At 74.2% G+C, this 56,080-nt stretch carries 54 protein-coding genes (1 of these 54 running past the window's edge); 31 read left to right on the forward strand and 23 right to left on the reverse strand.

Translation table 11 applies throughout. The features are described 5' to 3' along the window. A protein-coding gene (locus ACIP5O_RS21660) for a putative bifunctional diguanylate cyclase/phosphodiesterase (protein ID WP_401295630.1) crosses the window boundary here: on the forward strand, positions 1–1,407 show its 3' portion. The gene continues 759 nt to the left of window position 1, outside the view; 1,407 of the gene's 2,166 nt are visible here — the last part of the coding sequence; the start codon falls outside the window, past its left edge; its stop codon occupies positions 1,405–1,407. 25 nt (positions 1,408–1,432) lie between these two features. Here the strand turns inward: ACIP5O_RS21660 and ACIP5O_RS21665 are convergent, their stop codons facing one another. Next, positions 1,433–2,338 carry a LysR family transcriptional regulator gene (locus tag ACIP5O_RS21665; protein ID WP_401295632.1) on the reverse strand — a complete coding sequence of 302 codons (906 nt, stop codon included), beginning with the start codon at positions 2,336–2,338 and terminating at the stop codon, positions 1,433–1,435. A gap of 96 nt (positions 2,339–2,434) precedes the next feature. Between ACIP5O_RS21665 and ACIP5O_RS21670 the strand changes: the two genes are divergently transcribed. The 7 genes from ACIP5O_RS21670 (at position 2,435) to ACIP5O_RS21700 (ending at position 11,297) form a co-directional block, all read left to right on the forward strand. Then, a complete protein-coding gene (locus tag ACIP5O_RS21670; RefSeq protein WP_401295634.1) occupies positions 2,435–3,160 on the forward strand; it encodes a succinate dehydrogenase in 726 nt (241 codons plus the stop codon). A gap of 2 nt (positions 3,161–3,162) precedes the next feature. Next, positions 3,163–5,106 carry a fumarate reductase/succinate dehydrogenase flavoprotein subunit gene (locus tag ACIP5O_RS21675; protein ID WP_401295636.1) on the forward strand — a complete coding sequence of 648 codons (1,944 nt, stop codon included), beginning with the start codon at positions 3,163–3,165 and terminating at the stop codon, positions 5,104–5,106. Further along, a complete protein-coding gene (locus ACIP5O_RS21680; protein WP_401295638.1) occupies positions 5,103–5,852 on the forward strand; it encodes a succinate dehydrogenase/fumarate reductase iron-sulfur subunit in 750 nt (249 codons plus the stop codon). Before ACIP5O_RS21675 ends, ACIP5O_RS21680 begins: the two co-directional genes overlap by 4 nt. Positions 5,853–6,146: 294 nt before the next feature. Continuing rightward, complete coding sequence (locus ACIP5O_RS21685; protein ID WP_401295640.1) at positions 6,147–6,551, forward strand: tyrosinase cofactor; 405 nt, start codon at positions 6,147–6,149, stop codon at positions 6,549–6,551. 23 nt (positions 6,552–6,574) lie between these two features. Continuing rightward, on the forward strand, positions 6,575–7,402 hold the full coding sequence (locus tag ACIP5O_RS21690) for a tyrosinase family protein (protein WP_401295642.1): 828 nt from the start codon (positions 6,575–6,577) through the stop codon (positions 7,400–7,402). Between the two features lie 198 nt (positions 7,403–7,600). Next, a complete protein-coding gene (locus ACIP5O_RS21695) occupies positions 7,601–9,109 on the forward strand; it encodes an MFS transporter (RefSeq protein ID WP_401295644.1) in 1,509 nt (502 codons plus the stop codon). A gap of 349 nt (positions 9,110–9,458) precedes the next feature. After that, complete coding sequence (locus ACIP5O_RS21700; RefSeq protein ID WP_401295646.1) at positions 9,459–11,297, forward strand: lysyl oxidase family protein; 1,839 nt, start codon at positions 9,459–9,461, stop codon at positions 11,295–11,297. 28 nt (positions 11,298–11,325) lie between these two features. On the opposite strand, the gene ACIP5O_RS21705 is transcribed toward ACIP5O_RS21700, so the two are convergent. Both ACIP5O_RS21705 and ACIP5O_RS21710 read right to left on the reverse strand, forming a co-directional pair. Beyond that, positions 11,326–12,027, reverse strand: a complete 702-nt coding sequence (locus ACIP5O_RS21705) for a GNAT family N-acetyltransferase (RefSeq protein WP_401295648.1) — start codon at positions 12,025–12,027, stop codon at positions 11,326–11,328. A gap of 79 nt (positions 12,028–12,106) precedes the next feature. Continuing rightward, complete coding sequence (locus tag ACIP5O_RS21710; RefSeq protein ID WP_401295650.1) at positions 12,107–13,222, reverse strand: M23 family metallopeptidase; 1,116 nt, start codon at positions 13,220–13,222, stop codon at positions 12,107–12,109. Between the two features lie 458 nt (positions 13,223–13,680). On the opposite strand from ACIP5O_RS21710, the gene ACIP5O_RS21715 reads away from it, so the two are divergent. From ACIP5O_RS21715 to ACIP5O_RS21755, 9 genes are all read left to right on the forward strand, one after another. Further along, on the forward strand, positions 13,681–14,343 hold the full coding sequence (locus ACIP5O_RS21715; RefSeq protein WP_388661174.1) for a hydrolase: 663 nt from the start codon (positions 13,681–13,683) through the stop codon (positions 14,341–14,343). A gap of 5 nt (positions 14,344–14,348) precedes the next feature. Then, the gene (locus tag ACIP5O_RS21720; RefSeq protein ID WP_401295652.1) at positions 14,349–14,855 is read left to right on the forward strand and encodes a DoxX family protein; all 507 of its coding nucleotides are present in this window, start codon (positions 14,349–14,351) and stop codon (positions 14,853–14,855) included. A gap of 12 nt (positions 14,856–14,867) precedes the next feature. Beyond that, complete coding sequence (locus tag ACIP5O_RS21725; protein ID WP_125664936.1) at positions 14,868–15,449, forward strand: Dps family protein; 582 nt, start codon at positions 14,868–14,870, stop codon at positions 15,447–15,449. Then, positions 15,449–16,882, forward strand: coding sequence for a dihydrolipoyl dehydrogenase family protein (locus ACIP5O_RS21730; RefSeq protein WP_401295655.1), 1,434 nt, complete (start codon positions 15,449–15,451; stop codon positions 16,880–16,882). The genes ACIP5O_RS21725 and ACIP5O_RS21730 overlap by 1 nt, the downstream gene beginning before the upstream one ends. Before the next feature lie 60 nt (positions 16,883–16,942). Further along, positions 16,943–17,773, forward strand: a complete 831-nt coding sequence (locus tag ACIP5O_RS21735) for an alpha/beta fold hydrolase (RefSeq protein ID WP_401295657.1) — start codon at positions 16,943–16,945, stop codon at positions 17,771–17,773. A 74-nt stretch (positions 17,774–17,847) separates the two neighbouring features. After that, the gene (locus tag ACIP5O_RS21740; protein WP_401295659.1) at positions 17,848–18,801 is read left to right on the forward strand and encodes an alpha/beta hydrolase; all 954 of its coding nucleotides are present in this window, start codon (positions 17,848–17,850) and stop codon (positions 18,799–18,801) included. Beyond that, a complete protein-coding gene (locus ACIP5O_RS21745) occupies positions 18,798–20,687 on the forward strand; it encodes an amidohydrolase (RefSeq protein ID WP_401295661.1) in 1,890 nt (629 codons plus the stop codon). The genes ACIP5O_RS21740 and ACIP5O_RS21745 overlap by 4 nt, the downstream gene beginning before the upstream one ends. Positions 20,688–20,705: 18 nt before the next feature. Continuing rightward, entirely contained in the window at positions 20,706–21,443 is a 738-nt protein-coding gene (locus tag ACIP5O_RS21750; protein ID WP_401295663.1) for a GPR1/FUN34/YaaH family transporter, read from the forward strand. A 47-nt stretch (positions 21,444–21,490) separates the two neighbouring features. After that, positions 21,491–21,793 (forward strand): GNAT family N-acetyltransferase, encoded by a 303-nt coding sequence (locus ACIP5O_RS21755; protein WP_356546670.1) that lies wholly within the window; start codon positions 21,491–21,493, stop codon positions 21,791–21,793. A gap of 28 nt (positions 21,794–21,821) precedes the next feature. On the opposite strand, the gene ACIP5O_RS21760 is transcribed toward ACIP5O_RS21755, so the two are convergent. The 5 genes from ACIP5O_RS21760 to ACIP5O_RS21780 all read right to left on the reverse strand — a co-directional run bounded on the left by ACIP5O_RS21760 (position 21,822) and on the right by ACIP5O_RS21780 (position 29,230). Further along, positions 21,822–22,643, reverse strand: a complete 822-nt coding sequence (locus tag ACIP5O_RS21760) for a carbohydrate ABC transporter permease (protein WP_401295665.1) — start codon at positions 22,641–22,643, stop codon at positions 21,822–21,824. A 15-nt stretch (positions 22,644–22,658) separates the two neighbouring features. Beyond that, positions 22,659–23,579, reverse strand: a complete 921-nt coding sequence (locus ACIP5O_RS21765) for a carbohydrate ABC transporter permease (RefSeq protein WP_401295667.1) — start codon at positions 23,577–23,579, stop codon at positions 22,659–22,661. Then, on the reverse strand, positions 23,551–24,813 hold the full coding sequence (locus tag ACIP5O_RS21770; protein ID WP_401295669.1) for an extracellular solute-binding protein: 1,263 nt from the start codon (positions 24,811–24,813) through the stop codon (positions 23,551–23,553). Before ACIP5O_RS21770 ends, ACIP5O_RS21765 begins: the two co-directional genes overlap by 29 nt. A 64-nt stretch (positions 24,814–24,877) precedes the next feature. Next, positions 24,878–28,024: an AAA family ATPase gene (locus ACIP5O_RS21775; RefSeq protein ID WP_401295671.1), complete on the reverse strand. Its 3,147-nt coding sequence runs from the start codon at positions 28,022–28,024 to the stop codon at positions 24,878–24,880. Positions 28,025–28,162: 138 nt separating this feature from the next. Continuing rightward, positions 28,163–29,230, reverse strand: a complete 1,068-nt coding sequence (locus tag ACIP5O_RS21780) for a helix-turn-helix domain-containing protein (protein WP_401295784.1) — start codon at positions 29,228–29,230, stop codon at positions 28,163–28,165. A gap of 166 nt (positions 29,231–29,396) precedes the next feature. Here ACIP5O_RS21780 and ACIP5O_RS21785 point away from each other — a divergent pair, with 166 nt between their 5' ends. Continuing rightward, complete coding sequence (locus ACIP5O_RS21785; RefSeq protein WP_356546658.1) at positions 29,397–29,885, forward strand: hypothetical protein; 489 nt, start codon at positions 29,397–29,399, stop codon at positions 29,883–29,885. A 94-nt stretch (positions 29,886–29,979) separates the two neighbouring features. Here the strand turns inward: ACIP5O_RS21785 and ACIP5O_RS21790 are convergent, their stop codons facing one another. Beyond that, the gene (locus tag ACIP5O_RS21790; protein ID WP_356546656.1) at positions 29,980–30,198 is read right to left on the reverse strand and encodes a dodecin; all 219 of its coding nucleotides are present in this window, start codon (positions 30,196–30,198) and stop codon (positions 29,980–29,982) included. Positions 30,199–30,475: 277 nt separating this feature from the next. On the opposite strand from ACIP5O_RS21790, the gene ACIP5O_RS21795 reads away from it, so the two are divergent. The 3 genes from ACIP5O_RS21795 (at position 30,476) to ACIP5O_RS21805 (ending at position 33,615) form a co-directional block, all read left to right on the forward strand. Beyond that, a complete protein-coding gene (locus tag ACIP5O_RS21795; RefSeq protein WP_401295674.1) occupies positions 30,476–31,723 on the forward strand; it encodes an extracellular solute-binding protein in 1,248 nt (415 codons plus the stop codon). Between the two features lie 138 nt (positions 31,724–31,861). Next, a complete protein-coding gene (locus ACIP5O_RS21800) occupies positions 31,862–32,662 on the forward strand; it encodes a GNAT family N-acetyltransferase (RefSeq protein ID WP_401295676.1) in 801 nt (266 codons plus the stop codon). Continuing rightward, positions 32,659–33,615: a lysophospholipid acyltransferase family protein gene (locus tag ACIP5O_RS21805; RefSeq protein WP_401295678.1), complete on the forward strand. Its 957-nt coding sequence runs from the start codon at positions 32,659–32,661 to the stop codon at positions 33,613–33,615. The genes ACIP5O_RS21800 and ACIP5O_RS21805 overlap by 4 nt, the downstream gene beginning before the upstream one ends. Here ACIP5O_RS21805 and egtD read toward each other — a convergent pair. The 4 genes from egtD to egtA are packed head-to-tail and all read right to left on the reverse strand — an operon-like array spanning position 33,510 to position 37,901. Next, positions 33,510–34,475 carry an L-histidine N(alpha)-methyltransferase gene (egtD, locus tag ACIP5O_RS21810; protein ID WP_401295680.1) on the reverse strand — a complete coding sequence of 322 codons (966 nt, stop codon included), beginning with the start codon at positions 34,473–34,475 and terminating at the stop codon, positions 33,510–33,512. The two genes, ACIP5O_RS21805 and egtD, sit on opposite strands and share 106 nt — an antisense overlap. Beyond that, positions 34,472–35,224, reverse strand: a complete 753-nt coding sequence (egtC, locus tag ACIP5O_RS21815) for an ergothioneine biosynthesis protein EgtC (protein WP_401295682.1) — start codon at positions 35,222–35,224, stop codon at positions 34,472–34,474. The genes egtD and egtC overlap by 4 nt, the downstream gene beginning before the upstream one ends. Further along, positions 35,224–36,627, reverse strand: coding sequence for an ergothioneine biosynthesis protein EgtB (gene egtB, locus ACIP5O_RS21820; RefSeq protein ID WP_401295684.1), 1,404 nt, complete (start codon positions 36,625–36,627; stop codon positions 35,224–35,226). The genes egtC and egtB overlap by 1 nt, the downstream gene beginning before the upstream one ends. Further along, positions 36,624–37,901 carry an ergothioneine biosynthesis glutamate--cysteine ligase EgtA gene (gene egtA / locus ACIP5O_RS21825; RefSeq protein ID WP_401295686.1) on the reverse strand — a complete coding sequence of 426 codons (1,278 nt, stop codon included), beginning with the start codon at positions 37,899–37,901 and terminating at the stop codon, positions 36,624–36,626. Before egtA ends, egtB begins: the two co-directional genes overlap by 4 nt. A gap of 288 nt (positions 37,902–38,189) precedes the next feature. On the opposite strand from egtA, the gene ACIP5O_RS21830 reads away from it, so the two are divergent. Beyond that, the gene (locus ACIP5O_RS21830) at positions 38,190–39,020 is read left to right on the forward strand and encodes a TIGR02452 family protein (RefSeq protein WP_401295688.1); all 831 of its coding nucleotides are present in this window, start codon (positions 38,190–38,192) and stop codon (positions 39,018–39,020) included. Positions 39,021–39,097: 77 nt separating this feature from the next. Further along, entirely contained in the window at positions 39,098–39,265 is a 168-nt protein-coding gene (locus tag ACIP5O_RS21835) for a hypothetical protein (protein WP_401295690.1), read from the forward strand. Between the two features lie 349 nt (positions 39,266–39,614). On the opposite strand, the gene ACIP5O_RS21840 is transcribed toward ACIP5O_RS21835, so the two are convergent. The 3 genes from ACIP5O_RS21840 to ACIP5O_RS21850 form a co-directional block, all read right to left on the reverse strand. Beyond that, entirely contained in the window at positions 39,615–41,042 is a 1,428-nt protein-coding gene (locus ACIP5O_RS21840; protein WP_401295692.1) for an SPFH domain-containing protein, read from the reverse strand. A gap of 82 nt (positions 41,043–41,124) precedes the next feature. Further along, positions 41,125–41,355 (reverse strand): hypothetical protein, encoded by a 231-nt coding sequence (locus tag ACIP5O_RS21845; protein ID WP_401295694.1) that lies wholly within the window; start codon positions 41,353–41,355, stop codon positions 41,125–41,127. Between the two features lie 14 nt (positions 41,356–41,369). After that, the gene (locus ACIP5O_RS21850) at positions 41,370–42,077 is read right to left on the reverse strand and encodes an alpha/beta fold hydrolase (protein ID WP_401295696.1); all 708 of its coding nucleotides are present in this window, start codon (positions 42,075–42,077) and stop codon (positions 41,370–41,372) included. 167 nt (positions 42,078–42,244) lie between these two features. Here ACIP5O_RS21850 and ACIP5O_RS21855 point away from each other — a divergent pair, with 167 nt between their 5' ends. Both ACIP5O_RS21855 and ACIP5O_RS21860 read left to right on the forward strand, forming a co-directional pair. Beyond that, the gene (locus tag ACIP5O_RS21855; RefSeq protein ID WP_125667384.1) at positions 42,245–42,508 is read left to right on the forward strand and encodes a hypothetical protein; all 264 of its coding nucleotides are present in this window, start codon (positions 42,245–42,247) and stop codon (positions 42,506–42,508) included. Between the two features lie 172 nt (positions 42,509–42,680). Next, positions 42,681–43,868, forward strand: coding sequence for a thiolase family protein (locus ACIP5O_RS21860; protein ID WP_401295698.1), 1,188 nt, complete (start codon positions 42,681–42,683; stop codon positions 43,866–43,868). A 79-nt stretch (positions 43,869–43,947) separates the two neighbouring features. Here the strand turns inward: ACIP5O_RS21860 and trxA are convergent, their stop codons facing one another. Next, the gene (gene trxA / locus ACIP5O_RS21865) at positions 43,948–44,328 is read right to left on the reverse strand and encodes a thioredoxin (protein WP_401295700.1); all 381 of its coding nucleotides are present in this window, start codon (positions 44,326–44,328) and stop codon (positions 43,948–43,950) included. Between the two features lie 116 nt (positions 44,329–44,444). Between trxA and ACIP5O_RS21870 the strand changes: the two genes are divergently transcribed. After that, a complete protein-coding gene (locus ACIP5O_RS21870) occupies positions 44,445–45,884 on the forward strand; it encodes a dihydrolipoyl dehydrogenase family protein (protein WP_401295702.1) in 1,440 nt (479 codons plus the stop codon). Positions 45,885–45,942: 58 nt separating this feature from the next. Here ACIP5O_RS21870 and ACIP5O_RS21875 read toward each other — a convergent pair whose 3' ends face one another. Then, positions 45,943–46,551 carry a TetR/AcrR family transcriptional regulator gene (locus ACIP5O_RS21875; RefSeq protein WP_401295704.1) on the reverse strand — a complete coding sequence of 203 codons (609 nt, stop codon included), beginning with the start codon at positions 46,549–46,551 and terminating at the stop codon, positions 45,943–45,945. Positions 46,552–46,737: 186 nt separating this feature from the next. On the opposite strand from ACIP5O_RS21875, the gene ACIP5O_RS21880 reads away from it, so the two are divergent. Beyond that, positions 46,738–48,129, forward strand: coding sequence for a purine-cytosine permease family protein (locus ACIP5O_RS21880; RefSeq protein ID WP_401295787.1), 1,392 nt, complete (start codon positions 46,738–46,740; stop codon positions 48,127–48,129). Between the two features lie 66 nt (positions 48,130–48,195). Further along, positions 48,196–49,881 (forward strand): amidohydrolase, encoded by a 1,686-nt coding sequence (locus tag ACIP5O_RS21885; protein ID WP_401295706.1) that lies wholly within the window; start codon positions 48,196–48,198, stop codon positions 49,879–49,881. 72 nt (positions 49,882–49,953) lie between these two features. Here the strand turns inward: ACIP5O_RS21885 and ACIP5O_RS21890 are convergent, their stop codons facing one another. From ACIP5O_RS21890 to ACIP5O_RS21900, 3 genes are all read right to left on the reverse strand, one after another. Then, on the reverse strand, positions 49,954–50,601 hold the full coding sequence (locus tag ACIP5O_RS21890; RefSeq protein ID WP_401295789.1) for a DUF305 domain-containing protein: 648 nt from the start codon (positions 50,599–50,601) through the stop codon (positions 49,954–49,956). Positions 50,602–50,725: 124 nt separating this feature from the next. After that, positions 50,726–51,124 carry a DUF6153 family protein gene (locus ACIP5O_RS21895; RefSeq protein ID WP_401295708.1) on the reverse strand — a complete coding sequence of 133 codons (399 nt, stop codon included), beginning with the start codon at positions 51,122–51,124 and terminating at the stop codon, positions 50,726–50,728. 52 nt (positions 51,125–51,176) lie between these two features. Next, positions 51,177–51,521 carry a tetratricopeptide repeat protein gene (locus ACIP5O_RS21900; RefSeq protein ID WP_401295710.1) on the reverse strand — a complete coding sequence of 115 codons (345 nt, stop codon included), beginning with the start codon at positions 51,519–51,521 and terminating at the stop codon, positions 51,177–51,179. 169 nt (positions 51,522–51,690) lie between these two features. Between ACIP5O_RS21900 and ACIP5O_RS21905 the strand changes: the two genes are divergently transcribed. From ACIP5O_RS21905 to ACIP5O_RS21915, 3 genes are all read left to right on the forward strand, one after another. Then, a complete protein-coding gene (locus ACIP5O_RS21905; protein WP_401295712.1) occupies positions 51,691–52,656 on the forward strand; it encodes a pirin family protein in 966 nt (321 codons plus the stop codon). Positions 52,657–53,210: 554 nt separating this feature from the next. Then, positions 53,211–53,381 carry a hypothetical protein gene (locus ACIP5O_RS21910; protein WP_401295714.1) on the forward strand — a complete coding sequence of 57 codons (171 nt, stop codon included), beginning with the start codon at positions 53,211–53,213 and terminating at the stop codon, positions 53,379–53,381. A 572-nt stretch (positions 53,382–53,953) separates the two neighbouring features. Next, the gene (locus tag ACIP5O_RS21915) at positions 53,954–54,418 is read left to right on the forward strand and encodes a hypothetical protein (protein WP_401295716.1); all 465 of its coding nucleotides are present in this window, start codon (positions 53,954–53,956) and stop codon (positions 54,416–54,418) included. A gap of 369 nt (positions 54,419–54,787) precedes the next feature. Here ACIP5O_RS21915 and ACIP5O_RS21920 read toward each other — a convergent pair whose 3' ends face one another. Both ACIP5O_RS21920 and ACIP5O_RS21925 read right to left on the reverse strand, forming a co-directional pair. Continuing rightward, positions 54,788–54,991 (reverse strand): cold-shock protein, encoded by a 204-nt coding sequence (locus tag ACIP5O_RS21920; protein ID WP_356546840.1) that lies wholly within the window; start codon positions 54,989–54,991, stop codon positions 54,788–54,790. A gap of 239 nt (positions 54,992–55,230) precedes the next feature. After that, positions 55,231–55,575: a helix-turn-helix domain-containing protein gene (locus ACIP5O_RS21925; RefSeq protein ID WP_401295719.1), complete on the reverse strand. Its 345-nt coding sequence runs from the start codon at positions 55,573–55,575 to the stop codon at positions 55,231–55,233. Positions 55,576–56,080: the final 505 nt, after the last annotated feature.

The following is a 56,080-nucleotide window of genomic DNA, read 5'->3' on the forward strand; positions in this document are numbered from 1 at the left end:
CTCACCGTCTCGCTCCTCCGGGACGCCGACGGCCGCCCCCAGTACCAGCTGGCCCTCCTGGAGGACACCACCGAACGGCGCCTGCTCCACCTGCGCCTGCGGTACGAGGCCACCCACGACGCCCTCACCGGACTGCCCAACCGGACCCTGTTCTTCGAGCGCCTGGAGAAGGCGCTCGCCCCCGGCGACAACGCCCGCTTCGGCCTCTGCTACCTCGACCTCGACGGCTTCAAGGTCATCAACGACAGCCTCGGCCACTCCACCGGCGACCGGCTCCTCGTCGAGGTCGCGGACCGGTTGCAGAGCTGCGTCACCGGGGCCAACGAGATGGTGGCCCGGCTCGGCGGCGACGAGTTCGTCGCCCTCACCACCGGCTCCGGCGGCGAGCGGGACGTCACCGACCTCGCCGACCGCATCCTCGGCGCCCTCGCCACCCCGCTGCGCATCGACGGCCGCGAGCTGACCGTGCGCGGCAGCCTCGGCGTCGTCGAGGGCCCGGCGGGGGAGCGGACCCCGGCCGAGGTGCTGCGGAGCGCCGACATCACCATGTACCGGGCCAAGTCGGCGGGCGGCAACCGCTTCGAGCTCGCCGACCCCGAGGCCGACGCCCGCGCCATCACACGGCACGGGCTCACCACGGCCCTGCCGGCCGCCCTGGAGCGCGGCGAGTTCTTCATCGAGTACCAGCCGCTCGTCCACCTCGGCGACGGCAGCGTGCACGGCGCGGAGGCGCTCGTCCGCTGGTGCCACCCGCAGCACGGGGTGCTCGGTCCCGACCGCTTCATCCCGCTCGCCGAGGACACCGGCCTGATCGTGCCGCTCGGCCGCTGGGTGCTCCAGGAGGCCGTGCGCCAGGCCCGCTTCTGGCAGACCCGGCACGCCGACGGCGGCCCGCTGCGCATCAACGTCAACCTCTCCCCGACGCAGCTCCACCACCCGCGCCTGGTCGCCGACACCGTCGACGTCCTGGAGCGCTCCGGGCTCGACCCGGGCGCGCTCTGCCTGGAGGTGACCGAGTCGGCCCTGATCGGCGCCGACGAGGGCCTCCTGAAGCCGCTGCGGCAGCTCGCCGAGATGGGCGTCGACATCGCGCTCGACGACTTCGGCACCGGCTACTCGAACCTGGCCAACCTGCGGCGGCTTCCGGTGAGCGTCCTCAAGCTGGACCGTTCCTTCACCCGGGGCATGCAGCAGCACCCGGTGGACCCGGTCGACCTGAAGATCGTCGAGGGGATCGTCTCGCTCGCCCACAGCCTGGAGCTCGCGGTCACCGTCGAGGGCGTGGAGACGGGGGCGCAGGCGCGCCAGCTCCGGGAGCTCGGCTGCGACACGGCACAGGGCTGGTACTACGCCCGCCCCGGCGCCCCGGACCGCATCCACTCGCTGCTCCTGGCGGACGCGGTGTGACGAGGACGGCGTGACGGGGGGAAGGTCAGACGGACGTGCCCCCCGGCCGCACCTTCCGGGAGGCCAGCAGGACCCGCTGGAGCTCCCGCGCGGCCCTCGGCGGCGCCACGTCGCTGCGGTGGGCCAGCGCGATGGTGCGGCGCAGCCCCGGCCGGGCGAGGGCCGTCACCCGCAGGTCGCGGCCGGCCCGCGCGGCGACCATCGCCGGGACCACCGCGAGCCCGAGCCCGGCCCGTACGAAACCGAGCACCGCGTCCAGCTCCCCGCCCTCGACGGTGAACGCGGGCTCGAACCCCTCCGCCCGGCAGGCCGCCACCGTCAGCTCCCGCAGGTCGTAGCCGTGCCGGAACATCACGAGCGGCTGGTCGCGCAGGTCCGTGATCCGCACCGGGCGCCGGGGCGCCGGCTCCGAGGCGGCGGAGACCACCACCAGGTCCTCCCGGAGCAGCTCGATCGTGGTCAGGGCGGGTGACGGGGTCGGCAGCGGCAGCACCACGAGGGCCAGGTCGAGCGCCCCGCGCGCCAGCTCCCGCACGAGGTCGTGCGAGCCGCTCTCCTCGATCAGGAGCTCGATCCCCGGGTGCAGGTCGTGGAAGGCGCGCAGCACGTCCGGCAGGAGCCCCGTGCACAGGCTCGGGGTCGCGCCGAGCCGCACCCGGCCCCGCTTGAGCCGGGCCAGCTCCTGCACCTCGAGGCGGGCCGTCTCCGTGTCGGCGAGGATCCGGCGGGCCAGCGGCAGCAGGGCCTCCCCGGCGTCGGTGAGGGTGATGTTGCCCCGGGCCCGGCTGAACAGCTCCGCGCCCAGCTCCTGCTCCAGGGCCTTGATCTGCTGGGAGAGCGAGGGCTGCGAGACGTGGACGCGCTCGGCGGCCCGGGTGAAGTGCCGGGTCTCGGCCACGGCGACGAAGTAGAGGAGCTGCTGGAACTGCATGGGCCCAGCCTAGGCGATGCGCATAGGAGGAGCCTATCGAGATCAGCCGAACCATGTCTTGGACCTCTCGGGCCCTTCGGCCCTAGCCTCGACGGCATGGCTCTGGCACCCACGGGGAACCGGACGGCGGACCGCCCGCCGTCCCCCACACCGTCACGCGGATTCCTCTCCTCGACGCTCGGCAAGAAGACGGTCATGGCCGTCAGCGGGCTGATCATGCTCGGCTACCTCGTCGCCCACGTGATCGGCAACCTCAAGGTCTTCTTCGGCCCCGAGGAGTTCAACGGCTACGCCCACTGGCTGCGCGTCATGGGCGCCCCGCTCCTGCACCACGAGTGGGCCCTCTGGATCGTCCGGATCGTGCTCCTCGCCGCCGTCGTCGCCCACGCCGTCTCCGCGTACCAGCTCAGCCGGCGCGACATCAAGGCGCGCCCCACGGCCTACGTGCACCGCCGCAGGCGGGCCTCGTACGCCACCCGCACCATGCGCTGGGGCGGGATCATCCTCGCCCTGTTCATCGTCTGGCACGTCCTCGACCTGACCACCGGCACCGTCCACACCGGCGGCTTCGAGGAGGGCAGGCCCTACCAGAACGTCGTCGACACCTTCTCCACCTGGTACGGCAACGTCATCTACGTCGTCGCCATGCTCGCCGTCGGCCTCCACGTCCGCCACGGCTTCTGGAGCGCCGCACAGACCCTGGGCGTCGGCAACGCCCGCCGCGAGCGCCTCCTCCGGGGCCTCGCCAACGGCCTCGCGCTCGCCCTGACCGCGGGCTTCGTCTCCGTCCCCGTCGCCGTCATGACCGGAGTGGTGAGCTGACCATGAGCTTTGTCGATTACGCCGTCGGCGAGCCGATCGCCGACACCAAGGCCCCCGCCGGGCCCGTCGCCGAACGCTGGGACACCCGCCGCTTCGAGGCGAAGCTGGTCAACCCCGCCAACCGCCGCAAGCACCGGATCATCGTCGTCGGCACCGGCCTGGCCGGCGGCTCCGCCGGCGCCACCCTGGCCGAACAGGGCTACCAGGTCGTCCAGTTCTGCTTCCAGGACTCCCCGCGCCGCGCCCACTCCATCGCCGCCCAGGGCGGCATCAACGCCGCCAAGAACTACCGCAACGACGGCGACTCGGTGCACCGCCTCTTCTACGACACCGTCAAGGGCGGCGACTTCCGGGCCCGCGAGTCCAACGTCCACCGCCTCGCCCAGATCTCCGTCGAGATCATCGACCAGTGCGTCGCCCAGGGCGTCCCCTTCGCCCGCGAGTACGGCGGCCTCCTCGACACCCGCTCCTTCGGCGGCGTCCAGGTCTCCCGCACCTTCTACGCCCGCGGCCAGACCGGACAGCAGCTCCTCCTCGGTGCCTACCAGGCGCTGTCCCGGCAGATCGCCGCCGGACACGTCGAGATGCACGCCCGTACGGAGATGCTCGACCTGATCGTCGTCGACGGGCGGGCCCGGGGCATCGTCGCCCGCGACCTGATCACCGGGGAGGTCTCCACCCACTACGCCGACGCCGTCGTCCTGGCCACCGGCGGCTACGGGAACGTCTTCTACCTGTCGACGAACGCGATGAACTCCAACGCCACCGCCGTCTGGCGGGCCCACCGGCGCGGCGCGTACTTCGCCAACCCCTGCTTCACCCAGATCCACCCCACCTGCATCCCGCGCACCGGCGACCACCAGTCCAAGCTGACCCTGATGAGCGAGTCGCTGCGCAACGACGGACGCATCTGGGTGCCCAAGGCCCAGGGCGACACCCGCCCCGCCGCCGAGATCCCCGAGGAGGAGCGCGACTACTACCTGGAGCGCATCTACCCCTCCTTCGGCAACCTCGTCCCCCGCGACATCGCCTCCCGCGCCGCCAAGAACGTCTGCGACGAGGGCCGCGGCGTCGGCCCCGGCGGCCAGGGCGTCTACCTGGACTTCGCCGACGCCGTCCGCCGGATGGGCCGCAGGGCCGTCGAGGAGAAGTACGGCAACCTCTTCGACATGTACGAGCGGATCACCGCCGAGAACCCGTACGAGGTCCCCATGCGGATCTACCCCGCCGTGCACTACACGATGGGCGGGCTCTGGGTCGACTACGACCTCCAGACCACCGTCCCCGGCCTCTTCGCCGTCGGCGAGGCCAACTTCTCCGACCACGGGGCCAACCGGCTCGGCGCCTCCGCCCTCATGCAGGGCCTGGCCGACGGCTACTTCGTCCTGCCCGCCACCATCAACGACTACCTCGCCCGCCACCCGCACGCCGAACCGGTCACCGACGACCACCCGGCGGTCCGCGAGGTGCTCGCCGAGACCGGGGACCGGCTGAACCTGCTGCTCTCCGTCGACGGCGACCGCACCCCGGACTCCTTCCACCGCGAACTCGGCGAACTCATGTGGGAGCACTGCGGCATGGCCCGCACCGAGGAGGGGCTGCGCGAGGCGCTCGCCCGCATCCCCGAGATCCGCGAGGAGTTCTGGCGCCGGATCAAGGTCCCCGGCACCGGCGAGGAGTTCAACCAGTCCCTGGAGAAGGCCAACCGGATCGTCGACTACCTGGAGCTCGCCGAGCTGATGTGCCTCGACGCGCTCCACCGCGCCGAGTCCTGCGGCGGCCACTTCCGCGAGGAGTCCCAGACCCCCGACGGCGAGGCGGCCCGCCGCGACGAGGAGTTCGCCTACGCGGCGGCCTGGGAGTTCACCGACGGCGCCGCCCCCGTCCTCCACAAGGAGGAACTGACCTTCGAGTACGTCCACCCCACCCAGCGGAGCTACGCATGAAGCTCAACCTGCGCGTCTGGCGCCAGCGGAACGCCGACGCCGACGGCGCCATGGCCACCTACGAGGTGGACGGCATCTCCCCGGACATGTCGTTCCTGGAGATGCTCGACACCCTCAACGAGGAACTCATCGTGCGCGGCGAGGACCCCGTGGCCTTCGACCACGACTGCCGCGAGGGCATCTGCGGCGCGTGCAGCCTCGTCATCAACGGCGACGCCCACGGCCCCGAGCGCACCACGAGCTGCCAGCTCCACATGCGCTCCTTCCGCGACGGCGACACCATCGACGTCGAGCCCTGGCGCGCCTCCGCCTTCCCGGTCGTCAAGGACCTGGTGGTCGACCGCTCGGCCTTCGACCGGGTCATCCAGGCCGGCGGCTACATCACCGCCCCCACGGGCGCGGCCCCCGAGGCCCACGCCACCCCCGTCCCCAAGCCCGACGCGGACTCCGCCTTCGAGCACGCCGAGTGCATCGGCTGCGGCGCGTGCGTGGCGGCCTGCCCCAACGGCTCGGCCATGCTCTTCACCTCGGCCAAGGTCAACCACCTTAACGTGCTGCCCCAGGGCTCCCCGGAGCGCGAGACCCGGGTCCTCGACATGGTCGCCCAGATGGACGCGGAGGGCTTCGGCGGCTGCACCCTCACGGGCGAGTGCGCGACGGCCTGCCCGAAGGGCATCCCCCTGCCGTCGATCTCGGCGATGAACCGGGAGTGGCTGCGGGCGCGGCGCAAGGCCGGTCGCGGCTGAGGCCCGATCCGGACAATCCGGGGGCGTGGGCCCCGCCACACCTCGCACCCCGGAGCGAAAGATCATTCACGGAAAGAGCACTTTCTCCGTAAGATTTTCGCTCCGGGGTGGTTCCGTGTCCACGAACAGCAAGATCAACTCTGTTCAAACCTGCACTTTCCGTGGCAAGTTGACCACTTCGCGGCCAACCGCCCCCCGGCGATTTCCGCCGCGCCGACACCCCCGGGTACTGATGACCCCTGCCGGGGGCATATGACCAAACCCCCGGTCGCACAGACCACTTGGGGGTATCTCATGTCCAGCATCACCCGCCGCCGGGCGCTCGGCGTCGCGGCAGGCGCCGCGGGCGCCGTCGCGGTCCTCGCCCAGGCGGGCCCGGCCGCGGCCTCGGGCCTCCGCGCCGCCGCCCCGGCGGCCGGCTCCGACCCGGCCGCCTTCGACGAGGTCTACCAGGGCCGCCGCATCCAGGGCGGGCCCGCGCACGGCGGCGGCCACCACGGGGGACACCACGCAGGCGGCTACACCGTCACCGTCGACGGGCGGGAACTGCACGTCATGCGGAACGCCGACGGCACCTGGATCAGCGTGATCCACCACTACGAGCCCGTCGCCACGCCCAGGGAGCTGGCCCGCGCGGCCGTCCGCGAACTCCGCGGCGCCCCGCTCGTCCCCCTCGCCCTCGGCCGAACCCTCCGCTGACCCCTCCAGGAGCACGCACCACCATGACCGTACGCAAGAACCAGGCCGCCCTCACCGCCGACGAGAAGCGCCGCTTCGTCGACGCCCTCCTGGAGCTCAAGCGCTCCGGGCGGTACGACGCCTTCGTCACCACGCACAACGCCTTCATCATGGGCGACACCGACGACGGCGACCGCGTCGGCCACCGCTCGCCGTCCTTCCTGCCCTGGCACCGGCGCTTCCTCCTGGAGTTCGAGGAGGCCCTGAAGTCCGTCGACGCGACCGTCACCCTGCCCTACTGGGACTGGACCGCCGACCGCACCTCCCGCTCCTCGCTCTGGGCGCCCGACTTCCTCGGCGGCACCGGCCGCGCCCGCGACGGGCAGGTCACCGACGGCCCCTTCGCCCGGTCCGGCAACCGCTGGACGATCGCCGTCCGCGTCGACGGACGCGACTTCCTCCGGCGCGACCTCGGCGCCGGCGGCCGGCAGCTCCCCACCCGCGCCGAGGTGGACTCCGTCCTCGCCATGGAGACCTACGACACCGCCCCCTGGAACAGCGCCTCCGACGGCTTCCGCAACCACCTGGAGGGCTGGCGCGGGGTGAACCTCCACAACCGCGTCCACGTCTGGGTCGGCGGCCAGATGGCCACCGGGGTCTCGCCCAACGACCCCGTCTTCTGGCTGCACCACGCCTTCGTCGACAAGCTGTGGGCCGACTGGCAGGCCCGCCACCCCGGCTCGGCCTACCTGCCGGCCGCGGGCACCCGCAACGTCGTGGACCTCCACGACACCATGCGCCCGTGGAACGACGTGACCCCCGCCGACATGCTGGACCACACGCCCCACTACACCTTCGACACGGCGGCCTGACGGTCCCCGGACCGCCTCCCCGGCCCGGGTGCCCCGCACGGACACCCGGGCATTTGCCCACATCAACGGATGATCCACAGGAAAAGGAGGTATCGGGAAGGCGTGCGCCGGGTACCCGGGTCTTCGCAGCCCGGGAGGCGCACACGGCCCGTGTCGCGCGCCGTCCACCGGGCCGTACCCGAGGGACCAGGAGGACACGTGACCCGGCAAGAGTCGGCGCAGGCCCCGCACCGGCCGCAGGAGGAACCGGACCCGAACCGGTGGAAGGCGCTCGGCGTCTGCCTCGTGGCGGGGTTCATGACCCTCCTCGACGTGTCGATCGTGAACGTCGCGCTGCCCTCCATCCGCACCGGCCTCGACACCCCCGAGTCGGACCTCCAGTGGGTGCTCTCCGGATACGCGCTCGCCTTCGGGCTCTTCCTCATCCCGGCCGGACGCCTCGGCGACGCGCGCGGCCGGCGCAGCGTCTTCATCGTCGGCCTCGCGCTCTTCACGCTCGCCTCGGCCTCCTGCGGAGCGGCCCAGACGAGCATGTGGCTGGTGATCTCACGCCTGGCGCAGGGCGTGGCCGGCGGCCTCGTCTCGCCCCAGATCTCCGCGCTCATCCAGCAGATGTTCCGGGGCTCCGAGCGCGGCAGGGCCTTCGGGATGTTCGGCACCGTCGTCGGCATCTCCACCGCCGTCGGCCCCCTCCTCGGCGGCCTGCTGATCCAGGCGGCGGGCCCCGAGGAGGGCTGGCGCTGGGTCTTCTACGTCAACCTCCCCATCGGGATCGTGTGCCTGTTCCTCGCCCGGCGGCTGCTGCCCGACACACCGGACGCCAAGCCGGTGCGGCTCGGCCGCCTCGACCCGGTCGGCGTGGTGCTCCTCGGCGCCGCGGTCCTCGCCCTGCTGCTGCCCTTCGTCCAGTCCCAGCAGTGGCCCGGCAACGGCAAGTACCTGCTCGTCCCCGTCGCCGCCGTCCTGCTCGCGGTCTTCGTGGCCTGGGAGCGCCGCTGCGCCCGCTCGGGCGACGAGCCCCTCATCGACCTGGAACTCTTCCGCGTCCGCTCCTACTGGCTCGGCTCGCTCCTGATCCTGCTCTACTTCGCGGGCTTCACCTCGATCTTCTTCGTCAGCACGCTCTACCTCCAGAGCGGACTGCACTACAGCGCGCTCCAGGCCGGGCTCACCATCACCCCCTTCGCCCTGGGCTCCGGGATCGCGGCCGGGATCGGCGGCCGGCTCGTGGACCGCTTCGGCCGGCCCCTCGTGGTCGTCGGCCTGGCGATGGTGGCGATCGGCCTCGCCGGGACGGCGTTCGCCGTCCACCAGGTGCCCGGCCGGGGCGCGGGCTGGGCCATGCTCGCCCCGCTGCTCCTCGCGGGACTCGGCAGCGGCCTGGTGATCGCCCCGAACCAGACCCTCACCCTCTCCGAGGTGCCCGTGCGCCGCGCGGGCAGCGCCGGCGGCACCCTCCAGACCGGCCAGCGGGTCGGCTCGGCGGTCGGCATCGCCGCGGTCGGCTCCGTCTTCTTCGGCCAGGTCGCCCAGGACGGCTGGGCCACCGCCTACGACCACGGCCTCCTCGTCTCGATCGCCTTCGTCGTGGCCTCGCTCGCCGTCGCCGTCGCGGACGTGGTGGCGGGCCGGCGGGCCGCGGCGCGCGAAGGGACCACCTCGGACGACGAGGCCGCCGCGCGCGACGGAGCCGACCGGCACCGCTGAGACGGGGCGCCCCCGCGCGGCCGGGGCGGTGGGGCGACCAGGGCGGCGGGGCCGCCGGGGCGACCAGGGCGGCCGGGGCGCCTCGTACGCCTTGTCCAACCCGTACGGCCCGACCGTCCCACGCCGTCGGCCCATCGATCCGCCGCACCGGCCGTTTCCCCCACAGCGGCGCTATTCGGCCAACATCCCGACGATTTCGACCCCCCGGACAACCGGGCGCCGGATCCCCTCCTCTCACCGCACGGGCGCGGCGAGTGCCTCTCGCCGCGCCGGCCGGACGGTCCTCCCGTCCCGCCGGGCCGTGCCCCGCTGTCCGCCTTCTTCGCACAGCGTCGAGAACGAGGGAACGATGACCACTACCCGCACCAACCGGCTGGGGCGTCCGCTGCTCGCCGGCACCACGGCCGTCGCCGCCATGGCCGTGACGGCCGGCTTCATGGCCGTCTCGCCGGAGCAGGCGAAGGCCGCGACGGGCCCCAGGCTGAGCCTCGTCGCGGCGACCGGCTCGGTCACGCTCACTTCCTGGAAGGAGGACCCGGGCGTCTACCTGGACCTGGGCACCTACCTGACCGCGGAGGGGACGCCGCTGGAGCTCAAGGCGACCCGGAAGTCCTACAAGGACCCGGTGGTCCTCACCCAGACCGTGTACGAGGGCGGCAAGGCCAAGGCCAAGGTGCTGCCCCAGGGGACCGTGAAGGACTTCTCCGGGCTGCCCGGCTTCGCGGAGATCACCCTCACCGACAAGGCGGGCAAGAAGGTCCTCAGCCGCGCGGAGAGCTTCTGCCCGAACAACGCCAGCGGCCGGATCCGGCCCGACGCGCCCGCCACCTCGAAGTATCCGGAGAGCTGTCCCACCAACCCCTTCACCCTCGGCTCCGTGTGGGGCGTCGAGAAGGGGTGGGCCTCCAACACCTACGCCGGTTCCTACACCCAGCCGGTGAAGCTCGCGGCGGGCACGTACACGGCCAGGGTCGGGGTCGCCAAGAAGTACCGGGACCTCTTCGGCATCGCCGACAAGCCCGCGACGGTGAAGGTCACCGTCCAGGAGCGCAGCTGGGAGGAGGGCAACGGCGCCGGGGCCGCCCGGTCGGCCGCGGCCGGTGGACACGCCGGACACGGCACGGCGGAGGGCCACGCCGGGAACGGTACGGCCGATGAGCACGGCACGGCCGGTGGGCACGGCACCGCCCACCGGGCACCCGCCGCGCACGCCGGTCACGCCGGGCACGGCCCGGTGAAGCCCGCCCAGGCCGGCGCGCCCGAGACCAGCGGCGCGACCCCCTCGTACAACGCGGGCCACGGACCGCTGAAGGCCGCCCCGCCGGCCCTCCCGTGGGCACTGAAGAAGCAGCAGGCCGCGCTCGCCGGCGCCCGGGGCGCCGACGCGGCCGGGGCGCGGACCGGCGACACGACCGGGCAGACCGACGGCTCGCGCAAGGCGCCCGCCCTCGTGCCGGCCGCCAAGAGGCCCACCGGCAAGGCCTCCGTCCCGGACGTCCCCAAGCCCGACCTGCGCTCGCTCCCGGCGTACGGCATCACCATCAGCGACGGCGCGGAGAACGTCCCGGGCAAGGACTACCTGGCCTTCAGCGCCAACGTGTGGAACGCCGGCCCGGCCCAGCTCGTGGTGGACGGCTTCCGCTCGCCCGGCAAGGCCAAAATGGACGCCTACCAGTACTTCTACGACGCCAAGGGCAAGCAGGTCGGCTACACCCCGACCGGCACCATGGAGTGGGACCCGCGCCCCGGCCACGTCCACTGGCACTTCACCGACTTCGCCAGCTACCGGCTCCTGAAGGCCGACAAGAAGGAGGCGGTCCGCAGCGGCAAGGAGGCCTTCTGCCTGGCCAACACCGACGCCGTCGACTACACGGTGAAGAACGCCAACTGGCACCCGTACAACACCGACCTGGCGACCGCCTGCGGCCAGGAGAACTCGATCTCCGTCCGCGAGGTGCTCGACGTCGGCTCCGGCGACACCTACACCCAGGACCTGCCGGGCCAGTCCTTCGACATCACGGACGTGCCCAACGGCACCTACTACATCCAGGTCCTCGCCAACCCGGCCAAGCGGCTGAAGGAGACCAACCTGGACAACAACAGCGCCCTGCGCAAGGTCGTCCTCGGCGGCAAGCCGGGGCAGCGGACCGTGACGGTCCCGGCGCACGACCTCGTGAACGCGAACTGATCGCGGACACCGCGCGCCGGGGGAGCGGTCACGGGGTGCAGAAGCCCCGGAAGGTCACGTGCTTCCGGGTCGTGAAGCCGAGCCGCTCGTAGAGCGCGATCGCCGCCGTGTTCTTCTCGGCCACGTGCAGGAAGGGGCGCTCGCCCCGGGCCAGGACGCGGTCGGCGAGCGCGCCCACGAGGCGGGCGGCGTGCCCCCGTCCGCGTGCCTCGGGGTCCGTGCAGACGGCGCTGATCTCGGTCCAGCCCGGCGGCCGGAGCCGCTCGCCCGCCATGGCCACCAGCCTGCCGCCGTCACGGATCCCGAGGTAGGTGCCGAGTTCGCGGGTGCGCGGCCAGAACGGCCCCGGCTGCGTGCGCGCGACCAGGTCGAGCATCTCCGGCACGTCGGCCGCGCCGAGTTCGACCACGCCGGCGTCGGCGGCGCCGGATGTCCCGCCGCCGGACCAGAGCATCTGCCGTCCTTCGAGGACGAAGACCGGCTCCCAGTCCGGCGGCGGGACGGCCGGGCAGCTGAACATGTCGGCGAAGGCCTCCCGGCCGAGGAGCCGCGCGAGGTCGGCCCAGTCCGCCGCGCCCGCGTCGACGGGTATCGCCGAGAAGGTCGAGACCTCCGGCAGGTACGTGGCGGCCCGGCCGTGCCGGCGGCCGAGCCCCGCGTGACGCCCGCGCAGCGACTCGCCCACCGGGTCGTCGAGCACCGCGAGGCCGTCGCCCCCGTCGTTCGTCATCGTGTGTCGCCTTTCCTCGGAACCGCCCGCCACTGTTCCACAGGGGCCGGGGAGCGCCGCCGAGGGGTCCGGGGACCGGTCAGCCGGTGCGGTTGTAGAGCGCAGTGCCGGGGCAGGCGGTGACGCCCAGGCGGGTGCCGCAGCCGGAGTACTGGGCGGAGCCGTTCCACCACGTCCAGCCGCCGATGGTGCGGCCGTTCAGCCAGGTGTACTGACCGACGTGGTCGGCGTCGTAGGTCCGCAGGCTCCAGTGCACGTGGGCCCCGGTCGCGGAACCGCCGGCGCAGGTGTCGGTGCCGATGCTGCCGAGCAGGGCGCTGCGGGAGATCGACGTCCCGTTGTAGTAGGTCGTGTTCCGCATGTGGTAGTAGTCCGTGGAGAAGCCGCCGGGGTGGATCACCCGGGTCCAGCCGCCGCCGGCGCCGCACATCGATGTCGCCGTGCCCTCGCGGGACGAGCGGACCAGACCGCTGGCGTTGCCGCCGGCGAAGTCGAGGGCGCTCCAGTATCCGGACCCGCTGTCGTGGGCGTGCGGGCCGCCGGTCAGGGTCATGTAGTGGTCCGGCATCCAGGGCAGCAGCAGTCCGTTGAGGTTGGCCTGGGCCCCGGCGGGCGAGATCTGTTCCGGACGCGTCTCCAGGGGCCGCGTCCGGGGCGCCGCCGCGCGCTCGGCGTAGGCCGTCATGGTCCGCCGTTCCGCCGCGCCCACCAGCGGGGACCCGGCCACCTGGTCGGCGAACTCGCGGTCGCCCTCCAGGCCCGCGACCCATCGCCCGTCCTCGCGGTGGGCGAGGTAGAGCCAGCCCTCCGGCGCGCCGTGCCGTGCGCGTGAGGCCTCGACGTAGGCGACGCCCCGGGCCCAGTCGCGCGAGACGCCGCGCACGTCGACGACCACCTTGCGGCCCTCGGCGGCGAGCTTGCCGACGGCGGTCGCCGGAGCGAGGCCCTCGACGTCGTGGGACCGGGAGAGGACGCCGGCGGAGACGGCGTCCACCAGCGCCGCGCGGTCGGTGCCGAGGCGGTCGGCGACGCCGGCCGGCATCTTCACGGTGACGCCCGCGGACGGCGCCCCGGCGGCGGTCGTGGCGGCCGCGGCCCGGGCCGAGGGGGGCGTCGGCGCCGAAGGAGCGGCGGCCAGCAGGCCGGTGACGGCGAGGGCGGTGACGGCGATTCTCACGGGGAGGCCGGAGAGCACGGGCGGTGTTCCTTTCACGGGGGAGAAGGGCCCGCCGGAAGGCGGGCACCGGTGCGGTGCCGGAACGAGCGGGAAGCCGGGGGAGGCGGGAGCGCGAAGCGCGTCCGCGCACGACGTGACCCCCCGTCACTTTGTCGTGTACCTGACTGAGTGTGGCGTTCCTCGTCAACGCGCGTCAACCGTGTCAAGGCGTCGTCATTGATCGGCCCAATGGCGGTGGCCGGACCTCCCGGTCCCCTCCGTCACCGTGCCGCCCCCGGCCCGCGACGGCGACCGCGAGGGCCTCGGGCCGCGGCCGTCCGCCGCCGCACCGCGCTGCGGCGGGGAGTGTGCGCTGTGGTGCCAGGAGCTGTGCGCGGACGGAACAGACGGGGGCTCGCGGCGGCCGTAATTTCGAGGCGTTCCGTTCGCCGCACGGCCGCGGCGGGCGGGTTCCCACCGTTTCGAGAGGACCCCACATGTTCGACGCCTCGCAGGTGCACGCCGCTCCCGGCGCGGACCTGATCACGCCCGACAACGCCGTCATGCTCTTCGTGGACCACCAGCCGCAGATGTTCTTCGGCACCGGCAGCGGCGACCGTGCCGCGATCATCAACAACACCGTCGGCCTCGCCAAGGCGGCCCGCGCCTTCGACGTGCCGGCCGTCCTGACCACGGTCGCCGCCGAGTCCTTCTCCGGGCCCCTGCTGCCGCAACTCGCCGAGGTCTTCCCGGAGAACGAGGTCATCGACCGCACCACCATGAACGCCTGGGAGGACGAGGCGCTGGTGGAGGCGGTCAGGGCGACCGGACGCAAGAAGATCGTCCTGTCCGGCCTGTGGACCGAGGTCTGCCTGGTCCTCCCCGCCCTCTCCGCGCTCGAACAGGGCTACGAGGTGTACGTCGTCGCCGACGCGTCCGGCGGCGTCACCCCGGCCGCCCACGAGCACGCCCTCCAGCGGATGGTGGCCGCCGGTGCCGTCCCCGTGACCTGGGTGCAGGTCCTCCTGGAGCTCCAGCGCGACTGGGCGCGCCAGGAGACGTACGGCGCGGTCATGGAGATCGTCAAGGCCCACGCGGGCGCGTACGGCCTGGGCGTCGTGTACGCGCAGACCGTCATCGGCGCGCACGCCGCCGGCTGAGACCCGTGGACACCGGCATTCTGATCCTGCGTCTGCTGGTGGGGCTCCTGATCGCCGGCCACGGCGTGCAGAAGGTCAGCCGCCGCCTCGGCGGCCGGGGACTCGACGGCGGCGCCGAGGAGTTCCGGGCCGACGGCTTCCGCGGCGGGGCCCTCACGGCCCTCGCCGCGGGCGGCGGCCAGATCGGCTCCGGCCTGCTCCTGGCCGCCGGGCTCCTCACCCCGGCGGCCGCCACCGGCGCCGTCGGGGTCATGACCGTCGCCCTCACCGTGAAGCGCCCCCACGGGCTCTGGGTGCAGAACGACGGCTACGAGTACCCCCTCGTCCTCATCGGCACCGCCACGGCACTGGCCGCCACCGGCCCCGGCGCCTGGTCCGCCGACGCCGCGCTCGGCCTCGCCCCGTACCCCGCGTGGTGGGCGGCCCCCGTCCTCGCGCTCGGCGTCGCCTCCGGGCTCCTCGCCCGGCTCCTCCTGCACCGCGCCGGACCCACCACCCACCCCACCCCGTAACGGAAGCACCCCATGAACCACGCACCCACCGCCCTCCGGAGCGGCGGCCAGCCGCTGCTGCACCAGAAGGGCGAGGAGATCCAGGCGTTCGGCACGCTCAAGCAGCTCCCGATCGCCCTCGGCCACGACACCCGGATGTACGCCTGTCAGCGCCTCAACCACCTCCTCGCCGACACCCAGATCCTGTACGGGCTCTACAAGAAGCACCACTGGCTCATGCGCGGAGCCACCTTCTACTCCCTCCACCTCATGCTGGACCGGCACGCCGAACGCCAGCTCGCGATCGTGGACGCGCTGGCCGAACGGGTCCAGAGCCTCGGCGGCGTCGCCGTCGGGGACCCGCGCCACGCGGCCGAACTGACCTGCGTCCCGCGCCCGCCCGACGGCGTCGAGCCGGTCCCCGTCATGCTGTCGCGGCTGCTCGACGCCCACGAGCGGATCCTCACCGACGCCCGCGACGCCGCCGCCCGCATCTCGGCCGAGGGCGACGAGGGCAGCACCGACCTGATCGTCTCCGAGGTCATCCGCACCGGCGAGGCCCAGGTGTGGTTCCTCGCCGAACACCTCGTCGACACCCCGCTGGTACGCGGCTGATGCCGGACACCGACACGTACGACGTCGTGGTCGTCGGCGGCGGCCCGGGCGGCGAGGTCGCCGCCGCCCGGACCGCGCGCGCCGGGCTGACCACGGCCCTCGTCGAGAAGGACGCGGTCGGCGGCGACTGCTCCTACCGGGCCTGCGTGCCGAGCAAGGCCCTGCTCCGGCCCGGCGCGGCGCGCGACGCGGCCCGGTCCGTCGACGGGGCCCGGCAGGCGGTGACCGGGCCGCTCGACCCGGCCGCCGTCCTCGCCCGCCGCGACCGGTTCACCGGCCGCGGCGACGACACCGGCCAGGCGGAGTGGCTCCGGGGCGCCGGGGTGACGCTGGTACGGGGGCACGGCCGGCTCGCCGGCGAACGCCTGGTCACGGCGACCGGCGCCGACGGGGCCGTACGGACCCTGCGCGCCCGGCACGCGGTCGTCCTCGCCCCGGGCACCCGCCCCGCCCTGCCGCCGGTCCCCGGCATCGACCGGATCGGCGCCTGGACCAGCCGGGAGGCCACCACGGCCGACGCCGTGCCGGCCCGGCTCGTCATCATCGGCGGCGGGATCGTGGCCTGCGAGTCGGCCACCGCCTGGAGCTCCCTCGGCTCCTCCGTCACCCTCCTCGTACGCGACCGGGCCCTGCTCACCGACTGGGAGCCGTGCGCGGGCGAAGAGGTGGCCCGGGGCCTGAACTCCCTCGGCGTCACCGTCCGCTTCGGGGTCTCGGCCACCCGCGTGCGCCGCGACCCGGCGACCCGCGAGGCGGTCGTGGACACGGACGACGGCTCCGTCCTCGTCTGCGACGAGGTCCTCGCCGCCACCGGCCGCCTGCCGAACACCGACGACCTCGGCCTCGACGCGGTCGGCCTGCCCGCGGGGGACCCGCTGCCGGTCGACGACACGTGCCGCGTGACCCTGCCGCACGGCGACTGGCTCTACGCCGTCGGCGACGCCAACGGCCGCGCGCCGCTGACCCACATGGCCAAGTACCAGGCCCGAGCCTGCGCCGCGGCGATCGCGGAGCGGGCGGCCGGACGGCGGCCCGCGGCCGGCCCCCTCCAGCCGTGGAGCGCCGCCGCCGACCGCTTCGCCGCCGCGCAGGCCGTCTTCACCCACCCCGAGATCGCCCGCGTCGGCCTGACCGAACGCGCGGCGCGCGAGGCCGGGATCCCGGTCCGCGTCGTCGAGTACCGCACCGACGAGGTGGCCGGCGCCGCGCTCCACGCGGACGGCTACCGGGGCCTCGCCACGCTCGTCGTCGACGAGTCCCGCCAGGTCGTCGTCGGCTGCACCCTCACCGGCCCGCTGGCCACGGAACTCGTCCACACGGCCACGGTCGCCGTCGTGGGAGAGGTGCCGCTCACCCGGCTGTGGCACGCGGTCCCCGCGTTCCCCACGGTCAGCGAGGTCTGGCTGCGCCTCCTGGAGGCGTACGGCCTCTAGGCCCGACCGCTTTCCCTCCTCCTCTTCATCCCCTGCACACGCACAAGGAGTAGTACCCCCATGCCCTTCGTCAACGTCGCCGACCGCGAGTCCGCCCCCGTCGAGCTCTACTACGAGGACCACGGCACCGGGCAGCCGGTCGTCCTGATCCACGGCTGGCCGCTCAACGGCGCCTCCTGGGAGAAGCAGACCGCCGCCCTCCTCGCCGCCGGCCACCGGGTCGTCACCTACGACCGGCGCGGCTTCGGCCGCTCGGACCAGCCCGCGTACGGCTACGACTACGACACCTTCGCCGCCGACCTCCACGCCGTGCTCACCGCCCTCGACCTGCGCGACGCCGTCCTCGTCGGCTTCTCCATGGGCAGCGGCGAGGTCACCCGCTACCTCGGCGCCTACGGCTCCGAGCGCATCTCCAAGGCCGTCATGATCGGCGTCGTCCCGCCCTTCCTGCTCAAGACCGACGACAACCCCGGCGGCGTCGACGGCAGCGTCTTCAAGGGCATCCAGGAGGCCATCATCGCCGACCGCTACGCCTTCATGACGGACTTCCTCGCCGACTTCTACAACGTCGACGTCCTGGGCGGCGAGCGCATCAGCGAGCAGGCCGTCCGGGCCAGTTGGAACGTCGCCGTCGGCGCGTCCGCCAAGGGCACCCTCGACTGCGTGCAGGCCTGGCTCACCGACTTCCGGGCCGACCTGCCGCGCATCGACGTGCCCACCCTGATCGTCCACGGCGACGCCGACCGCACCCTGCCCGTCGAGGCGACCGCCGTCCCGCTGTCCGGCCTGATCGACGGCGCCCGCCTGACGATCGTGCCCGGCGCCCCGCACGGCCTGCTGTGGACCCACGCCGACGAGGTCAACAGCGCGCTGCTCGACTTCCTCGCCTGACCGCACCCGCCGGCCCCCCTTTTCCACCCACCCCGAAACCCACCCCGCAACCCGTTCCGAAGGAGCACCCCGCCATGACCGGCAAGCCCGTACTCGAGCCCGCCGCCCAGGCGTTCGCCGACGCCACCGCCCAGCCGCCGTACCTCTACCAGATCCCCGTCGCCGACGGCCGCAAGGCCGTGGACGACGTCCAGAGCGGCGAGGGCGTCCCGCTGCCCGCCGTCGACGAGGAGTGGGTGACCGTGCACGGCGGGCCCACCGGCGACGTCCGCGCCCGGATCGTCCGCCCGCGCGGCAGCACCGGCCCCCTCCCCGTCGTCCTCTACGTCCACGGCGCCGGCTGGGTCTTCGGCAACGCCCACACCCACGACCGGCTGGTCCGCGAACTCGCCGTCGGCGCCGGCGCGGCCGTCGTCTTCCCCGAGTACGACCTGTCGCCCGAGGCCCGCTACCCGGTCGCCGTCGAGCAGAACTACACCGTCGCCCAGTGGGTCGCCCGCGAAGGACACCACAAGGACCTGGACGGCACCCGCATCGCCGTCGCCGGCGACTCCGTCGGCGGCAACATGACCGCCGCCCTCACCCTCATGGCCAAGCGGCGCGGCGACGTGCGCCTGCTCCAGCAGGTGCTGTTCTACCCGGTCACCGACGCCTCCTGCGACACCGGCTCGTACGACGAGTTCGCCGAGGGCTACTTCCTGCGCCGCGAGGCCATGGGCTGGTTCTGGGACCAGTACACGACCGATCCGGCCGAGCGCGCGCAGATCACCGCCTCGCCGCTGCGCGCCTCCGCCGAGCAGCTCGCCGGACTGCCGCCGGCCCTGGTGATCACCGCCGAGGCCGACGTCCTGCGCGACGAGGGCGAGGCGTACGCGGCCCGCCTCCGCGCCGCCGGAGTGCCGGTCACCGCCCTGCGCGTGCTCGGCACGATCCACGACTTCGTGATGCTGAACGCGCTCCGCGAGACGCACGCGGCGGAGCTGGCCATCGGCCTCGCGGTCACCACCCTGCGCAAGGCCCTGGCATGACGGGCCCGTCGACGAGCATGCCGGTGGCGGGCCTCGCGCCCGCTCCCCGGCGGGAGGCCGCGCACGCCGACCTCCTGGTCCGCAACGCCAAGGTGTTCACCGGCGACCCCCACCGCCCGCACGCCCGCGCCGTCGCGATCCGCGACGGCCGGGTGGCCGCCCTGGGCGACGACCACGAACTCGCGCCGCTCGTCGGCCCGGACACCAGGGTCGTCGACGCGCTCGGCCGCCGGGTGGTCCCGGGCCTCAACGACTCGCACCTGCACGTCATCCGGGGCGGCCTGAACTACGTCCTCGAACTGCGCTGGGACGGCGTGCGCAGCCTCCGCCAGGCCCTGGCCATGCTGCGCGAGCAGGCCGGGCGCACCCCGAAGGGCCAGTGGATCCGGGTCGTCGGCGGCTGGACCGCCGAGCAGTTCGCCGAGCGCCGGATGCCCACCGTCGCCGAACTGAACGCGGCCGCCCCCGACACCCCCGTGTTCGTCCTGCACCTCTACCAGTCGGCACTGATGAACCGGGCGGCCCTCCGCGCCGCCGGGTACACCCGCGACACCCCCGACCCGCGCGGCGGACAGATCGTCCGCGGCCGGGACGGCGAGCCGAACGGCGTCCTCCTCGCCGCCCCCGGCGCGCTGCTCCTCTACTCCACCCTCGCCAAGGCGCCCGCCCTCGACGCGGCCGACAAGCGCACGTCGACCCGGCACTTCCTGCGCGAGCTCAACCGCTTCGGACTGACCTCGGCGGTCGACGCCGCCGGCGGCTTCCAGAACTTCCCCGACGACTACGCCACCGTCGTCGACCTGGCCCGCTCGGGAGAGCTGTCGCTGCGCATCGCCTACCACCTGTTCCCGCAGACCGCCGGGCAGGAGCTCGCCGACCTCCGCCGCTGGACGGAGACGGTGAAGCCCGGGGACGGCGACGAGTGGCTGCGGCTCAACGGTGCCGGGGAGAACCTGACCTGGGCCGCCGCCGACTTCGAGAACTTCTCCGAGCCCCGGCCCGAACTCGCGGCCGGGTACGAGACGGAGTTCGAGCAGGCGGTCCGGCTCCTGACGGAGAACGGCTGGGGCTTCCGGCTGCACGCCACGTACGACGAGACCATCCGCCGCGACCTGGCCGTCTTCGAGAAGCTCGCCGCCGAGGGACTCTTCCCCGGCGCCGGACGCTGGCTGTTCGACCACGCCGAGACGGTCTCGGCCGGCAGCCTGGACCGGATCGCGGCCCTCGGCGGCGCCGTGTCCGTGCAGAACCGCATGTCCTTCCAGGGCGGCGCCTTCCTGGCGCGGTACGGCGCCGCGGCGGCGGGCCGCACCCCGCCCGTGCGGGCCATGCTCGACCGGGGGCTCACCGTCGCCGCCGGCACCGACGCGACCCGCGTCTCCTCGTACAACCCGTGGGTCTCGCTCCACTGGCTGGTGACCGGACGCACCGTCGGCGGCACGCCCCTCCGGCCGGGCCCGGAACTGCTCGGCCGGGAGACGGCCCTCGCCCTCTACACCCGGGGCGGGGCGCGGCTCACCGGCGAGGAGGACGTCAAGGGCGTGCTGCGGGAGGGCTTCTACGGAGACCTCACGGTCCTCTCGGACGACTACTTCACCGTCCCCGACGCCGCGATCCCCGACATCGAGTCGGTCCTCACCGTCGTCGGCGGCCGCATCGTGTACGCGACCGCCGAGTACGAGAGCCTCGACGAGGCCCTGCCGCCGATCGCCCCCGAGTGGTCGCCGGTCGCCCGCTTCGGCGGGTACGGGGCGGGCGGCGCGCGCCAGGCCGAGCTGATGGCGCAGGCCGTGGCCGAGTCCGAGGCGCACCGCCGCTGGCGCGCGGCGCGGGGCTCCGTGCCCGGGGCGCCGCAGCCCTTCGTGGACCCCTGCTTCACCCACTGAACCGAACGAGGAACCCGTATGAACGCCAAGACCGACACGGAGACGGGGACGGAGCCGGAGCCGGATCCCGTCCCCGGCGCCCCCGGGCGCCGCTTCGAGCCCGACCTGCGGGCGATGACCCGGATCACCCTCCGCCCCATCGCCTCGCCCATGCCCCTGGGCTTCTTCACGGTGGCCATCGCCTCCGTGATGACCGCCTGCCTCCAGCTCGGGGTCTTCGAGGCCGGGGACCGCACGGCCGTCGCCCTGTGCGTGCTCCCCGCCTTCGCCCTGCAACTCCTCGTGAGCGTGCTGGCCTTCGGCGCCCGGGACGTCATCGCGGCGACCCTCATGGGCACCTTCGCCGGCAGCTGGCTGGCGTACGCGCTGGTGATCGGCACCGACGCGGCCGGCGGGCACCGGGTGCTCGGCGTGTTCAACCTGGCGTTCCTGTGCTTCGGGGCGCTGATGGTGGCCGTGACCCGGCCCAAGCGGGCCCTGTGGGCCGTGCTCGTGGTCTCCCTGCCGCGCTGGGCGGCCACGGGCGTGGCGGGCCTCACCGGAGCCGAATGGCTCACGTACACGGCCGGTGCCCTCGGACTCCTGGTCGCGCTCGTGGCGACGTACGCCGCCTTCGCCCTGATGCTGGAGGACATGCGCAGCGAGGAGGTCCTGCCCATCGGGCGCAGCGGCCCGGCCCACACGGCCGTCGAGGGCGACCTCGCGGTGCAGCTGCGGAACCTGGAACGCCAGGCGGGCGTGCGGAGGACCCTGTGAACGACCCCCTGAGCACGGATCACCGAGGAGGAACGGGGGAACCACGGGTGGTGGACCGTCCCGACCGGTCCCGGTACGAGGTCCTCGCCGGCGCGGACGGCGACGAGACCGGCGGCTTCGCGGACTACGTCCTCGCGCCGGGCGAGATCTCCTTCGTGCACACCGAGACCGACCCGCGCTTCGCGGGGCAGGGGCTGGGCGGCCGGCTGGCCGGGGGCGCCCTGGACGACGCCCGCGCGCGGGGCCTGCGCGTCCTGCCGTACTGCCCGTTCATCCGGGGCTGGATCGGCAGGCACCCCGAGTACGCGGACCTGGTGCCCGAGGAGCGCCGGGCGGAGTTCGGCCTCTGAGCCGCGCCCGTCCGTCACCGTCCGGCCGTCACCGGACGCTCCGAGCGGCGCCGTCGGTGAGGTGGCGCTGGGCCACGACGAGGAGCACGGCCGCCGGGAGGGACGCGAGCACGGCGGTGGCCATGGTCGCGTCCCACCGGGTGCTGTGGGCGCCGAGGTAGTCGTAGACGCCCAGGGTGACCGGCCGGACGGCGTCGGAGGTGGTCAGGGTCAGGGCGAACAGGGTGTCGCCCCAGGCGAAGAGGAAGGCGAAGACACCGGAGGTGATCAGCGCGTTCCGGCTGAGCGGCAGCACCACGGAACGGAACAGGCGCACCGCCCCCGCGCCGTCGAGGAGCGCCGCCTCGACGACCTCCCGGGGGATCGCCCGCATGGCGGACCTCAGCACGAGGATCGCGAACGGGACGCCGGCGGTGGAGTCGGCGAGCACCAGGCCGAGGTGGGAGTCGAGGAGCCCGGTGTCGGCGTAGGTGCCGTGCAGCGCGTTCGCCACGGTGACGCCGGGCACCGCCTGGAGCAGCAGCACGCCGAAGAGGAACGGGCCGGCGCCCCGGATCGGGTGCTGCGCGAGGGCGTGGGCCGCCGGAGCGGCAAGCGCCAGGCTGAGGAGCGCCGTGCCGAGGGACACGACCAGACTGGTGACGAGGTGCCCGCCCTGCTCGTGCAGCGCCGCCGCGTATCCGGCGGTGGTGGGGTCCGCCGGGAACCACGCGTCCCGCCGCGGGTCTTCCGCGGGTCGCAGGGAGGTGCTCACCATCCAGTGGACCGGTGACAGCGTCAACGCGAGCAGGACGATCGCGACGAGGGTGCTCGCCCGGCCCCGCCGCCGTCGTGGCCGTACGGGAGACAACGGTTCTCCTCCGTCTCAGGGGGTCCGGACGCGCCGGTCGGCGCGCAGATGGAGCAGGGCGAGGACGAGGGAGACCAGGACGAGCACGTTCCCCGTGGCGGCGGCGCGCCCGAAGTCGAACTCCTGGAAGGACTGCTCGTACGCCAGGGCGGCCAGGGTCCGCGTGGCGCCGGCGGGCCCGCCGCCGGTCAGGACGAGGACCACGTCCGGCGACCGGAGCGTGTAGACGGCGCCGAGGACGAGGACGACGCCCGCGGTGGGCCGCAGCAGGGGCCAGGTGACGTACCGGAAGAGGCGCACGGGTCCCGCGCCGTCCAGGAGCGCCGCCTCGTGGACCTGGCGCGGTATCCCCTGCAGACCGCCGTACAGGAGGGCCGTGGCGAAGGGGACGCCCACCCAGGTGTTGACGAGGACCGCGGACAGGAGGGCCTCGTCGGTGCCGGTGAGCCAGGGGACGCCGGTGCGGACGAGGTGCAGGGCGCGCAGCACCCCGTTCACCGCGCCGCCGTCGGTCTCCAGCATCCACCGCCACACCGTCCCGGTCACCACCAGCGGCATCAGCCACGGCAGCAGCATCAGCGCGCGGACCGGCCGGGCGAGCGGGAAGCGGCGGTGGAAGAACAGGGCGAGGCCCAGGCCGAGGACGAACTGCGCGGCCAGGGAACCGGCGGTGTACAGGGCCGTGGTGGAGAGGGCCCGCCGGAACTCCTCCGACCGCAGCAGGAGGAGGTGGTTCTCCGCACCCGTGAACGGCGCTCCGCCGGTGAGGAAGGAGTCGGCCGTGAAGCTCCGCAGGCTCGTCGTCACGTTGTCGACGAGGGGCCGGCCCAGGAACAGCAGCAGGTACGCGGCGGCCGGCGCGAGGAACGCGGCACGGACCGCCGCGTCCCGCCACCGCGCCCGGGGCTCAGGAGCCCGTCGCCGTGCGCTGCGCACGGCGCAGTGCCTCCTCGGGCGTCCGCTGTCCCGACACCGCCGCCTGCACGGCGGTGTGGATCGCGGCGGCCGTCCTCGGCCAGGCGGGGCCGAGCGCGCGGGTGCGGGCCCGGGCGCCCTCGACGCTCCGGACGAAGGCGGCCATCGACGGGACCCGCGCGGCGTACCGGTCGGCCACGTCGGGGCGCGACGGGACCGTGTGGTGCCAGTCGGCCAGGGCCAGCATGCTCGCGGGCTCGTTCAGACAGGCGAGGACCTCGGCCGCCTTCCGGCGGCGGGCCTCGGAGTCGTTGCGCGGTACGGTCCACACCTCGCCGCCCAGGGGCGTGACCAGGGCGTCGCCGGCCCGGGGCACGGGCAGCGGGACGACCCCCCAGTCCAGGTCCTGCGCCGCGTCGAGCGCGGGGATCCGCCAGGGGCCGTTGACCATCATGGCCGCCCGGCCGCCGAGGAACTGCTCGTGGACGTCCGCCTGGTTCCAGGTGAGCACGGACCGGGACACGGACCCGTCGCGCACGAGACCGGTCCACAGGCCGAGGGCCTCGACGGCCCGCGGTCCGTCGAGGCGGCGCTCGTCGCCGCCGTTGGACCACAGGAAGGGCAGGAACTGGAAGGTGGCCTCGAAGGACGCGTCGGCGTCGACCGCCAGGCCGTACCGGCCGGGGCGGGTGGTCGCCCGGGCCGCCTTCCGCAGCTCGTCCCAGGTGCGGGGGACCGGCACGCCGGCCTCGGCGAGCGCCCGCTTGTCGTAGAAGAGCGCCAGGGTGTTGACGGTGGGGGCCAGGCCGTACACCTCGCCCCGGTACGTGCCGGCCGACAGGATGCCCGCGCCGAAGCCGTCGGTGCGGACGCCGTACGCGCGCAGCGGGGCGAGCGCGCCGGACCGGGCGAACTGCTGGAGGTCGGGGTTGTCGAGCATCAGCAGGTCGGGCAGGGTCCCGGCGGAGGCCTGCCGCAGGGCCGTGGGGACGAGCGAGGGCGCGGGGACGCTGCGGTGCTCGACGGTCACCCTGGCCTTCTCGCCGCAGCGGGTGAGCAGTTCGCTCCAGTGGGCGTGCTCGGTGGTGTCCGTGTAGTAGTCGAGCGCGGTGAGGGACGTCACCCGTTCCGTACGGCCGTCGGCCGGGGCGCCGGGGCCGGAGCCGGTGCCGCACGCGGTGGCGGCCAGGACCAGGGCGACGGCCGCCGCGAGGGCGGCGAGGGGTCGTCTCGTCGGTCCTGCTGGTGCTTTCACGGTGGTGCCCTTCCTGCGGGTGCGCTGCTCCTGCGGATGCCGCTGTGCTCGAAAACGTGTCCGATCAGCGTAGACGGCCCGCCGGAGCCTCCCGCTCCGCGTCGCCCCTGGCCAGGACCACATGGGTCAGCTGCACGCGCGACGTGACGGACAGCTTGCGGAAGACGGCCGTGAGGTGGGTGTTGACGGTGTGCGGGGAGACGACGAGGGCGTCGGCGGCCGACCGGTTGGTGTGCCCCGCGGCGATCAGCCGGGCCACCTTCCGCTCCGAGGCGGTGAGCGCCTCCCAGCCCTGGACGGGCCGTGCGCGTACGGGGGAGGGGCGCCCCGCACCGGCACCGGCGCCTCGTGTGCCGCCCGCCCCGGCGCCGTCCAGGAGGAGCCGTACGTCGGCCGCGGCCGCGAACGCGCCCGAGGCGGCGAAGGCCTCCCGGGCGGCCGACAGGGCCGCCGAGGCCTCCGCCGTCCGCCCGGCCGCCAGCAGCGCCCGCCCGAGTCCGGCCCGGGCGGACGCCAGGACCAGGGGGCGGGGGCCGGCCGCGAGCAGGGACACGGACCGGTCGAGGAGGGCGAGGTCACCGGCGGCGAGACCGGCGGCCAGCGCCGCCACGCCCGCCGCCGTCGGCACCCCCGGATTGCGCGCGGCGTGCGCGGCGGCCTGCCCGGCCAGGTCGTCCGCCAGCCCGCGGTCCCCGGCCCGCAGGGCGATGCCGACCGCGGTGCCGACCCGGGTGCGCAGCAGCCGCCAGCGCATGAACGGGCCGATCCGCCCGAGCCGGTGGAGCGCCTCCACGGCGTCCCGGACGTCCCCGTCGTGGGCGGCGACGACGGATTCGAGGAAGCACACCGCGGCCCGGTTCCCGGGGTTCGGCTTCACCGCCATGCGCTCCCGCGCCGCCGTCAGATGCCTTCCGGCGCTTGCGCGGTCGCCGCGCAGCAGCGCGATACCGGCCCGTACCACCCGGGAGTTCACCTGCTGGACCGGCGCCCGCAGGTCGTCCTCCAGGCGCTCCATCGTCACGAAGTGCGCCTCCGCGTCGTCGAGCCGCCCGAGGCCCAGGTGCTGCTGGGCCTGCGCCCACAGGAGCATGGCCTGACGGTGCGAGTCCCCGTCCTCGGCGGCCCGCTCCAGGAGTTCCCCGGCCCGGTCGAACCGGTCCATGTGCTGGTGGGCGACGACCTCCTCGGGCCGGAAGGCCCGGTCGACGGCGCTGAGCGCGGTGAAGCGCTCCGACGCGGCGGTCCCGTCGCCCGCGTTGAGCGCGATCTCGCCGAGCGCGGACAGCGCCTGGACGTGGGCCGAGCGGTCCCCCGCCGCGACCGCCGCCGCCAGCGCCTCCTCGCCCGCGGACCGGGCCGCGTCCAGGTCCCGGCCCCGCGACAGGGCGAGCGCGCGCAGCGCCGACAGCCGGGCGCTCACCGCGGACGGCGTCCCGCCGACGGCCAGGGCGGCCTCGGTCCGGCGGCACAGCTCCTCGGCCAGGTCCAGGTTCCACAACGCCCCGCCGAGGGCGGCCTGCAGGCGTCCGAACACCGCCAGCGGCGGCTGCTCGGCGAGGAGCCGGTCACCGGTCGCCAGGGCCTCCCGGTTCCGCCCCGCCCGGGTGAGGCAGACGACGGCCTGCTCGCCCACGTCGAACCGCGCCGCGTCCGACGGCCGTACGAGCTCCAGGGCCCGCGCCGTGAGGTCGGCCGCGAGCCCCGGCGTCACCGACAGGACGTCGTCGGCCGCCCGGCGCAGGAGGACGACGGCCTCCTCGTCGCCGGGCTGCGCGCCGCGCAGGACGTGCGACACCGCGTCGATCGGCCGGTGCCCGGAGGCGACGAGCCGGTGGGCGGCGGCCCGGTGCAGCGCGTTGCGCGCCGACGGCGGGACGTCGGCGTACACCGCCTGCCGCAGCAGGTCGTGCCGGAAGGTCAGCAGCGCGCCGTCGTCGTCGAGCAGCCCGGACCGCACGGCCTCGTCGAGCACCGCGATCAGCGCGGCCGGGGGGAGGGCGCAGAGCGCGGCCGCGTCGTCGAAGGCGAAGCGGCGCCCCAGCACGGCGCCCACCCGCAGGAAGCGCAGGGTGTCCGGGGCCAGGGAGCCGAGCCTGCCGCGCACCCCGGCCACGAGCCCGGGCGGCACGGGGGCGACCCGGACCCGGACGGCGTCCTGGCCGACGGCCCGCTCGTCGGTTTCGCCGCCGCTCTCCGCAGCCCGCTCGACGGTGCGGCTCCCGCGTCCGGTGGCCCGATCACCGGTTTCGCCGCCGCGCCCCGCGATCCGCTCGACGGTCCGGCCCCTGCGTCCGGTGGCCCGGCCGCCGGTTTCGCCACCGTCTCCGGCGGCAGGGCCGACGACTTCGCCCCCGCTCCCCACGGCCCGGCCGACGGCTTCGTCCCCGCTCCCCACGGCCCGGCCGACGGCTTCGGCATCGCCTTCCGTGGTACTGCCCTCCGCGGCACCGCCCTCCGCGGTCCGCTCGACGGCCTCGTCACCGCTCCCCGCCGTTCCCAGCCCGCGCAGCAGCTCCACCGCGAGGAAGGGGTTCCCCGCGGCGTCGTCGAGGAGGCCCCGGGTCCGCTCGTCGACGCCGGGGCCGAGCGTGTCCCCGGCGAGCTGGCCGATGGCCGCGGTGGACAGCGGCCCCAGGAGCAGCGACGTCACCGGCAGCCGGTCCCGCGCGGTGGCGAGGACCTCCTCGCCCGCGCCCGCGGGCCCCGCCCGCCCGGTCAGCAGCCACAGGACCGGAGACGTCCGCAGCCGGCCGGGCAACTGCCGCAGGGCGAACCGGCTCAACGGGTCGGCCCACTGCACGTCGTCGAGGGCGATCAGTACGGGAGCCTCGCCCGCCCTCGTCTCGATCGCCCCGGCGAGCCGCTCCACGAGCCGGATCCGCTGGTCGTGGTGGCGGGCGAGGTCGGCGAAGGCGTCGCCGGACAGCAGCGGCCGGTCGCCGTCCCGGAGACAGCCCGCCAGGGAGGACAGCGGCACGAGGTGGTGCAGTTCGTCGGCCCTGCCGACACCGGTGGAGTACCCGGCCTCCTCGGCCAGGGCGACCGTCTCCACGAGCAGCGTGCTCTTCCCGATGCCCGCCTCGCCGCGCAGGAAGGCGAGGTGACCGCTGCCGCCGCGGGCGACGGAGGCGACGAGGGCGCGCAGCTCCGCGAGCTCGCCCTCCCGGCCGCGCAGACCGCGCCGGGACAGCGGTCCGCCCGACCCCGCCACCTCGCCCCTCCCCCTGGTACGCACACGGACCGCCCGAGGCCGCCGTCACCGGCGCCAGAGCGCTCCCAGGGGGTCACTATCGCAAGAACCGCAGCTCAACGCACATCCGGGCACTTCCGACAGGGGATCGCCGGCCGGTCAGGCGGCCGGACGGCGCGGCTCCCGCGCCTCCTCCGGCCGAAGGGCCCGGGTCGTTCGCGCCGGTGCGGCGGAGTCCCGCCAGTCGGCCGGGGACATGCCGTACGCCGTGCGGAACACCCGGCCGAAGTGCGAGGCGCTGCTGAAGCCCCAGCGGTGGGCGACGCCGGCGACGGTGATGCCGGCCGCGTCCCGGCGGGCCAGCATCCGCCGGCACTCCTCGAGGCGGCGCCGCTGGATCCAGCGGCCGACGGTGGCGCCCTCGCCCTCACCCTCGAAGAGCTTGTGCAGGTAGCGCACGGAGATGTGGTGGGCGCGGGCCACGGTCGCCGGAGTCATGTCGGGATCGGCCAGATGGGCGTCGATGTGGGCGCGTATCCGCGTCATCAGCACCCGGGCGCCGCTGGGCGAGTCCTGCGCGTCCACGCCCCGCCGCTCGTCGGCGAGGACGGTCAGGAGGTCCACCACATTGCGGGCGACCAGTTCGCCGGCGGGCTCCGGACAGACCTCGGCGGTGTCCACGAGCCGCGCCAGGAAGGGCGCGAGGAGACCGCCGACCGGCGTCTCGGACCCGAGCGGCGAGGCGGTGATCCGGGACAGGTCCGACTCGTCGAGGCCGAGCACGGCCCGCGGCAGCACCAGGGACTTCGTCTCGAAGGGCTCGGGGAGGGTGAGCCGGATCGGGCGCGCCATGTCGTACACGAAGAGCTGCCCGGGGCGCACCGCGCTGTCCCGGGCGTCCTGCTCGACCCGCGCGCCGCCCCGGTGCAGCAGCTTCACGACCACGAAGTCCTCGTTGTCGCTGCCCGCGATGAGGCTCCGCGTGCGGCGCGCCGTCTGGGGCTCGCTCTCCACCGTGACGGCCTGCGCGCGCCCCAGTGGTGCCACCCGGATCGTGCCGGAGTGGATCTCGGCCGGCACGGTCATGTCCACGGAGCCGAACGTCGTCGCCAACGCCTCCCGCCAGTACGCCCGGCGCCGCGCGGGCGGCACCCCGTCCGTGGTGAAGCGGGTACGGCCGAGGGGCCCGGGCTCGGGTACCGGCGCGACAAGCGCCGGTACCCGTATCGGCATCGGTATCGGTCTCGACACCGGCATAGGTGTCGGCGTGCGCGACGACATGTGTTCTTTCCTCCGGGGCTGTGCTGGGGCACCAGCCTTCCGGTCGACCGCGCCGGGCACATCACGTGAATCCGCTAGATCGCCTCCGGCGTGTGCCTCCTACCCTGAGCCCGTGACACAGGACAACAGGCCCCTGGCCGTCTTCGACCTCGACAACACCCTCGCCGCGACCGCGCACCGCCAGCACTTCCTGGAGCGGAGGCCCAAGGACTGGAGCGCGTTCTTCGCGGCGGCGCCCGACGACCCGCCGCTGGAGGAGGGCGTCGCGCTGTGCCGCGAGGCGGCCGGGGAGTGCGAGGTCGTCTACCTCACCGGGCGGCCGGAGCGGTGCCGCCGGGCGACCGCGGACTGGCTGGCGGAGCAGGGGCTTCCCGCGGGCCCGGTCCACATGCGGCGCGACCGCGACTTCCGGCCGGCCCGGGTGACCAAGGTGGAGGTCCTGCGCCGGCTCGCCGCCGACCGCCCGGTCAGGATGCTGGTCGACGACGACCCGCAGGTCTGCGACGCGGCGGAGGCGGCCGGCTTCACCGTCGTACGGGCCCGCTGGGCCGCCCCCTCGGAGGCGTTGAGGGAGGCGCAGGAGGAAGAGGGCCGGACCTGACCCCGCCGCGCGGAGCCGGGCCCGGGGACCGGCCTCCGGGGCCGACCTACGGGACCGGCCTCCGGGACCGGGCCCCGAAAGCCGGTCCCGGTCGTCAGGCCTCGTCGTCCTCCAGCCGGAAGCCGACCTTCAGGCCGACCTGGTAGTGCTCGATCGTGCCGTCGACGAGGTGGCCGCGCACCTGCGTCACCTCGAACCAGTCGAGGCCCCTCAGGGTCTGCGAGGCACGTTCGATGCCGTTGCGGATGGCCTGGTCGACTCCCTCGGTGGAGGTGCCGACGATCTCGGTGACGCGGTAGGTGTGGTTCGACATGGGGGACGGACTCCTCTCGGTGCGTTCCCTCCACCGTGCCCCAGGCCGCGCCGGGGCGCGACACGACGACCTCCCCACGGCCCACCGGGAATTACCGGCGGTAAGGGTACAGACCGTCCCTCCGGGGGGCGGAACGGGATGGTCAAGGACTTGACCATCCCGTTGGTCCAGACCAGAATCCAGGCCACATACCCGCGCGAACGCCCCGTTCGGTCCCCCCATGCCGGGTCAGCTCCCCTACGCACGACCCCGTGCTGAACCGCAGAAGGTGACCCACGTGAAGAACCGACGTCTCGTCTGTCCCCTGGCAGCCGCCACCGCGCTCGCCCTCTCGGGCTGCGGGATGCTGCCGGGCGACGAGGGCACGAAGACCGTCAACATCTGGCTGATGCGGGACAGCGCCAGCGAGGACTTCGTCGAACGCTTCAAGGAGGCGTACGAGGAGGAGCACGACGGGGTCGAACTCCAGTTCACCATCCAGGAGTGGACCGGCATCGGCAAGAAGGTCACCGAGGCGATCGAGGGCCCCGGCGGACCCGACGTCATCGAGGTCGGCAACACCCAGGTCGCCCAGTACGCCGACACCGAGAAGGTGTTCGACCTCACCCTGGAGTCGGTCCGCGACCTCGGCAGCGAGGACTGGCTGCCCGGTCTCGCCGAGCCCGGCAACATCTCCGGCGCCCAGTACGGCATCCCCTGGTACGCCGCCAACCGGATCGTCATCTACAACAAGGACCTGTTCCGGGACGCCGGGATCGACAAGCCGCCGGCCACCCGCGACCAGTGGCTCGCCGACACCGAGAAGCTCAACAAGAACGGCTCCCAGGGCATCTACCTCGCCGGTCAGGACTGGTACACCCTCGCCGGCTTCATCTGGGACGAGGGCGGCGAACTGGCCGTCGACAAGGGCGGCGAGTGGACGGGCGCCCTCGACAGCCCGGCGGCCCGGCGCGGCATGGCCTTCTACAAGGAGCTCCAGTCCCTCGGCTCCGGCCCCAAGAACGCCGACGAGCAGAACCCGCCGCAGGCCGACGTCTTCGCCAAGGGCGACGTGGCCCAGCTCATCGCCGCGCCCAGCGCCGTCGCCGCCGTCCTCAAGGCCAACCCCGGACTCGGGGACAAGCTCGGCTACTTCCCGATACCCGGCAAGAAGGCCGACCAGCCCTGCGCCGTCTTCACCGGCGGCTCCGACCTCATCATCCCGGAGAACGCCCCCCAGCGCGGCGCCGCCCTGGAGGTCGTCAAGACGATGGCCGGCGAGAAGTGGCAGACCGAACTCGCCCGCGCCATGGGCTACGTGCCCAACAAGAAGGGCCTCGCCTCCGTCGTCGCCGGCCAGGAGGCCACCGCCGTCATGGCCCGGGGCGCCGCGCGCGGCCGGGCCACCCCGAACTCCCCGCAGTGGGCGAACGTCGAGGCGGACAACCCCATCAAGCCCTACATGACGGCCGTCCTCCAGGGCGAGGACCCGCTGAAGGCGGCCCGCAAGGCCTCGGAGGCGATCACCGAGACCCTCGCCGAATAGCATTCAGCGTTCGCACACCCGCGAGCCCCCGGACGGTCACGTCGAATCCAGCCGGTCACGGAAGAAGTAAGGAGCCGGGCCGCCGCGCGAGCGGCCCCGGCCCCGCCCCTTCCCTTCCGTCCGCCGGAGGAGCCCGCCATGTCCGCACCGACGCACACGCTCGCCGTCCCCGCACAGCCCCGGGCCCGGACCCGGGACGAGCAGCCCACGCCCCGGTACGCCGTCGGCCTCGCCCGTCACCAGGAGGACGTGCGCGCCGCCCAGCGACTGCGCCACCAGGTCTTCGCCGGCGAGCTGGGGGCCCGGCTCGACGGGCCCGAGCCCGGCCTCGACAGCGACGCCTTCGACGCGTACTGCGACCACCTCCTCGTACGGGAGGAGACCACCGGCGAGGTCGTCGGCACCTACCGGCTCCTGCCGCCCGAGCGGGCCGCCGTCGCCGGACGCCTCTACTCCGAGGGCGAGTTCGACCTCACCCGGCTCGCCCCCGTCCGGCACGACCTGGTGGAGGTCGGCCGCTCCTGCGTCCACCCCGCCCACCGCAACGGCGCCGTCATCGCCCTCGTCTGGGCCGGCCTCGCCCGCTACATGGCCGAGACCGGACACAACTGGCTCGCCGGATGCTGCTCGGTCCCGCTCGCGGACGGCGGCACCCTCGCCGCCGCCACCTGGGACACCGTCCGGGCCAAGCACCTCGCCCCGGAGGAGTACTGGGTCACCCCGCACCGCCTGTGGAACGCCGAGGGCGTCGCCCGCCCCGAGGGCCGCACCGAACTGCCCCCGCTGCTGCGCGGCTACCTCCGGCTCGGCGCCTGGGTCTGCGGCGCCCCCGCGCACGACCCCGACTTCGGCACCGCCGACCTCTACGTCCTGCTCTCGCTGCGCCGCACCAACCCGCGCTACCTCAACCACTTCCTGTCGCTCGTCCCGGCGCGGTGAACGGGACCACGGCCCTCCCGCCGTGGCTCCCCACGGCGCCCTGCACCCCGGGCCGCTGCACCGCCCACCCGGACGACCCCGCCCCGGACCCCGACCCCGGAGCCGGCCTCCCGCGGGCCGTGGCCCGGCTGACCGCCGGCACCGGCGCCGTCCTCCTCGGCGTCCTGCTCGCCCCGGCCGCCGCGCTCCTCCCGCCCGCCGCCCGGCTCGCCCTCGTCCGCCTCTGGACGCGGGCGGTGGTCCGCGCCTTCGGCGTCCGCGTCCGGTACGGGGGGAGCCCCGTCGCCACCGGTCCGCTCCTCGTCGTCGCCAACCACGTCTCCTGGCTGGACGTCCCGCTCCTCGCGGCCGTGCTGCCCGCCCGTACGGTCGCCAAGGCGGAGGTCCGCCACTGGCCGGTCCTCGGCGTCCTCGCCGCGCTCGGCGGCACCCTCTTCATCGACCGGGACCGGCTCAGGGCCCTGCCCGGCACCGTGCGCGCGATGACCGCCGTCCTCGCGGGCGGCGGCCGGGTGGCCGTCTTCCCCGAGGGCTCCACCTGGTGCGGCCGGGAACGGGGAAGGTTCCGGCCCGCCGCCTTCCAGGCCGCCCTGGACGCCGGCTGCGCCGTACAGCCCGTACGGATCGACTACCGGCCCGCCGACGCCGCCGCGTACGTCGGGGACGACCCGCTCGGCGCCTCCCTGTGGCGGGTCGTCACCACCCGGTGCCTCACCGCCGAGGTCCGCCTCGCCGACCCCCTGCCGAGCGGCCGCCACCCGGACCGGCGCGCCCTGGCGGCCGCCGCCCAGCGGGCCGTGGCCCGGCAGGACGCCGTTCGCCAGGACGCGACCGGACGGGTCCCGGCTCAGCGCGCCGCCGCCAGCGACAGCGCGTACCTGCCCCCGCTGTCCGTCCACCAGCGGGCCAGGCCGAGGCCCGCCGCCGCCAGCTCCTCCCGTACGCCCTCCTGACGGAACTTCGCCGACACCTCCGTGCGCAGCTCCTCGCCCGCCGCGAACGGCACCACGAGGTCCAGCTCCGGGATCTTCACGGTGAGCGCGCGGCGGGCGCGCAGCCGCATCTCGATCCACTCCCGTTCGGCGTCCCACACCGCCACGTGCTCGAAGTCCTCCGGATCGGCGTCCGCGCCCAGCTCGCGGTCGATCACGGCCAGCACGTTCTTGTTGAACTCCCCGGTCACCCCGGCCGCGTCGTCGTAGGCGGCCACCAGCGTCGCCTCGTCCTTCACCAGGTCCGTGCCGAGCAGCAGGAAGTCGCCCGGCGCGAGCATCGAGCGGACCGAGCGCAGGAAGGTGCGCCGCTCACCGGGCAGCAGGTTGCCGATGGTGCCGCCGAGGAAGGCCACCAGGCGCGGCCCCGGCGTCCCGGGCAGCGCGAGGCCCCGGGTGAAGTCCGCGACCAGGGCGTGCACCCGCAGCTCCGGTCGCTCCGCGAGCAGCGACTCCGCCGCCCCGGTCAGCGCCGACTCGCTCACGTCCACGGGCACGTAGTCCTCCAGACCGGGCAGCAGCGCGTCGATCAGGAACCGGGTCTTCTCGGAGGACCCGGAGCCCAGCTCCACCAGGGTCCTCGCCCCCGTCTCCGCGGCGACCTCCGGCGCCCGCGCGGCCAGGATCTCCCGCTCCGCCCGCGTCGGGTAGTACTCGGGCAGCCGGGTGATCTCCTCGAACAGCTCGCTGCCCCGGGCGTCGTAGAACCACTTGGGCGGCAGCTCCTTGGGGGAGCGGGTCAGACCGTGGACGACGTCGGCGCGCAGGTCGGCGCCGGCGGCGTCCGGGTCGAGGGTGCGGGTCAGCTGGTACGGGCTCACGCGGGCGGCTCCTTGAGCGGGGTGAGGGCGACGTCGGCGCGGTCGGCGGTCACGAGCGTGTGCTCGGGCACCTCCCGCCAGCGGGGATCGGCGTCGTACGGTTCGGAGGCCACGACCGTCCGGCCGGGGCCCGTCAGGTACCAGAGGCTGTCACCCCAGGTGGTCGCGGCGATCCGGTCGCCGTCGGTGAGCAGCAGGTTCAGCCGGGAGCCGGGGGCCGCCTGCGCGACCTCCCGCACGGTGGCGGCGAGCGCGTCCCCGGGCGCGTCCCCGGCCCGCAGCCGGTGCAGGACGAGCGCCCACACCAGGGCCGAGTCGGTCCGGGCCTCCAGGCGCAGCAGCTCCCCTGCGGACAGCGTCGCGGCGAGCGGGGACAGGGTGTCGGGCCAGCCCGTGACCGCGCCGTTGTGGCTGAACAGCCAGGGCCCGGAGGCGAACGGCGCCGCCGCGGCCTCCCCGTCGGCCCCCGGCAGCGTGGCGCTCCGGACCGCCGCGAGCAGCGCCCCGGAGCGCACCACCCGGGCGAGGTCCGCGAAGGGGAGGTCGCCCCAGATCGGCCCGGCGCGCCGGTAGCGCGCGGGCACCGGGTCCCCCTCGGCGTACCAGCCCACCCCGAACCCGTCGGCGTTCACCACGCCGCTGGCCTGCGTACGGGGTTCCCAGGACTGGCGCAGCAGTCCGTGCTCCGGCCGCACGACCAGCTCGCCGAGCGCCACCGGACCGCCCACGTAGGCGAGGTGACGGCACATCAGCCGAGCTCCGCGGAGCGGGCGGTGCGGAATCCGGAGAAGATCTGGCGCCGCACCGGCAGGTCCCAGTTGCGGAAGGTGCCCCGGCAGGCGACCGGGTCCACCGCGAACGAACCGCCCCGCAGCACCTTGTGCCCGGACCCGAAGAACACCTCCGAGTACTCCTTGTACGGGAAGGCCGCGAAGCCCGGGTACGGCAGGAAGTCGCTCGCCGTCCACTCCCACACGTCCCCGATCAACTGCCGCACGCCCAGCGGCGAGGCGCCCTCCGGGTAGCTCCCGGCCGCCGCCGGGCCCAGGTGCCGCTGCCCCAGGTTCGCGTGCTCGGGGCCCGGGTCGGCGTCGCCCCACGGGTAGCGGCGGGAGCGGCCGGTGGCCGGGTCGAACCGGGCCGCCTTCTCCCACTCGGCCTCCGTCGGGAGCCGGCGCCCCGCCCAGCGCGCGTAGGCGTCCGCCTCGTACCAGCTCACGTGCAGGACCGGCTCCTCCTCCGGTACGGGCTCGGTCACCCCGAACCGGCGGCGCAGCCACTGCCCGCCGTCCCGGCGCCAGAACAGCGGCGCCCCGATGCCGTGCTCCCGGATCTGCGCCCACCCCTCGGGGTGCCACCAGCGCCGGTCCGTGTAGCCGCCGTCCGCGACGAAGGCCCGGTAGGCGCCGTTGGTGACCGGCACGGTGTCGATGTGGAAGGCGGGCACGTCCCGCCGGTGCGCCGGACGCTCGTTGTCGAGGGCCCACGGCTCGTCCGAGGTCCCCATGGTGAACGGGCCGCCGGGGACCAGGACTTCGGACGGCAGCAGACCGGCGCGGCGGACCGGCGGCGGGGGAGCGGTCAGGACGGGCGGACCCTTCCGCAGCTGATGGGTGATCAGCATCGTCTCGTCGTGCTGCTGTTCGTGCTGGGCGACCATGCCGAAGACGAATCCCGCGTCCAGCAGCGGCCGCCCTTCCAGGGGCGCCCGCTCCAGCACGTCGAGGACCCGGAGCCGTACGTCCGCCGCGTAGGCGCGGGCCTCGACCGGCGAGAGCAGCGGCAGCGACGGGCGCTCGGCGCGCGGGTGCTCGAAGGCGTCGTAGAGGGAGTCGATCTCGGGCCGCAGCGCGTCGCGCTCCGCGACGTCCCGCCACAGCCACTGCTCCTCCTGGTTCCCGATGTGCGCCAGGTCCCAGACGAGCGGCGACATCAGGGGGGAGTGCTGGGCGGTGAGGTCGTCGTCCTCCACGCAGGAGGTGAGCCGCAGGGTGCGGTCCCGCGCCGCGACGAGCGCGTCCAGGGCCCGCTCGCGCAGCGCCTCGGTCCCGGCCTCCGTTCCGGTCGTGTCCCCGGTCGTTCCGGTCGTGTCCGCCTTCCCGCCGTTCCCGCCGTTCCCGCCGTTCGCGGTGTTCCCGTTGCTCCCGGTCATGACGTCACCACCTCGGGGGTGTCGGCCGGAGAGCTGCCGGGGACCACGTACCGCTCCCGGAAGGCGGCGACCGCCCGCCGCACCTCCTCGCTCGCCCCGATCCGGGGCAGCGCCTCCAGGGCGGCGGAGAAGACCGTCCGCGCGGCGGCGTGCAGATCGGGATCGGCCAGACCGTCACGGGCCGCCGCCACCCACAGCGGATTGCGCGGCGGGGGATCGTCGCCGGCCCGCTCCGCGAGCGGCTTCACCGCCCGGTACACGGTCTCCGCCGCCTCCGGGTCGTCGAACACCGCCGTCGTCACGGCCGCCGGCACCATCCAGCCGTCCCGCCCCGGCTGCGCGTCGACCATCCGCAGCTCCAGATGACCGCGCGGCCGCACCGGCGGGAAGAGGGTCGTCATGTGGTAGCGCAGGTCGTCGACGTCGGCCGGACGGGGCTGCCCCGTGCGCAGCCACTCCCGGAAGGTCAGCCCCTCCGGCACCGCCCACGGCCCCTCGTCGGTCCGCACGCACAGCACCGGGGTGTCCAGGACGTGCGCCGCCCACTCGGTCCGCGGGTCGCCGTCCGGCGGGGGCGCGGGCGCCCGCCGCGGCGCGAGCGTCCGCAGGGGGTCGAGCTCCGTCCACAGGGCCTGCCGGGTCGAACGCCAGCCGGTGCGGCGCCCGCCGTGCACCGGGGAGTTCGCGAAGGCGGCCACGAGGACCGCGCCCAGGAGGTGGGCGAGCCGCCACCGCCGCCGGTAGTTCAACGGGCCCGGCCCGTCGACCCCGGCGTCGAGGCAGATCTGCACCGACGCCGACTCGCACATCATCGCCCGCCCGGCCGGACCCGTCCGGTCGAGCGCGGCCTCCATCGCGTCGTACCGCGGCTCGTGGAGCACCCGGCCGCGCGCCGCCTGCCAGGGGTCCACCCCGTAACCGCTGAGCGCGAGGCCGAGCGGCCCGAGCGCGCCCCGCACCGCCCGCAGGTCGGCGGCGAGCGAGTCCAGGCACTCCATGAGGGATCCGGCGGGTTGCGAGCTGAGCTCCAGCTGACCGCCGGGTTCGAACGTCAGGACCGACACCAGGGGCAGGGCCCGCACGGTGTCGAGGGCCGCCGCGAGCCGCTGCGGCCGCACGGGCAGCCGGGGGTCGCGCAGCTCGTGGACCAGCCACTCCAGCTCCACTCCCACGGTGCGGGGCGGGCCGGTCTTGAAGCAGATACATCGCAGCAGTTCCTCCGCCTCCGCCTCGGTGAGAGGGGGGCCGCCACGCGGTATGCCGCTCGGCGACATCCGTGCACCTCCTGGTCCTCCGGGGGACCGGTCCCGGGACGGTCCGTCCCGTGGGCGCGGTCCCGGACGCGCCGGAAACAGGCTCCGGGGACGGAAGCCCCCGGAGCATCACTGGTTCCACCTAAAGCCACCACCGAGCGGCGTGCAAGAGCGCCCCGGACGGGCCGTACGCGCTCCCCGTGCCTCCGTCCGTCCGGATTTCCCCGTCGTCACGGAAACATTCACCCTGATCACGGACCGGCGAAAATCCGTTGCCCCGAAAGGGAGGAAACGATCATTCTGGCGCCCATGAGCACACGACTGCGCGAGATCGCGCGGCGGACCGAGGAGATCGTCGCCGCGGGCCACTACCGCACCCGGGACGGCCGGACCGTCTCCGTCGCCGACGACCTGGCCGCCGCCCTGGCCGGAACCCGGCTCCACGGGCCCGGCCCCGTCGCCGTCACCCCCGACACCGACCGCACGCCCGCCCTGGAGGTCACCGGCGAGAGCAGCCTGGCCGCCGCCCGCCGGATGACCTCGGCCGACCCCGCCCGCCCGGTGGCCGTCCTGAACTTCGCCTCCGCCCGCAACCCCGGCGGCGGCTACCTCAACGGCGCCCAGGCCCAGGAGGAGGCGCTCTGCCGGTCCTCCGCCCTGTACGCCACCCTGCTGCGCGCCCCCGGGTACTACGACCACCACCGCGCAGACCGGGACCTCCTCTACTCCGACCGGGTCATCCACTCGCCCCGGGTGCCGGTCTTCCGCGACGACCGGGGGGACCTGCTCGCCGAGCCCTTCACCGTCGGCTTCCTCACCTCGCCCGCCCCCAACGCGGGCGCCGTCCGCCGCGCCGCCCCCGAACGCGCCGGGCTGCTGCCCGCGGCCCTCGCCTCCCGCGCCGAACGGGTCCTGGAGACGGCCGCCGCGGCCGGATACCGACGGCTCGTCCTCGGCGCCTGGGGCTGCGGGGTCTTCCGGAACGACCCGGAGCAGGTCGCCGGCGCGTTCAAGGCGCTGCTGACCGGCGACGGCCGGTTCGCCGGCCACTTCGAGGAGGTCGTCTTCGCCGTCCTGGACCGCGCCTCCGGCACGCCGACGCTCGCCGCCTTCGCCCGGGTCCTCGGCCCCGCGGCCTGATGTGCGGGCCCGGTGCCCGCGTGCCACGCTGAAGGGATGCGGACCGATGTCCGAAACCCGTCACGGGAGGCACGATCGTGGGCAAGAAACAGACCCGTGTGAACAAGGGGGCCCGCACCGGCGGCCACGAACACCGCACCGACGCGGCCGCGAAGGAGAAGTCCTCCCGGGTCACCGCGAGGGAGGCGCCGATCCCGGCGGTGGAGCACGGCCACCGCAAGGAACGCAGGTTCGGCCACAACTGACACGGGTCCGGCCGTGGCGGCTCGGCCACGACCGGACCGGCTCCCGCCGCGACCGGAGACCACGGCCGACGTCACGGCCGCGACGGGACCGCGAAGGGCCCGACGCCGTCACGGCGCCGGGCCCGATCCGTGTCGGGGACGGGCCCGATCCGTGTCCGGGACGGACCCGGTCCGTACGCCCGAGGTCCCTGGTCCGGCACGGACCCGACCGGCACGGAGCCGGCCCGTACCCGGGGACCCGGCCCGGGACGGAGCCGATCCCGCACCCGGCCCGGCGGAGCCGGTCCCGCACCCGGAGCACCGGGCCCGCCCCGCCCAGGGAGACGCGGGCCCGGCCCGTACCCCGGCCCTACTCCTCCCCGTCGCGGACCGTGACCTCCACCCGCTCCCGCACCGTCTCCGCCGTCCGGGGCGCCGGCGGCACCGTCCCGCCCAGCTCCTCCCGCGCCGCCGGGCTCATCGTGGCCAGCAGCTGCCGGGCCAGACCGAGTCCGGTGCCGCCCATGGTCAGGGCCTTGGCGAACACGTCCGCCATGCCGTCGGCGCCGTTCAGGAGCACCATCTGGTCCACGTTCCCGAAGGCGGACGCGCCCGCGGAGACGATCTCCGGCCACTTCTCGGCCAGTTGCTGGGCGACCACGGCCTCCTGGTTCTCCGCGAGCGCCGCCGCCCGCGCCTTGATCGCCTCGGCCTCCGCCAGACCCTTCGCGCGCGTGGCCTCGGCGACCGCGAGCCCCTTCGCGTGCTGGGCCGCCGCCTCCGCCTCGCCCGTGAGCCGGGTCGCCGTGGCCCTGGCCGCGCTCGCCAGCTCGGTCTCCTTCGCCTCGGCCTCGGCGGCCGAGATCCGGGCGTCGCGCTCGGCCTCCGCCAGCGTCCGGGTCTCGTACGCCATCGCGTCGGCCGGCTTGCGCACCTCCGCCTGGAGCTGCTGCTCCTTGCGGTGTCCCTCCAGCTCGGCGACGCGCGTCTCCTGGACGACGACCTCCTGGCGCGAGGCCGCCTCGGCCAGCGGACCGGCCTGCCGGGCCCGGGCCGAGGCCTGGTCCCGCTCGGCCTGGTAGCCCGCCTGGAGGATCTCGCTGTCCCGGGTCGCCTCCGACATGCGTGCCGCGGCCTGCTGCTCCGCCTCGGTCGCCCGCCGGTTCGCCTCCGCCTGCGCGATCCGCGCGTCCCGCTGGACGGCGGCGGCGTGCGGGGCGGCCAGGTTCTTGATGTACCCGGTCGGGTCCTCGATCTCGTGGATCTGGAGCGAGTCGACGATCAGCCCGAGCTTCTCCATCTCCGTGCCACAGGCCGACCGCGCCTGCCCGGTCAGCTTCTCCCGGTCACGGATCATGTCCTCCACGGTCAACCCGCCGACGATGGCGCGGAGATGACCGGCGAAGACGATGTGCACCCGCTCGCTCATCAGCTTCTGCTGGTCGAGGAAGCGGCGGGCGGCGTTGGCGATCGACACGAAGTCGTCGCCGACCTTGAAGATCACCACGCCGCGCACCTTGAGCGGAATGCCCTGGTGGGTGACGCACTCGACGGACAGCTGCGTCTCGTTGAGGTCGAGCGAGAGCTTGCGCACCGCCTGCACCCCGGGCAGCACGAGCGTGCCGCGCCCGGTGACGATGCGGAACCCCATGCCCTCGCCGAGGCCCTCGTTCTTGTGGTTGGAACCGGAGATGATCAGCGCCTCGTTGGGTTCGGCGACGCGCCACATCATCTTGAAGACAGCGATCAGAACGGCGACGGCGCCGGCGGCGACGGCCGCGATGATTCCGATGCCCATGGACAAGGTCCCCCTTCACCGGGGCCGAGCGGACCCGGTGAGGGGAGTGTGCGCCCGCGACGGGCGCGGCTCAACGCCCCGGTCAGCCGTCGTACACGGCTGTGACATAGACGGTGCGCGGAGGGAGATGTTCCATGACGGTCACGACCGTTCCGATCTCGATCCGCTCCTTCGGCACGGCCGGGTGGGCGAGGAAGTGCTCGGCGCCGCCCCGGATCCGGACGATCACCTCGCCGACGAGGCCGGGCCCGACGGTGCCGGTCACCCGGCCGAGCAGTCCCACCATCGAGGTCTCCATCGACGCGTCGTCCATGACCGAACGGTACGTCAGATCCAGCCGCCCAGGGCGGACATGAACCCGCCGAAGTCGTCCCGGTGGACGGTGTGCCCGGTCTTCGCCACCGTACGGACCTCGAAGCCGCGCTCCGCCAGCATCCGGGCGCTCCCGGGCGGGACGAGCAGGCTCGGGTCGGCGAGGGCCACGAGCGAGGGGACGACGGGCCGGGCCGGCCACAGGTCGGCGCCCACGAACGGCGTCAGGCCGTACGCCGTCCGCTCGTCCCACACCCGTACCGCCGCCATCTCGTCGTCGACGTCCTCCTCCGCCCAGGCGGGGTTGAGCCCCCGGATCATCTCCCGGGTCAACTCCTTCCCCCGCACGAAGAGTTCGGGACGGAAACCGGTGGGGCCCGGCCTCAGGTGCCAGGCCGGGTCGCAGTACACCGCGCGGGCGGGGGCGAGCCGCTCCACCGCCCGGGCGAGCACGAGCGCCCCGAGCGAGTGGCCGACGGCCAGCTCGACGCCGTCCGGCACGGTCTCCACGAGGTCGTCGGCGTAGTCCTCCGGCCGGTACTCCTCCGGGCCCGCGCCCCGCCCGCTCGCCCCGTGCCCCCGCAGGTCCACCGCGACCACCCGGTAACCGCGCTCCGCGAGCGCGGGCCCGACCCGGCGCCAGGTGCGGTGGTCGGCCATGATGCCGTGGACGAGCAGGGCCGTCCGGTCCCCGGACCCCCACGTGGTGGTGTGCAGACGCACGGCGTCGCCCCTCCGTCTCTCCTCGCGCCCGGCGCGCCCCGCCGGCGCGCCCGGTACCGACCACACAGTACGACCACGGGGAGGAGCGGCGGCACCGGCCCCGAAGCGGAACCGCCGTCCTCGCGGGTCGCCCGGCGCGAGCCCGGCCGAACGCTTAGCGTCGACGCATGAACACAGTTCCGAAGCGATTCGAGATCCTGCTGGTGCCCGAGCACGTCCAGGACCGCCACGGCGCCTCCGTCGCGGACAGCGCCGTCCGCACGGCCGTCGTGGAGGCCACCGGACACCAGGGCGCGTCCGGCTACCCGATCTACGAGGGGCACGGCCTCAGGGCCGACATCGACCCCGAGACGGGCACGGTCGAGGCGCTCCTCGTCGACGGCCGGGAGCTCGACTACGCCCTCACGCCCCTGGTCCGACCCGCCCCCTGAACCCGGCCTCCCTCCCGCCGAAGTGCCCCGGACCGCCCCCGTACGTCCCGAAACGGCCCGTTGACAGGGCGGTCCCACGGGCAGAGACTCTGCGCGCCCGGTGGGACGAAAACGGTTCCGCCGGGCGAACAGACGAACAGAGTCGTTCCGAAGGTCACGTGGGAGAGAACCGATGAGCATCCGCGACGTCTACATCGTCGACGCCGTCCGCACCCCGATCGGGAAGTTCGGGGGAGCCCTCTCCTCCGTGCGCCCCGACGACCTCGCGGCCCATGTCGTGCGGGCGCTCGTCGACCGCTCGCCCGCGCTCGACCCGGCCCGCGTCGACGACGTCTACTTCGGCGACGCCAACGGCGCGGGCGAGGACAACCGCGACGTGGCGCGGATGGCCGTCCTGCTCGCCGGGCTGCCCGTCACCGTCCCCGGCGTCACCGTCAACCGCCTCTGCGGCTCCGGCCTGGAGGCCGTGATCCAGGCGGCCCGCGCCGTCGCGCTCGGGGACGCCTCCGTGGCGATCGCCGGCGGCGTCGAGTCGATGTCCCGTGCGCCCTGGGTCCTCCAGAAGCCCGAGCGGGCCTTCCCCGCCGGCCACCAGCAGCTCCACTCCACGACGCTCGGCTGGCGCATGACGAACCCCCGGATGCCCGCAGAGTGGACGGTCTCCCTCGGCGAGGGCGCCGAGCTGATCGCCGACAAGCACGGCATCACCCGCGAGCGGCAGGACGCCTTCGCCCTCGCCAGCCACCGCAAGGCCGCCGAGGCCTGGGCCAAGGGCCTCCACGACGACGAGGTCGTGCCGTACCCGGACGCGGACCTGACCCGCGACGAGTCGATCCGGGACGACACCTCCATCGAGGCCCTCGCCCGGCTCAAGCCCTCCTTCCGGCCCGAGGGCGGCACCGTCACGGCGGGCAACTCCTCCCCGCTCAACGACGGTGCCGCCGCCCTGCTCCTCGTCGACGAGGAGGGGCTGCGCGCGACCGGCCGCGAACCGCTCGCCCGCATCCGCACCTCCGCCGTCACCGGCATCGAGCCGCAGCTCTTCGGCCTCGGCCCGGTCGAGGCGGTCCGCCGGGCCCTGGACAGGGCGGGGCGCTCCTTCGCCGACCTGCGGACCTTCGAGCTCAACGAGGCCTTCGCGGCGCAGGCGCTCGGCTGCCTCGCCGAGTGGCCGGAACTCGACCCGGAGATCGTCAACCCGCGCGGCGGGGCCGTCGCGATCGGCCACCCCCTCGGCGCCTCCGGCGCCCGTCTGGCCGGGTCCGTGGCGCACCAGCTCGCGGCGGCCGGCTCGGGCACGGGCCTCGCCGCGCTCTGCATCGGCGTCGGCCAGGGCCTCGCGCTGGTCCTGGAGCGCTGAGCCCGCGCGGACACGCCGAAGAGGGGTACGGGAGGACCTCCCGCACCCCTCTCGCGTCCGTACGCCTCCTACGGAGCGGCTACTGCTGCACGTTCCCCTGCGCCTGCGCGTCCGCGACGGACTTGCGGACCTCGTCCATGTCCAGCTTCCGCGCCTGGCCGATGAGGTCCTCCAGGGCGGCCTCCGGCAGCGCGCCCGGCTGCGCGAACACGGCCACCTTGTCGCGCACGATCATCAGGGTCGGGATCGACTGGATCTCGAACGCCGCCGCCAGCTCCTGCTGCGCCTCGGTGTCCACCTTGGCGAAGACGAGGTCCTCGTGGCGCTCGGAGGCCGCCTCGAAGACCGGGCCGAACTGACGGCAGGGACCGCACCACGAAGCCCAGAAATCGATCAGAACGAACTCGTTGTCGCTCACGATCTCGTCGAAGTTGTCCTTGGTGAGCTCTACGGTGCTCATACCTGCCTGCCTTTCGGGGGTCTCCTGGTGGTGTCCTCACGGTCCCCGGGGGACTCGCCGGGCACAACGGCGTATCGAGCCGCACTATTCCAGGCCCCTGCCCGCAGACTGGGATCATGACACATACGGTGGAAGACGAGCAGGTCCACGACGTGGTGGTACTGGGCGCGGGACCGGTCGGCGAGAACGTCGTCGACCGGGTGCGGGCGGCCGGCCTGAGCGCCGCGATCGTCGAGAGCGAACTGATCGGCGGCGAGTGCTCGTACTGGGCCTGCATGCCCAGCAAGGCGCTGCTCCGCCCCGGGATCGCCCGCTCCGACGCCCGCGCGCTCCCCGGGCTGCGCGAGGCGGCCGGCGGCCCCCTGGAGGCGGCGGCGGTCCTCGCCCACCGGAACGAGGTCGTCGGCGACTGGAAGGACGACGGCCAGCTGGACTGGCTCGACTCGATCGGCGTCCGGGTCCTGCGCGGCCACGGCCGCCTCGCCGGACCGCGCCGGGTCGAGGTCGTGAGCCCCGAGGGCGAGCGCCGCCTGCTCACCGCCCGGCACGCGGTCGCGATCTGCACCGGCAGCCGCGCCGTCCTGCCCGAGCTGCCCGGACTGCCCGGCGCGCGGCCCTGGACCAGCCGCGAGGCGACCTCCGCCCAGCGCGTGCCCGAGCGGCTCGTCGTGGTGGGCGGGGGAGTGGTGGGCGCGGAGATGGCCACCGCCTGGCAGGCCCTCGGCTCGAAGGTGACGATGCTCGTACGGGGCGGGGGTCTGCTGCCCCGCATGGAGCCCTTCGTCGGCGAGCACGTGGCCGAGGCCCTCCGGGAGCGCGGCGCGGACATCCGCGACGCGACGGTCACCGCGGTGGTGCGGGACGGGGGCACCGGCCCGGTCACCGTGGTCCTGGAGGGCGGCGACCACGTCGAGGGCGACGAGGTGCTCTTCGCGACCGGCCGGGCCCCGCGCACCGAGGACGTCGGCCTGGAGACGGTCGGCCTGGAGCCCGGCTCCTGGCTGGCGGTCGACGACAGCCTCCGGGTCACCGGCACCGACTGGCTCTACGCCGTCGGGGACGTCAACCACCGCGCGCTCCTGACCCACCAGGGCAAGTACCAGGCCCGGATCGCGGGCGCCGCCATCGCCGCCCGCGCCGAGGGCGAGACGCTCCCGGACGCCGGGGACTGGGGCGCGCACGCGGCCACCGCCGACCACGCCGCCGTGCCGCAGGTGGTCTTCACCGACCCCGAGGCGGCCGCCGTCGGCCTGTCGCTCGCGGAGGCCGAGCGGGCCGGGCTGCGGGTCCGGGCCGTCGACCTCGACCTGCGCCAGGTCGCCGGGGCCGGCCTCTACGCGCCGGGCTACCGCGGCCACGCGCGGATGGTCGTGGACCTGGAGCGGGAGGTCGTCGTCGGCGCCTCCTTCGTCGGCCCGGGGATCGGCGAGCTCCTCCACTCGGCGACGGTCGCGGTCGTCGGCGAGGTCCCGATCGCCCGCCTGTGGCACGCCGTCCCCTCGTACCCGACCCTGAGCGAGGCGTGGCTGCGCCTCCTGGAGGCCTACCGGGGCTGAGGGCCCGCCCGGGAGCACCGGGGCCGGGTACTCGTCACCGGCCCCGTCACCGGTCCCGTCACCGCTCGCCGGGGGCGTGCCGGGGGACCAGGGCGAGCGCCGCCGAGCGGGCCACCTCCAAGGCGCCCGCCGCCTCCTGGCCCAGGACCACCCGGGTGCTCAACCCGTCGAGCAGGGCGAGGAGTTCGGAGGCGCGGGCGGCGGTGTCCAGCGGGGCGAAGCGCCCCCGCGCCACGCCCGCCGCGAGCAGGGCCTCCAGGTCCTCCTGCCAGCCCCGGTCCAGCTCGACCTGCGCCTCGCGCAGCGCGTCGTTCCCGGCCGCGCGGGCCCAGAGTTCGATCCAGAGTGTCCAGCGCGGGTCGCGGGGCCCGCGCGGCAGGTAGAGGCGCAGGAAGAGGTCCAGCTTGCGTTCGGCCGCGACCCGCCGGCCGAGCAGCGCGCGGCGCTCCTCGGCGAGCGCCGCCTCGCTCCACCGGAGGGCGGCGAGCAGCAGTAGGTCCTTGCTGCCGAAGTAGTACAGGATGTGGCCGCCGCTCGTGCCGAGCCGCTCCGCGAGCGCCGACATCGTGAGGGAGGCGAGGCCGTCCTCGGCGATCGCCGCCATGGCCTCCTCCAGCATCCGCTCCTGGGTGACGTGCCCGTCCCGCCGTCGTGCCGTGCCTGCCACCGCCGCCTGTCCCCGTCCCGCCGTTCGACCGTCTCGCCGTCTCCGTCGTGTACGGGACCGACCCTAACGGGAATCGGACGGGGTCTTGACGTGGCCGGAACCTTTCGCACATCTTGAATGCCGTTCTAAAACTTAGAACGGCATTCAAGACAGGAGTGCGGTGTGCTCGGACACGAGACGGCGGCCATGACCACGGGAACCGCGAAGACCACGGGCCGCGACGAGGTGTTCCAGGTCGAGGAGCACGGGATCGACCCCATACCCGACGCCGAACGGCACGGCAGCGCCAAGGACGTCTTCTGGCTCTGGTTCGGCTCGAACCTGACCTTCACCTACGTGATCAACGGCGCCCTCGCCGTCGCCTTCGGGCTCTCCTTCTGGCAGGCCACCGCCGTCGTCGTGCTCGGCGGCCTCTCCTTCCTCGCCATCGGCGCGGCCGGCCTCGGCGGCGTGCGCACCGGCACCGCCACGCTCGTCATCTCCCGCGCCGCCTTCGGCCGCCGCGGCAACTGGCCCGCCGGCCTCCTCAACTGGATCGTCAGCATCGGCTACACCGTCGTGAACACGGTGGTGGGCACCCTCGCCCTCGAAGCCTTCCTCGCCGACCTCGGCTGGAGCGGCGGACACGCCCCCCGCGCCGCGGCCCTCGCCGTCACCCTCGCGCTGACCTTCGCCGTCGCCCTCTGGGGCCACGCCACCGTCCAGTTCGCCGAACGCTGGATGGCGTACGTCCTCGCCGTCGGCTTCGCCGTCCTGGTCGTCCTCGTCCTGCCCGGCGCCGACACCTCCGCCCCCGCCGCCGCGCCCGGCGCCGCCGGCTGGAGCCTCGCCTTCGTCGTCATGCTCGCGGGCCCCTTCTCGTACCTCCCGATGCCCGCCGACTACACCCGCTACCTGCCCCGCACCACCTCCCTCAAGGCCGTCACCCGCAGCGCCGCCCTCGGCGGCTTCCTCTCCTCCGTCGCCCTGGGCGTCGCGGGCGCGGCCGCCGCGACCCAGACCGACATGACCGACGCCGTCGCGGGCACCGAGAGCCTGCTCCCCGGCTGGTTCCGGCCGCTCTTCCTCGCCCTGGTCCTCGGCGGCTCCGTCACCAACTCGATCATCACGCTCTACTCGTCGAGCCTGAACCTCCAGGTCCTCGGCATCCCCTGGAGCCGGGCCCGCGCCATCGTCATCAGCGCCGCCGTCACCGCCGCCGGTTCCCTCGGCGCCCTCTTCCTCACCGACTTCACCACCTCGCTCCTCTCCTTCCTCTCCCTCCTGATCATCGTCTTCGCCCCCTGGGGCGGGGTCTTCCTCGCCGACATGGTGCTGCGCCGCTGCGCCTACGACTCCGCGGGGCTGCACGCGGACACCGGCGGCCCCTACTGGTACCGCTCCGGCTGGCACCCGGCCGGTCTCACCGCCCTCCTCGCCGGCCTCGCCTTCTCCGCGCTCACCTGCGACTCCGAGCTGTGGACGGGACCCCTCGTCGCCCCGCTCGGCGGCGCGGACCTCACCCTGCTCGGCGCGGCCGTCTCCGCCCTGGTGTACGTGCTCCTCACCCGGGGGCGCGTCACCCCGCACCACCCCTGAAGACCTCTCCACCCACTCCCCGAGAACCGCACCCCGCCCCTCCCGTACGCCATGGAGCCACCCCGCATGAACAGCACCGCCCCCGTACCCGCGCAGGCGACCGCCCCCGCCGACCTCGTCCTCACCGGCGCCCGGATCCACACCGTCGACCCGGACCTCCCCGAGGCCCAGGCCCTCGCCGTCCGCGACGGGCGCATCGCCTGGATCGGCTCCGACGACGGGGCCGCCGCCTGGACCGGGCCCGGCACCCGGGTCCTCGACGCCGGCGGACGGCTCGTCCTGCCCGGCTTCGTCGACGCCCACAACCACGTCCGCCTCGGCTCCGACGACGCCTGCGTCCAACTCGCCGGCGCCCGCACCCTCGACGCGATCCACGAGCGGATCCGCACCTGGCACGCGGCGCACCCGGACGCCGAGTGGATCGAGGCCGAGGCCTTCGACTACTCGGCCGTGCCCGGCGGGCGCATGCCCACCGCCGCCGACCTCGACCCGGCCACCGGCGACACCCCCGCCCTCGTCCTCAGCTACGACGTCCACACCGCCTGGCTGAACACCGCCGCGCTCAAGCGGCTCGGCGTCGACCGCGACCACACCGACCTGCCCTTCGGGCGGGCCGTCACCGACCCGGCGACCGGCGAACCCACCGGATTCGTCAAGGACTTCGCGATCAAGGGCCTCTCCCGCGCCGGCCACCGCGCCCTGCGCGACCTCGGCCTCCCCTGGGCCTCGCCCGACCGCCAGTACGGACGGCTCGCCAAGAGCCTCGACGACGCCATCGGCTTCGGCATCACCACCGTCGTGGAACCGCAGAACTCCCTCGACGACCTCGCCCTCTTCGAGCGCGCCCGCGACGAGGGCCGGCTGCGTTCCCGGATCGTCGCCGCCCTCTTCCACCCGCGCGGCACCACCGAGGCGGACCTCGACGCCTTCGCGGCGGCGGCCGACGAGCACGACGACGACCGGCTGCGGGTCGGCCCGCTCAAGCTGTACATCGACGACGTCGTCGAGCCCCGCACCGCCGCCCTCCTGGAGCCGTACGCGGGCTGCTCCCACCACCGCGGCGACACCTTCTACCCGCCGGAGGAGTTCGCCGAGCTGCTCACCCGCCTCGACGCGCGCGGCTTCCAGTGCTTCGTCCACGCCACCGGCGACCGGGGCATCCGCACCGTCCTCGACGCCGTCGAACGGGCCCGCGCTGTCAACGGACCGCGCGACGCGCGCCACCAGGTCGTCCACGTCGAGTGCCTCGACCCCGACGACACCCCGCGCTTCGCCGCGCTCGGCGTCGTCGCCTGCATGCAGCCCCGGCACGCCGCCCCCGACATCGCGGGCCCCGGCCAGGACTGGGCCGAGAACGTCGGTCCCGACCGCTGGCACAAGGCCTGGCCGCTGCGCAGCCTGCACGCGGCCGGCGCGGTCCTCGCCCTCTCCAGCGACTGGAACGTCGCCGAGATGGACCCCATGGTCGGCATCCACGCCGCCGTCACCCGCCGCCCGCCCGGCGGCGGCGAGGCCTGGACGGCCGGCGAGACGATCGACGTCGCCACCGCCGTCGAGGGCTACACGAGGGGCTCGGCGTACGCCAACTTCCTGGAGCACGAGCGCGGTTCCCTGACCGTGGGCAAGCTGGCCGACTTCGTCGTCCTCTCCCGCGACATCCTCCGCGTCGCCCCCGAGGACATCCCGGGCACCGTCGCGGAGACGGTCGTGGTGGGCGGCGAGGTGGTCGTGGAGCGCCGCGCGGGGGAGTGACCCGGCCCCCGGTCCGGTCGCGGACCGTCCCCGGCCCGGCTCGGCCGGACCGGGGACGGCGGAAGGCCGGGATCAGAGCCGGCCGAGGATCCTCCGCAGCTCGGCCACCTCGGCGGACTGGGTCCGTACGACGTCTTCGGCGAGCTTCCTGGCCGTGGGGTTGACGCCGTTCCGCCGCTCGTCCTTCGCCATGGCGACCGCGCCTTCGTGGTGGGCGATCATCAGCTCGGCGAAGGCGCGGTCGAACTCCTCGCCCCTGGCGGCCGCCAGGTCCTTCATGTCCTGCTCGGACATCATCCCGGCCATGCCGTGACCGGAGCCGTGGCCGCTTCCGTGGCCGCTTCCGTGGTCGGCGGACTCGGGCCGGCCCCAGCCCTCCAGCCAGGCCCGCATCGTCCGGATCTCCGGGTCCTGGGCCCGCTCGATCGCGGCGACCAGCTTCTTGACGCCGGCGTCCTCGGCCCGCCCGTCGGCGAGTTCCGCCATCTCCAGGGCCTGCTCGTGGTGGGGGATCATCATCTGCGCGAACATGACGTCCGCGTCGTTGAAGGGCCCCGGAGCGGGCGCCTGCGAGGCGGCGGACCCCGGCGCGGCGGCGGTGGCGGACGGGGAGGCGGACGCCGACGGGGCGGTGCCGTCCGCGCCGCAGGCGGTGAGGAGGAGCCCGGCGGCGCCGACGAGGGCGGCCGTCCGGGTGGCGCGGTTCGTGAGGGCACGCATGTGCATGGAAGTGGATACCTCGTGTGCTGTTCGTACGGGCTCGTGCGGTCCCGTACGGGCGGAAAAGGGCAGGCCGAAGGGGCTCACGGGCGGCATGGAGCACCCGTGAGGGAGGACGGCCGGCCTATGTCCGCAGGACGGACAGCCGGGTGAGGTCGGGGGGACGGCGGGGCGGGGCGTGCGGCGCCCGCGCGTGCGCGAGGCGCGCCAGGAAGGGGACGAGCTGCCCGGGGCCGCGTCCCAGCGCGGCCAGGACGAGCCGCGCCAGCAGCCAGACGCCGAGGACGGCCACGCACAGGGTGCCCATGTCCGTCGCCGGGCCGGGATCGTGCCCGGCGTCGGAACTCCCGCCGCCGTGCGCATGAGGGGCGGTGGCGGCGGTCGTGTGCGCGCCGCCGCCGGAGCCCTCGGGGTGGCCCACGGTGTGCATCAGGAACACCCCGAGCGCGAGCACGACGACGAGCAGGAGGTGCGCCGCGGCACCTCCCGCTCGTCGACGGCGTTCCGCCCGTTGTGTCCGCACGACCAGGACCTCCCGGCCGCCGAATATACCGTGCGGGGGTATCAAGAACGCGTCAGGACGCGGTGTCGCCCGTCATCGCGGCGGCCATCCGCAGGTGCGGCGCTGCCTCCTCCGGGCGCCCCTGCCGCTCCAGGACGCGGCCGAGCATCAGCCGGGCGTAGTGCTCGACGGGGTCGCGCTCCAGGATCGCGCGCAGCTCGGTCTCGGCCCGGGAGAGCTGGGCGGAGTGGTAGTACGCCCGGGCGAGGAGGAGCCGCTGGGCCGTCTGCTCCGGGTGCTCGGCGACGAGGCCGCGCAGGATGCGGACGGCGGTCCCGTACTCCTTCGCGTCGAAGAACAGCCGCGCCCGGTCCCAGCGCTCCCCGGCCGTGCCGAACTCGTAGTACGTGTCGCTCACTCGCTCTTCCTTTCCGGAGCTCCGGGTCCGCCCGGTGGGGACGGTCGACCGGATCAACAACCCGGAATGGTTGAACATTCCACTACGTCTTCCCGTGCTTCCCCGACTTCTCGCGGCCCCGCCGGAGCGTCACGCCCCGCGGCCCCCGGACGCGCATAGGTTGGGCGCCATGAGCAATCTCGAACGCCAGGCCACGCCGACCGTCTGCGGCGGACGCGGCTTCGTCGTCGCCGAGCCGGTACGGGAACTCCTCAGCCCCCGCCACGTCCGGCTCGGCGAGTCGACCGAGGTCCGCCGGCTGCTCCCGAACCTGGGCCGCCGGATGGTCGGCGCCTGGGTCTTCGTCGACCACTACGGCCCCGACGACATCGCCGACGAGCCGGGCATGCAGGTCCCGCCCCATCCCCACACGGGGCTCCAGACCGTCAGCTGGCTCCACGAGGGCGAGGTGCTGCACCGCGACTCCACCGGCAGCCTGCAGACCGTCCGCCCGCGCGAGCTGGGCCTGATGACCTCCGGCCGGGCGATCTCCCACTCGGAGGAGAGCCCCCGGCCGCACGCCCGCTTCCTGCACGGCGCCCAGCTCTGGGTCGCCCTCCCCGACGCCCACCGCCACGTGGAGCCCCACTTCGAGCACCACGCCGACCTGCCCCGGGTCACCGCCCCCGGCCTCACGGCCACGGTGATCCTGGGCTCCCTCGACGGCGCCGCCTCGCCGGGCACCGCGTACACCCCGATCGTCGGCGCCGACCTCGCCCTCACGGCCGGTACCGAGACGAACCTCCCGCTGGAACCCGACTTCGAGTACGCCGTCCTCGCCATGTCCGGCGAGGCCCGCGTCGACGGCGTGCCCGTCCTGCCCGGCTCGATGCTCTACCTCGGCTGCGGCCGCACCGAACTCCCCCTCCACGCCCTCTCGGACGCGGGCCTGATGCTCCTCGGCGGCGAACCCTTCGCCGAGGAGATCGTCATGTGGTGGAACTTCGTCGGCCGATCCGGCGACGAGATCGTACAGGCGCGAAACGACTGGGAGGAGGGCTCGCGGTTCGGCGAGGTGCACGGCTACGACGGTGCCCGCCTACCCGCCCCGGCACTGCCCGCCACCCCGCTGAAACCGCGCGGACGAGTGAGCTGACCTGGGGAAGCCTATGGCCGCGCTGGCCGTGCTGCCATTGACGGCCGCCATGCCGGGACCCTCGATCCGCACCTTGTCCCGCGCTCGGGCTCGGGGGTCTGCCGGGTTTGAGAGGAGGTGTGCCGAACGGCTGTCCGCCGAGCCGTCCCCGCCCGTCCGCCTCGGCCCGGAGCTGTGTGAGGGTGCGGAGGCAGGTGTCGTCCCGTTTCCTGCGCCGGGAACAGGTCATAGGTCCGGTCCCGCGGCCCGTGGCGTTCGGATACGTCACGCAAAGCGGCGTCAGTGCGGGTCCGCCAACGTAGCCGTCCACCGACTGCCACCGTGTCCACGCCCGGGCCCGGCCCGGCTCGATGCCTCGCGGTAATAACGGCTCAAGCCGGATTCACCGGCTGTTCGTCAGGTCCTCACGTCCTACGGGACGTAATCGTGAGCGAGTACTGCTCTTTCCGTTGGCGGGGTGGGGTGGGGTCGGTGGGTGGAGGGTGAGGCCGGTGTGGGTGAGGAAGGACCAGGGCAGTCGCGGATTGTCGTTGATCCGGCGGATGCCCTGTTCGGTGGCCTTGGCGACATCGGCGAGCTCACGTTTCTTCAGCGAGGACCACAGGCCCGCGCTCTCCGACGCCACTCCCCTCTGTACCGACAACACCCTGATCGAAACGTGGTTCACCGACGTCGACACCCGCCACCCGGCACTGGCCAAGTCCGCCCGCGCACTGGAGCACTGACGACCGGGAGCGCGGTGGCACTGCCCGAGGACCTCGCGGGGGCTGCTGGGGCAGGTGCGCGAGCGTCTGGGCCGATTCTGGCTGGAGGAGGACAAGGCCGCGTACGCGATGACGCCGAAGGCCTGTGACGGAGCGGTACCCGCGCTCGCCGAGGCCCCGGGCATGACCGAGAAAGCCGCCCGCGCCGGCCTCGGGCACTACGAGCACCTCACCTGGCACCGACTCCGCCGGGCCCGCCGCCCAGAAGGACGTCAGGTCGGTGCGGCTCGTCGGGATCCGTGTTCGTGCCGAAGGACGGGCCGCGAAGGGAGCCGGTGAGCGGGCTCCAGGATCATCGGGAGGAACGGGCGCCGGTACCACAGGAGTTGCAGATGACGCGCACGTACCGCCGTAGGTGGAGCGCAATGTCAAACCGGCACCGGACGACGTGACGCCCGCACCCCCGTACGTTTCTGTATCGGCTCCGGCCGGGTCTGGCCGACGACCACCGAGGCCGAGGCGCTGAGGGAATCCGCAGCGCCGGTCAGGAGCATCCAACTCATGGGCATCGAAACGGAAGGTACGGGGTGAACATGCTCAAGCAGAACGGACGCGGGACCACGGAGTACGACGCGAGCGTGCGCACGATGCGTTCGGGCAGCCGCATGGCGCTGGCGGTGGTGGCACTCGCCGCGGCGGCCGTCGCCACGCCGGCCCCCTCGGCCGCCGCCGCCCCGGCAAGCGCGACCGAGGCGTGCACGGGGTGGCGGGTCATCCAGGTCGACAACAACGCCGCAGGGGTCAAGTACCGCGAGTGCGACCGGTACAGCGGGCTGAACACCCAGACGAGGGCGGAGTTCTACATCTGGGACAACCGTCACGACGGCAAGGTGGCCCAGGTCTACACGGCCACGGGCTCCAACCTGAACGGCCAGTGGCACCAGTCGTGGCAGAAGTTCTACGCCTGGGGCAACGAGAGTCACCACAGCCCGCTCGTGAACACGGGTTGGCACAAGGGCCACGACGTGAAGGTACTGCTCAAGGCCGTGCGCGGCTGACCCGCCCGTGAGGGGTGCGCCGCATCCGGGAGCCGAGGCAGGCTTTTGGAGGAAACGGCCCGACACCACATGGGCCGGGAGGCTCGTCGTGGCGGGAGCTCGTCGTCGCGTGCGGCGCTGGGCAGCGCGCGCACAGTGGAGAGGGGGCAGCCGTGAGCCGCGACAGCGGACGTGGATACGAAGACATCGGCTGGGGAGTTGCCGAGGAACCCGGCTGGGACCTGTGCCAGGCATCGGCCGAGGCCTGACGAGGAGCTGAGCGGCGTTTCGGCATGCGGCGGAGGCCCGCATCCGGTGGGGTGCGGGCCCCTTCTGCAGACAGCGCCCGGGACGAGACCGTGACGATCGCCGTCCCTCGGGGGGCGGGGGTCAGGCGGGGGTGATGTTCTCCGCCTGGGGCCCCTTCTGGCCCTGGGTGACGTCGAACGTGACCTTCTGGCCTTCCTGGAGCTCACGGAAGCCGGAGGAGTTGATCGCGGAGTAGTGGGCGAAGACGTCCGGGCCGCCGCCGTCCTGGGCGATGAAGCCGAAGCCCTTTTCGGCGTTGAACCACTTCACAGTTCCGGTGGCCATGTCTGATGCCTTCCAGTCGATGAACGCCTACCGCACGATGCGGAAGGCGGAGGTGATCGCCCTGGTTCCTGCGGCACAGCACAGCAGAACACCCACGCCGAAGGCGTGGGCAAAGGGGAACTTCCGAACCACGACAGCTAACGGTGACGCTACACGCCCGCACCCTCCGTGACCACCGGAAAAGGCGGTGCGTTCAGGCGGACAGGACGGCGAGAGCCCGTCGTCCGGCCGTGCTCGGTTCACTCCGCGGCCGGCAGGTTCGACCCGGCCGTCGCCCGGCGGTACTGGTCGTTGAGGCGCTGGGCCTCTTCGAGCTGGTCTTCGAGGATGACGATGCGGCAGGCGGCTTCGACGGGGGTGCCCCGGTCGACGAGTTCGCGGGCGCGGGCGGCGATGCGCAGTTGGTAGCGGGAGTAGCGGCGGTGGCCGCCCTCGGAGCGCAGCGGGGTGATCAGGCGGTGTTCGCCCAGGGCACGCAGGAAGGCGGGGGTGGTGCCGAGCATCTCGGCGGCCCGGCCCATGGTGTAGGCGGGATAGTCGTCGTCGTCGAACTTGTCGGCGGGGCGGGCGCTGCGAGGGGGCATAGACCTCTTCTTCCGGGGACGCGTCGAGGGGCCCGGACGCCGTAGCGGCGCCCGGGCCCCGAGCTTTCAACACCATCTACCGGCCGACTGCGCCGGGCTTCTTGTTCCGCAGGTGCCGCCTCGTGGGCGGGGCTGCGGGGATCGCGGTTGCGTGACCGGGGACCACCTTCCAATCCGGGGCCTGCGGTACCCGGGCTGCTGTGCCCGCCCGGGCGATCCTGATGGCGTCCTGCTCCTTACCTCTTTCACTCGTTTCCACTGCGTGTACCGCTCACGGCCCCTGGGGCCGCCCGGCCCGACGGCCAGCGGAGGAACCCGCCGTTTCCGGCTCCGCCACTCCGCCGTCGTTCCGCACCTGCTGGACCTGCCTGCGCGGCAGTGCGTCCCTGCCGCGCCCTTTCGACTTCTCTGGGTACGAGGAAGACACTAGCCCCGCTGAGAGAAAAAATCTACTTCCGCCACCATAGATTTCCTCTCCTGTGAGGTGGCGGCATTCTGCCTTGGC

This window comes from Streptomyces sp. NPDC088915 (assembly GCF_044749825.1).
Lineage (GTDB): Bacteria > Actinomycetota > Actinomycetes > Streptomycetales > Streptomycetaceae > Streptomyces.

Excerpts from the sequence above, each read along its gene's own strand:
- ACIP5O_RS21665 (WP_401295632.1), bottom strand. The coding sequence starts at position 2,338 with ATGCAGTTCCAGCAGCTCCTCTACTTCGTCGCCGTGGCCGAGACCCGG.
- ACIP5O_RS21670 (WP_401295634.1), top strand. The coding sequence starts at position 2,435 with ATGGCTCTGGCACCCACGGGGAACCGGACGGCGGACCGCCCGCCGTCC.
- ACIP5O_RS21675 (WP_401295636.1), top strand. The coding sequence starts at position 3,163 with ATGAGCTTTGTCGATTACGCCGTCGGCGAGCCGATCGCCGACACCAAG.
- ACIP5O_RS21680 (WP_401295638.1), top strand. The coding sequence starts at position 5,103 with ATGAAGCTCAACCTGCGCGTCTGGCGCCAGCGGAACGCCGACGCCGAC.
- ACIP5O_RS21685 (WP_401295640.1), top strand. The coding sequence starts at position 6,147 with ATGTCCAGCATCACCCGCCGCCGGGCGCTCGGCGTCGCGGCAGGCGCC.
- ACIP5O_RS21690 (WP_401295642.1), top strand. The coding sequence starts at position 6,575 with ATGACCGTACGCAAGAACCAGGCCGCCCTCACCGCCGACGAGAAGCGC.
- ACIP5O_RS21700 (WP_401295646.1), top strand. The coding sequence starts at position 9,459 with ATGACCACTACCCGCACCAACCGGCTGGGGCGTCCGCTGCTCGCCGGC.
- ACIP5O_RS21705 (WP_401295648.1), bottom strand. The coding sequence starts at position 12,027 with ATGACGAACGACGGGGGCGACGGCCTCGCGGTGCTCGACGACCCGGTG.
- ACIP5O_RS21715 (WP_388661174.1), top strand. The coding sequence starts at position 13,681 with ATGTTCGACGCCTCGCAGGTGCACGCCGCTCCCGGCGCGGACCTGATC.
- ACIP5O_RS21725 (WP_125664936.1), top strand. The coding sequence starts at position 14,868 with ATGAACCACGCACCCACCGCCCTCCGGAGCGGCGGCCAGCCGCTGCTG.
- ACIP5O_RS21730 (WP_401295655.1), top strand. The coding sequence starts at position 15,449 with ATGCCGGACACCGACACGTACGACGTCGTGGTCGTCGGCGGCGGCCCG.
- ACIP5O_RS21735 (WP_401295657.1), top strand. The coding sequence starts at position 16,943 with ATGCCCTTCGTCAACGTCGCCGACCGCGAGTCCGCCCCCGTCGAGCTC.
- ACIP5O_RS21740 (WP_401295659.1), top strand. The coding sequence starts at position 17,848 with ATGACCGGCAAGCCCGTACTCGAGCCCGCCGCCCAGGCGTTCGCCGAC.
- ACIP5O_RS21745 (WP_401295661.1), top strand. The coding sequence starts at position 18,798 with ATGACGGGCCCGTCGACGAGCATGCCGGTGGCGGGCCTCGCGCCCGCT.
- ACIP5O_RS21750 (WP_401295663.1), top strand. The coding sequence starts at position 20,706 with ATGAACGCCAAGACCGACACGGAGACGGGGACGGAGCCGGAGCCGGAT.
- ACIP5O_RS21790 (WP_356546656.1), bottom strand. The coding sequence starts at position 30,198 with ATGTCGAACCACACCTACCGCGTCACCGAGATCGTCGGCACCTCCACC.
- ACIP5O_RS21800 (WP_401295676.1), top strand. The coding sequence starts at position 31,862 with ATGTCCGCACCGACGCACACGCTCGCCGTCCCCGCACAGCCCCGGGCC.
- egtC (WP_401295682.1), bottom strand. The coding sequence starts at position 35,224 with ATGTGCCGTCACCTCGCCTACGTGGGCGGTCCGGTGGCGCTCGGCGAG.
- egtB (WP_401295684.1), bottom strand. The coding sequence starts at position 36,627 with ATGACCGGGAGCAACGGGAACACCGCGAACGGCGGGAACGGCGGGAAC.
- egtA (WP_401295686.1), bottom strand. The coding sequence starts at position 37,901 with ATGTCGCCGAGCGGCATACCGCGTGGCGGCCCCCCTCTCACCGAGGCG.
- ACIP5O_RS21830 (WP_401295688.1), top strand. The coding sequence starts at position 38,190 with ATGAGCACACGACTGCGCGAGATCGCGCGGCGGACCGAGGAGATCGTC.
- ACIP5O_RS21840 (WP_401295692.1), bottom strand. The coding sequence starts at position 41,042 with ATGGGCATCGGAATCATCGCGGCCGTCGCCGCCGGCGCCGTCGCCGTT.
- ACIP5O_RS21845 (WP_401295694.1), bottom strand. The coding sequence starts at position 41,355 with ATGGACGACGCGTCGATGGAGACCTCGATGGTGGGACTGCTCGGCCGG.
- ACIP5O_RS21855 (WP_125667384.1), top strand. The coding sequence starts at position 42,245 with ATGAACACAGTTCCGAAGCGATTCGAGATCCTGCTGGTGCCCGAGCAC.
- ACIP5O_RS21860 (WP_401295698.1), top strand. The coding sequence starts at position 42,681 with ATGAGCATCCGCGACGTCTACATCGTCGACGCCGTCCGCACCCCGATC.
- trxA (WP_401295700.1), bottom strand. The coding sequence starts at position 44,328 with ATGAGCACCGTAGAGCTCACCAAGGACAACTTCGACGAGATCGTGAGC.
- ACIP5O_RS21870 (WP_401295702.1), top strand. The coding sequence starts at position 44,445 with ATGACACATACGGTGGAAGACGAGCAGGTCCACGACGTGGTGGTACTG.
- ACIP5O_RS21880 (WP_401295787.1), top strand. The coding sequence starts at position 46,738 with ATGACCACGGGAACCGCGAAGACCACGGGCCGCGACGAGGTGTTCCAG.
- ACIP5O_RS21885 (WP_401295706.1), top strand. The coding sequence starts at position 48,196 with ATGAACAGCACCGCCCCCGTACCCGCGCAGGCGACCGCCCCCGCCGAC.
- ACIP5O_RS21890 (WP_401295789.1), bottom strand. The coding sequence starts at position 50,601 with ATGCGTGCCCTCACGAACCGCGCCACCCGGACGGCCGCCCTCGTCGGC.
- ACIP5O_RS21905 (WP_401295712.1), top strand. The coding sequence starts at position 51,691 with ATGAGCAATCTCGAACGCCAGGCCACGCCGACCGTCTGCGGCGGACGC.
- ACIP5O_RS21915 (WP_401295716.1), top strand. The coding sequence starts at position 53,954 with ATGCTCAAGCAGAACGGACGCGGGACCACGGAGTACGACGCGAGCGTG.
- ACIP5O_RS21920 (WP_356546840.1), bottom strand. The coding sequence starts at position 54,991 with ATGGCCACCGGAACTGTGAAGTGGTTCAACGCCGAAAAGGGCTTCGGC.
- ACIP5O_RS21925 (WP_401295719.1), bottom strand. The coding sequence starts at position 55,575 with ATGCCCCCTCGCAGCGCCCGCCCCGCCGACAAGTTCGACGACGACGAC.